Origin of the sequence: Paenibacillus sp. Root444D2 (assembly GCF_001426375.1) — a bacterium.
Classification (GTDB): domain Bacteria; phylum Bacillota; class Bacilli; order Paenibacillales; family NBRC-103111; genus Paenibacillus_E.
The window spans coordinates 1-57671 of the sequence record NZ_LMEO01000004.1; the positions used below are offsets into that span (position 1 = coordinate 1).

The following is a 57671-nucleotide window of genomic DNA, read 5'->3' on the forward strand; positions in this document are numbered from 1 at the left end:
CAGATTTCGCCATACGCAAGCATCCTAGCTACAAGGGTGGCTTGGTCCCTCCCGTGGTTGGACTTGCACCAACTAGATAATGCGTGCCTCTGGGCACGCTAAACAAAAAAAAGCAGATTCCATTAGGAACTGCCCTTTTTTAGCGTTTTTCTAAATAGGGATTCATTCGAGGAATTACTTGACCCTAGGTTTAGTGGGATCACAAGTCTGCGGGGGAACAACTCCGCTTTGAGATAACTTCAATAAATAGTAACACTCTTCGCGATACATATGATCCGGCACGAGAGGGTTAATCCGCGATAACAGCTCTGCACTTAGCCCAAGCTCCTCGACTTCTTTCAAGAAAGCCATGAATATAGACATTTCCATATTAACATCAGAATGGAACTTCATAATTGAAGGGTAACTAGCTCGCAACGTTCGTAAATAACCTGTAAGTTCTATCGCTTTTAAATAGAACTCATTGAAATTCTTTTCAAATTGCTCGCTTTTCTTGATTAATCTCTTCTCTACCATATCTAAGTCCGTCGCAATAATTGCCGCATGACCTGCAGCATCAGTCAGCCAAAGCAAATCATGATGCAAAGGAGCATACTTCGGGACCGGCTTACCATCCAGGAGCACGATAAGTATTTTGAAGTACTCCTCAAGCTCATTCAACATATGATTGATAAAAGTAGGGGTTAGCCCAATCTTTATTTGGCCGAGTAAAAGACGATCTAAAAGATTCAGTTTATATTCGCGTAAATTTGCCGTTAAATCGTAAGCTTGTTTGTTTATTTGAGCCAAATTGTTAACTTCATTCATTCGCGCTTGACCAAGAAGTTGATCGTATTGGTTTATGTAAGAATGGGCGATAGCAATATCTTTAAGCTCCACAGGAGCTAGGGCATTATAAATAAACCTCGCATGATCCCCTAAAATTTGCAGCCAAAATCGATGCTCAAACAACGTTTGTTCCATCATCTCGTGCCCCTTTCCCGTTCATACTTTACCTAATTGTATGTAACGAGCTAATGATAAAAAACCGATCCCTGCTACTTTTTTAGAGAAAACGAAAAAAGACGCCTTGTGGCGTCATAGTGGCAGCAACTACCTAGCATATATAGAAGCTTCTCTAGAGTCTCTTCATAGTTAGGAAAGGATTCCTAGAACTCGAATGATTCTACTTCAGCGCGGGCATTAATAACATAACTTCGTTCTCACATATTCCATTCACTCCTTACCCTCTTACACGATCAGCTTTAACCTTTGGCAAAGCCACTTTATATCGACCCAAATATTGCGTCCCGATCACCCCTGTTAGAATCATCACAGAGCCGATCAAGTGATACATCGTCACTTTTTCCCCAAGAAAGAGGGCCCCCGCAGCTATGGAGACAATGGTTGATAAATTAGTGAACACGCTCATTTTGGAGGCTTCTATCTTGGACAGGACATAGTTACCTGTCAAAGCCGTCACCAGTGAGGAGAACAAGCCTAGGAAAAGTATCGCCACAATAAATGAAGGGTTAGACAGCGGTGAAAGAAAGATCTCAAGTGTCCCCGCGCTAGCATGACTCGAAAGCGAAACAACAAGAAAGGTAGCAAATCCTATACCGAGCATAAAATAACTGATCTCCGCTGGGCTAAACTGCTTCGAAAGCGAACGAGCCAGAACACTGTATCCAGCAAAAGCCACACAAGTAAGAACCAACAGGATGATCCCTGTCATGTTTGACAAATCTAGCGAGCTCCCTTTCATGATGAAAATAAACAGAACGCCGAATACAGAGAGGAAAATCGATAGTTTCTGGAAGACGTTTGTTCTTTCCTTCAGAAACAAGGAAGCAAACACCATCGTTACGATCGGCGTGAATGCGTAGAGGATGCCTCCCTCTGCCGAAGAGGTATGAAGCAGCCCATACGCTTGAAGCGTAAAGAAGCCTAGTGGATATGTCGTGGCCAGCAGAAGCGCTTTGATAATCGGTTTGCCACGGTAATTCAACTTAACCAAGCCAAATGCAACCGGGATGGAGAAGACTGCGAACGAAACGGTAAAACGAAAGGTTAGCGTATCGAGCGGGTTAGCATGATCAAGAGCTATTTTGGCAAACAAGAAAGAAAATCCAATGATCACCGCGTTGAGTACGGCAAAAAGATAGGCAAGTTTGATTCCTTTTCGGTTTTTCATATTCCCCCACACTTCCTAACGAATTTATGGTACTTTATTGGTAATGGTGCCGGCCGGCTGTTGGTAATAAGCATAGGACGAATACGGTCGTACTACAATCTATTTACGGACCAACTGTACCGGTACAGTTAAGGGGCGGGAGAACTATATATGCATAAATATTCGCTTATTTTCAATGACATCGAACGGCGAATTGAGGATGGACAAATACGATCCGGACAAAAACTGCCGTCAATAAGGGAGCTGTCCATCACCTATTCTTGCAATAAAAGTACAGTCATACGTGCCTATACCGAGCTTGAGAGCCGCCATCTCATTTACTCTATCCCCCAAAGCGGGTATTATGCGGTACAGAAGAGAACAGATGGCATCCATTCTACGGAACAAGCGGTCTATGATTTCTCTTCGGGGGCTCCAGACCCTGAGCTTTTTCCTTATCTCGATTTTAAGCATTGTATAAATAAAGCGATTGATACTTATAAGAACGAACTGTTCGTGTACGGAACTCCGCAAGGATTGCCTTCGTTATTGAAGGTGTTGACCAAGCATTTGGCCAACTATCAGGTGTTCGCGAATCCTAACAACATACATATAACATCAGGTGTGCAGCAAGCCTTATCCGTCTTGGCTTTGATGCCTTTTCCGAATGGAAAACGAGGGGTGTTGCTTGAACAACCGAGTTATTATTTGTTTATAAGACTTTTGGAACTTTATCAAATCCCTACTTTTGGCATCACAAGAACGGTTAGCGGCATTGATCTAGATGAATTAGAGCGCTTATTCCGTACGGAAGATATTAAGTTCTTCTATACAATGCCCCGCTTCCATAATCCTCTCGGTAGTTCTTATTCAGAACAAACGAAGAAAGCAATTGCTAAACTAGCCAAACGCTATAACGTGTACATCGTCGAAGATGATTATCTGGCTGACTTGGAAAACGATACGAAATCCGACCCCATCTTCGCTTATGCTTCAACCCATGTTGTTTATTTAAAAAGCTACTCTAAAATTTTGTTTCCAGGATTGCGCGTGGGCGCAGCCGTCCTTCCTACAGACCTCACGCCCACGTTCAGCAACTACAAGAAATTGTCAGACATCGATAGTTCCACACTCTCGCAAGCAGCATTAGAAATTTATATTCAAAGTGGTATGTTCGAAAGGCGCAAGCGTAAAATCAGAGATTCTTATTCGCGTAGATTGAGGCATCTGAATAAATCCTTGCTTGCAAACAGTGACAATGCATACCTATCTCCATCTCAGGCAATCTCGGGTGTGTACACTCATATCATCGTCCCAGCTCATCTGCACATCCCAACCCTGTTGGATAGATTACGAAAGAAGCGTGTTATTCTGCAGGACCTCGAACCTTATTACTTACCTGCATTTAATCCTGAGCATTTGTTAAGCCTTAGCGTAACGCAAGTATCAGAGGAGCGGATCGAAGCCGGCGTACGGCTTATTGTGGATGAGATCAAGCGGATGCTTGGATGAAACGGAGCTCCTTCGCTCCCAGAAGGCAATCAAATACCTATTTATTGCAAAAGCCCTTCTGATTAATATCATCAGAAGGGCTTTAATACGCATATATGCTAGGAGATTCCGAAAAGAAGCAGATCCCAAACCGATGCAAATTCCTGGTGAATCGTGTCTGATGACCACTCTTTCGCATGTGCAGGATGATGAAAACGCGAAGTAGCAATAAAAATAGCTTTTGCAGTTACGTTAGAATCAACGGATTTAAACTCCTCGGACTTCATTCCTTCATCGATAATTCGGGCAATCTGATCGATTAATTGATTGACATGCGTAGTGATCATTTCAACTGCTTCTAATGTAACAGCCGCGTACATGGTAAACATTTCGGAATCATTGATTGCATAGGTCCTCTTCGTATGGATCAGGGTTTCAAACCACGAGCGCAAACGTTCGGCAGCACTACCACCCGACTGGGAGGCAATAGTTTCTAAGGGATCTAAAATAATTTTGTGCAGCCATCTCTCTGTTACCGCCTCTCTTAATGAGGCTTTACTTGCAAAATGCCGATAAAGTGTACCATGGCTTACCTGAAGTGCCTTAGCCACATCGACAACGGAAGTTTTGTCAGGTCCATAACGCCGAAGCACCTGTTCCGCCGCGTCTAGTATGGCTTCCTTCGTTAGTGGAAGATCATTGGACATGTTGGCTCCCCCTCTCTATTAAGCTCCATAATAGCACAATAAGTATCAAAAACAAAATGACAATATTGTTATTTTGTATTATGTTTTACTCTTTGTATGGTTTTTTCATACAGGGGGGTTTTTAGTTTCTAGGTCATCATTCGTTTGACTAAATCTCGATTGCGCTTTTTAAAAACTTCATTATGCGAAGACACCATGGCAGCCTTATTAGCATCCGGTTGGATGTATTGCTTTGCTTTATTTACTGCGTTTGCAGCGTCTTGGAAAGCACCGGCTATTAAATGCAGCTTCCCATCGTGGTGTAAAATATCTCCGGCCGCATAAATTCCATCTACCGAAGATTCGCTAGCCGCATTACCAGCAATGTAATAGTTATCTGCGATCGCAAGCTTTACTTCACTATTATTAAGTAGTGTTGTATCACGTTCATAACCATGATTAATAATCACTTCATCAATGGGCAAATACGATACCTCACCTGTTTCATGGTTGGTAAGTTCGACACGTTCAATGACTTCATGATTACTGCTAGCAACCAGTTTGGTTATGGACGTATGGAAGAAACAAACAACGGAGCTCTCCATGAGCTGCTTTACTTGTGCTTCGTGGCCTGTTAAAGCCTCTTTTCGATAGGTTAAATAAACGTTCTTGGCGATAGGCTCCAATTCATTTGCCCAATCAATGGCAGAATTGCCTCCACCAGAAATGATCACCGTTTTGTTTCTAAAATGCTGCAAAGACTTCACGGTATAGTTCAAATTCGACACTTCATATCTCTCTGCGCCTTCGATCTCCAGCCTTTGCGGATTCAATATTCCCCCTCCAACAGCAACGATAACTGTTTTCGAGTAATGCTTTTGACCAGAAGCAGCTTGTAAGATAAAAATCCCCTCTTCATTACGTGTGATCGACTCTACCTTTTCATTCAACACAACTTCTGGATGAAACGTTAGTCCTTGCTCTACAAGATTTTCAATAAGCTTCGCTCCTGGAATTGGCGTGTGTCCTCCAACATCCCAAATCATTTTCTCCGGATAAATATGTATTTTTCCACCTAGTTGGGTTTGATACTCAATAAGCTTGGTCTTCATTTCTCTAAGTCCACTATAAAAAGCGGAGTAAAGCCCTGCTGGCCCTCCTCCAATGACAGTCACATCATACAATTCCTGTTCTTGCATTTCACGATCACTCCTTGGTTATGAAGCGTAAATGATTATCATTCTCAATTAAATATACGTCTATTCTTCTCATTTGACAACAAAAAAAGGTATTGACAAATAAAATTGTTCGCTTTATTGTGTGTATTGTAGTGAAATTGATAATCATTATCAGTGATTGGATGGTACGTATTTTAAAATAAATGGAGGTTATCTCATGGTTCGCCTGTATACAGATCAGCTAAACATTGGTTATGGTGAACGTTTAATTGTTAAAAATCTCAGTGTAGAGATTCCAGACAAGCAAATCACCACCATTATCGGAGCGAATGGCTGTGGAAAGTCTACCCTATTGAAAGCAGCCACGCGGATTATTTCCCATCAATCGGGTTCAATCGTTCTAGATGGCGAACATATTGCCAAAGAACATACAAAGATACTCGCTAGAAAAATGGCGATTCTTCCACAAGCGCCCGAAAGTGCAAGTGGTTTAACCGTCGGTGAGTTAGTCTCCTATGGTCGCTTTCCTTATCAAACGGGCTTTGGGCGCTTATCGAAAAGGGACTATGAAGTGATCGACTGGGCGCTTGAAGTTACAGGTACCCTCGACTTTAAGTTCCGTCCTGTAGATGCACTATCCGGAGGACAACGCCAACGCGTTTGGATTGCCATGGCGCTTGCGCAAGAAACGGAGATTATCTTCCTTGACGAACCTACCACCTATTTAGATTTGGCACATCAATTAGAGGTTCTAGAGCTTTTGCAAAAACTAAATAAGGAACAGGAACGTACGATTGTCATGGTCCTACATGATTTAAATCAAGCGGCTCGTTTTGCCGATTATATCATCGCTCTTAAAGATGGTGAAATCGTGAAAGCTGGCACTTGCGAAGAAGTGATGAATCATGAAGTGCTCAAGAAAGTTTTTCACATTGATGCTGAAATCGGGCGAGACCCTCGAACAAATAAACCCATGTGCGTCACCTACAATTTATTAAAGGGAGATAACCAAAATGAACAAACGACTCATTCCGTTCCTGCTCTTCATCTCATTAGCTCTTAGTGCTTGCAGCAGCCAAACAACCCAAACAGAGAAAAACGCAGCGAAAGCTGAAAACAAACCAACAACCATCACCTACCAATCTGAAAATGGACCTGTCGAAGTTCCGGCCAATCCTCAACGCGTCGTTGTCCTTTCATCTTTTGCTGGAAATGTAATGGCTCTAAAAGTCAATCTTGTTGGTGTCGATTCTTGGTCTAAAATGAACCCGCGCTTCGAAACAACACTAAAAACTGCGCAAGAAGTATCCGATGAAAGTCTAGAAAAACTGATTGAATTAAAACCGGATTTAATCATTGGTCTATCCAGTGTTAAAAACGTAGATAAATTAAAGCAAATTGCTCCTACAGTAACGTATACATACGGAAAGGTAGATTATTTAGCTCAGCACTTAGAAATTGGCAAACTTTTAAATAAAGAAAAAGAAGCGCAAGCTTGGATTACTGACTTTAAAAAACGGGCGCAGAAAGCCGGAGAAGACATTAAAGCGAAGATTGGAGCGGACAAAACGATTTCTGTTGTTGAAAATTTCGACAAACAGCTTTACGTCTTCGGAAATAACTGGGGTCGCGGCACCGAAATTCTTTACCAAGAAATGAAGCTAGAAATGCCTAAAAAAGTCAAAGAAATGGCTTTAAAAGCCGGTTATTATGCCTTGTCTTTGGAAGTTCTTCCGGAGTATGCAGGTGACTATGTTATCTTCAGCAAAAACCCAGACACTGATAATTCGTTCCAACAAACCGATACCTACAAAAACATTCCAGCCGTTAAAAACAAACAAGTATTTGAAGTCAATGCAAAAGAGTTCTACTTCAATGATCCACAGACATTAGAATACCAACTCGATTTCTTTGTTAAAAACTTAGGTAGTAAATGATTACGGAACATCAACGGTTCATCCCATTCGTTTATAAACTGATTGCTGGACTTGTAGTCTTTGTGGGTATGTTTATTATTTCTATGGTATTTGGGGCCGCAGATGTTACCGTCAAAGATGTCTGGCTGGCCCTCACTTCACATGCCGCAGGTGATAAAATATCGATCAACCGCGAAATTCGATTACCGCGGGAAATTGCGGGGGTTTTTGTTGGAGGCGCGCTAGCCGTTTCCGGAGCCATCATGCAAGGGATGAGCAGAAACCCGCTTGCTGATCCTGGTTTACTTGGCTTGACCGCTGGAGCAAACGCGGCTCTTGCGTTTACGATTGCTTTTATCCCTTCAGCCAATTACTTCGGGATTACGATTGCTTGTTTTATTGGAGCTGCTGTTGGTGCAAGCATCGTATTCGGTATTGGCGCAGTGAAAAAGGACGGCTTCTCTCCTTTTCGCATTGTATTAGCCGGAGCAGCTGTATCTGCGTTCCTATACGCGATCTCGGAAGGTATCGGTATTTATTTTAAAATTTCAAAAGATGTATCCATGTGGACAGCAGGAGGGTTGATCGGCACTTCATGGGGCCAACTCCAAGTCATTGCGCCGTTTATTACGATCGGTATACTGATTTCCTTGTTCCTCTCCAGGCAGCTTACCATTTTAAGCTTAAGTGAAGAGGTCGCTGTCGGATTAGGTCAGAAGACAACACAAATTAAAACCGTGCTTTTTATCATCATCATCTTACTCGCAGGTGCCTCTGTTGCGCTTGTTGGGAATATGGCGTTCATTGGTTTGATGATTCCTCATATTGTTCGCGCCATTGTTGGAACCGATTATCGTTTCATTGTGCCAATGTCGGCAATTATAGGAGCTGCATTTATGCTTTTTGCGGATACCCTTGGACGAACGATTAATTCTCCTTATGAAACACCAGTGGCGGCCATTGTGGCTATGATGGGTTTACCCTTCTTCTTGTTCATCGTTCGTAAAGGAGGAAAAGCATTCTCATGATTCATCCTCCCGCTTTAATAAAAAAACAACGGATGCTGTTAAATGGTTCCCTTATCCTTATTACGATGACGATCGTGCTCGGGATGGGACTGGGATACTCCTCCGTATCTTATGATAGGCTGATTCCCACCATTCTCGGTCAAGGTACCTTCAAAGAAGAGTTTGTTTTATTTTCGATCCGACTGCCACGCATGGTGATTACACTGCTAGCAGGCATGGCACTTGCCCTGTCGGGTGCTATTTTACAAGGAATTACGCGAAATGATTTAGCTGATCCTGGAATTATAGGCATTAACTCTGGGGCTGGTGTTGCTATTGCCGTATTCTTTTTGTTTTTTCCTATCAAGGCGGGATCGTTTATTTATCTGCTTCCACTTGTTGCTTTTATAGGTGCTTTAATTACGGCATGCTTTATCTATTTACTTTCGTATAACCGAACCGTTGGCCTTCAACCCGTCAGATTGGTGCTAATTGGAGTCGGGTTTTCAATGGCGCTTTCTGGGGTCATGATAGTCATTATTTCATCTGCTGAACGAGCCAAAGTCGATTTTATTGCAAAATGGTTAGCCGGAAGTATCTGGGGTTCAGACTGGCCCTTCATTTGGGCAATTGTTCCTTGGTTAGCCATACTCATTCCATTTACCTTATACAAAGCAAATCGTTTGAATCTCCTAGGGCTAGGCGAACCTGTAGCCATCGGCGTAGGTGTATCCGTTGAAAAGGAACGTATAGTCTTACTTTTAACCGCGGTTGCCCTGGCTGCTTCGGCCGTTTCGGTTGCTGGTGGAATTGCCTTCATTGGACTCATGGCTCCGCACATGGCCAAAGCTTTGGTAGGACCCAGAAATCAAATGTTTATTCCAGTCGCCATTCTGATTGGCGGATGGTTATTAGTAATGGCAGACACCATTGGACGTAATGTGATTGAGCCTGATGGAATTCCCGCCGGCATTATGGTCGCATTGATTGGGGCGCCGTATTTTATGTATTTATTATTGAAAAAATAACCTTGTATAAAACAAAAAACTGAGCTCCATGGTATTATGGGTTCAGTTTCTTTCTGTATATTTATTATCGGATTACGTTGCTCGATATTTCGCTGATTGTTTGGATTTCATTAGCAGTAAGCTTAAATTGCATGGCTTTTACATTTTCTTGAGCATGATGAACTTTGGAAGCACCGGGAATGGCAAATACTGTTTCTCCGTGAGCGTTATTCATCCAATTCAATGCGATTTGTGTTGGAGAAGCATCGTACTGAACAGCTAGCTCTTCCAAGTGATCGATGAGAGGCTTTGATTTCTGAAGTCCTGATTGTTTAAAAGAAGACGTCCATTTCCTAGGACCCGTTATACCTTTCACGAGATCAGGATTCTTATGGAATTTGCCGCTCAGAATTCCTTGCTCTAATGGAGAGTAAGCAATAATTGCAATCCCTAACTCTTTAGCTGTCTCCATAATTCCATTCTGTTCAATACGCCGATCTAGCAAGCTGTACTTCACTTGATTGGATGCTAAAGGAAGGCCATGCTCCTTCAGTACTCGGTGAGCCTCCCGCATTTGCTTTGCCGAATAATTACTCACGCCCACGTTTTGAATTTTACCGGCTTTGACCAATTGAGCCATGGCTTTCATTTCACTTGCTACAGAGGAGAAAGAGTAAGGCTGATGTACTTGATGCAGATGGATCGTGCGATTATCTAAGTATCGAATGCGCTCATCGATTGTACTTACAATGCTTCCAGCTGTGCGAAAAATCGGCCACCATTTCGTAGCAATTCGAGCGTCATCCGCCAAAGACCCTGAATCTCGGAGAGCTTTCGAAAGCATTTGCTCCGACTGTCCTTTACCATACACTTCCGCTGTATCAAACCAATTGATGCCGCCTTCAAGGCTAATCTTAACAATCTTCAACACATCATCGGCACCCAGCACAGGCCAAAACTTGCCTACTACCCCTTGCCCATTGCTAAATTGCCAGCAGCCAAGTCCAAGTGGTGATAGCTCTAAATTCGTGCTTCCCAGTTTACGGAGTAACCTTGTTTTCTCCATGACACTCACCTTTGTTTCAAATTGAATGAGGGATATCGTTTTTCGCAGAATTTAGTACAACTTAACACTACTTTGCTTACTACAAAATAGCAACCTGGACGTGAAATTTAAGTGTTGAGTCGATCCACCAACTGCTGCCTGTACAAGCTGATCGGTAAAACATGCTTGCCCAGTGCATTCAGATACCCATCTTTCCTCGGACGAGGATCATAGTCATTCGGTGCGCGTCCTTTTTTCATCTCACCAACGTGACCAATCGCGTAGTTTTGCGCGGTAGGCGGCTGCTGCAGCGTCAATTCTCCCTCCGTGTTCCAGGTGACATAATTCGCACCTGCCCAACCATGCCCGCTGCCTAGCCAAATGCGGTCTTGGATAGCGATTGGCGCCTTCACATTATCGTACAGACCGCCTACCGACCAGCGATGATGCGGTTCACTTGTGTTATAGTCGGTGGAGGATTTGCAGTCGAGAAATACATTCGGTCCCGTCACCCACTTATCGACAACGAATGCATGCCTCGCTGTTTCCGTATAAGCCCGCTGGACTAAAATCATCTGTCCGCAAACATGAAAGCTGTAGCGGCGACCGCCGGTTATGATACTAACCATATCCAAAACCGTACAATCTTGAATGGTCACCCACTTGCTCCCGTAGTCGGCAAGGACAAGGCTATGATCAAGATGGTAACCTGTAACGTCACGTACCCAAGCATTCTTCACATGATTCAGGACGGCAAAGTTGGTTGTGTGATTTTCGTCAGCACAATACGGATCAAGAGCACCCTTCCGATCATCAATTTGTGTATCCGTCACAGAAGGATCGAATTCGACGTCAATACACATATTTTCTACGCCAACATGCTCGATTCGGTCTGGATCCTTATATTTGAAAACCCGTGCCCCGCCCCAACGAAGCTCTATTGAATTAGTAAGCGGTGCATCTACGGTTATCTTGTTGCCTTCCATATGAACGATGATACGGTCAAAATCAAGTTCGAATGGGCTCCACATCTTGGTTCCGCCGGTAATCGGCCGTTGGACTATGGCATCCATTCCGATTTCATGAATCCAAGCGTCATTCCCATAGCGGCGTACAATGACCGAATCCCCGACCTGGAGATGGCGTGCATCCGCCACATGGAAAGAATTCGATCCTGAAGGAACATATAGATCGGTAACCGTCGTACATGTGTCTTCCAACAGCTCGACTCCTCTTGCCCCGCCAATTTCTAAAATATTTTTCTTGGTTGCACCTGTCGCATACAAGAGTGTGCCGTCTTCCCCCTGTCCTTCTCCGCGAAGGACAACCCCGCTAGCTGCTATTTTCAGCGTTTCGGCCAAATGGTACGTTCCACGTTTCAGCAATACAGCACCGCGTAATCCTTCTGGCGTAAGCGGAAGCTGGGACACAGCATCAATGGCTTCCTGAATGCGTGCTGTCGCATCCCCTTCTCCAGGCTCGATGGTCATTTGCGTTTGTACATCTGGAAGCTGTATGCCGCCGCCCATGTAACCTGCATGAGAAAAATCTGCGATTCGATTTCCTTTGTAGTCCGGTATGTAAACAAGCTTACCGCTCGCCCTCATATAAGCAATGTCCGATTGGTCGTTCTGAATGACCGACGGATCCTTTACATAAAAGTAGAAAGCATCGTGCAGATCCGAATAACCTGGACGCGAGAAGGTTAGCCGCAAGATGTGCATCCCCAACCGTTCAACCGTACCCGGGATCGCGATTTCTGCCTCATCCCCGAGTTGGAGGGATAGTGACGTCAGGCGAATGATATCGCCTTTCTCTAGCTCTATAATTGCGCTAATCGTCATTGCTGCGTACACATGAACGCGTAAGGTCGGGAAAAGGTCAGCTGGCTGCAGCTGAGCCGGTTGGCCGATTTCCCTAATGAGAGTTGGGTGTTCTAACCATGTTCTAACGACTTCCATCACGTTAGGATCTCCGTTATTGCCCCCTGAATGTGGTTCTATCCTATCAAGATGCAATGTCATCATCCCCCTTGATTCATATTTTTGTTGTTTCTCAACTCAAAGTTGTACTTTGTACAAACTTAATCTAAGCTAATAGTAATGAAAATCGCCCTATGAATCGCTGGGGCGAATGCGATTTCCGATTACGATTCATTTTGATCATACATTGGTGGAATCGTAGACTCCATGGTGAAAACTTAAATCGTTATGTGTTTTTTTATGATTCTGGATTCCCTTCTGCTGGCAGTGTGCCGTATGATATGCAAAAAACCAGCAAACTCAAAAGCAAAAGTTTGCTGGTTTTTTATAAAATTAGGTTGTAATTGGCCAGATCAATCAATCACGTCCCCGAACGGATAATACTCAGGCAAGTCCAATTTTATCATTGGCAAACGGTACTTGATATTTTCCTTATGCCGGTACATAAATAGTGGAGAACATGCAGCAAGTGTTGCAAGCAAGCTCCCCACGTATGTTCATCTTATTTCTTTGCAGTCGCATACCAATCGTTGACTTCTTTGACGCTCGCGTCTCCACCGGAAGTTTTGAATTTCTGTTGGAACGCTTCCAAACCACTAATGGCTTCTGCTCCAAAAATTAGCTTCGTCGTATAATCTCCCACCAACACGTTCAACTGCTGGAAGTTTTTCGAGAAATCAGGCAAGTAAGGAGCGAAGCCCAATGGGTCAAGTACTCTTACATTCGCTTCCGTCACATTCATAAACTTCCAAGCTTCAAACAAACGTAAATCTTTACGTACACGTGCTTGCCAGTAAATCGGATAATTTATGTCATCAGTGCCCATTAAGAAATTATTCGCTCTATTGCGCTCGTCTGTAAAGATAGGTTGAATCGGTGTATACGTGCCATCCTTAAACGTAAAGTGCTTATTCTCTTCACCAATGGCCATCCCTTTAAACGTATCTTTTTCAAGTTTAGCGTTCATCCATTTGATGGCATCCTCAGGATGCTTGGATGCTTTAGGAATGAAGGAGATACGGTCAAACCCTTGATTTGCAGATAATCCAACTTTGCCATCCTTACCTTTTAATGCTGGAAGATAGTTCGCCTTAGCTGTAGGTACGTTTTTCACTAATGCATCTATAATAACAGGCACATCAGACCAGTTCATCATAATGATTCCTGCTCTTCCGCTTGTGAATTTTTCTTTAGCGGTAGCATCTTTATTGGCGGCAAACTCTTTATCAATCAAGCCTTGTTTAAAGAGATCTTGGGCAAAATTTACGTAATCTTTGTAAGCAGGATCTAGAATCCGTGGCGTCAGCTTACCGTTCACATTATTCCAGAAGTTCGGCATACCGAAGGCTCCGACAATGTTATCAATGAAAGGCGCATCTCCTCTAACCGTTAATGGAATATTTTTATCTCCGTTTCCACCTGGATCCTTCTCTTTGAAAGCTTTGAGAACGGCAACAAGCTCATCCAACGTCGTGGGTGCTTTCATTCCTACTTTGTCAAGCCAATCCTGCCGAATGTATAAACTGCTAGAGGTGGTCGGAATACTTTTGGTAGGAATTGCATACAATTTCCCATCTACTTTAGCGGCTTCCAGAGCTTCAGGGTCTACAGACGATTTAATGTTGGGTCCAAATTTATCGATCAGCGGGCCTAAATCTACTAAAGCGCCTTTTTTCGCATAGTCTGCATACAAGGCTTTGAAATCTGTCCCACCAATTGTAGTGATCACGTCATAAGATTCTCCAGAGGCAATGAGAATGTTCAGCTTATCTTGGGGCTTATCTTGGGGAAGCATATCATATTTCACTTTGTAACCCGTTTTCTCTTCTAGGAACTTAGCTACCGGATACGTATTGTAGTCCTCTTGCTGCCAAATTTGCAGTGATCTTAACTCTGCCTTCGGTCCAGCAGCTATCGTTGTTGCTGCTGCAGTGCTGGCTGGGGATGCACTGCCGCCTGTGGTCGTGTTTTTGGAAGCGCAGGCGACAAGAGACGAAATGGACAAGCATGCTGCAACAGTTAAAAGCATAGCTTTGTTGTGCTTTTTGAGCATGGGTAGACCTCCCTAAATGTATGTGTTTACTATATCATTAAACCCTGGATGCTTAAATCCAGAGCGTTAATGCACAATTACCCTTTCACAGAGCCAATGAGTACGCCTTTGACAAAATGCTTTTGCAAATAGGGGTAGACGAGCAGCATCGGAATAATGGAGGCAATCACGGTTGCGGAACGAACCCCCTCCGGTGATGTATTCATCAAGTCGTCCGTACTTTTGTTCAACGCATTGGAACTGTCGGCATTCAAAACAATGTCGCGCAAGTACAACTGCAAAGGCTTAAGGCCTGCGTCATTAATGTAGAGCATGGGGTGAAAATAATCGTTCCAAAAGTAGACGGCATAGAAAAGAGCAATCGTTGCAATCACCGGTATGCTTAAAGGAAGTATGATGCGAAAAAGAATCGTAAAGTTACGAGCGCCATCCATTTTGGCGGATTCTTCAAGAGCCTCAGGCAAGGATTCATAATAACTTTTGATAACCAGCATATTGAACACACTAATGAGGGCTGGAAGCATTAGCGACCATAAGCTATTAATTAAATGCAGCTGTTTCATTAGCAGGTAATTTGGAATAATACCGCCATTAAACATCATCGTGAAAATAAACAGCAGCATAATCATCGAAATGCCTGGAAGATGCCTTTTGGACAATGGATAAGCGGTTATTGCAGTTACCAAAATCGCTAGCACTGTACCTACAACTGTAATGAGCAGCGAAATCCCTATCGAGTGAAGAAATTGACTGGAGGACACCACATATTTCATCGTATCTAGCTGGAAGCCTACTGGAAAAATGCCTACTTTACCAGAAACTACTGCTGACTCATCACTAATCGCTTTCGAAAAAATATTGGCCAAAGGCAGCAATGTAGCTAAACCGCAAAGCAGCAATACAAGATAAACACAGAAGTCTAATGACCAATCACGAAACGTTTTCTTTTGCATGTTTTCCACCCCCTACCATATGCTTCGCTTGATCAGCTTCTTGCTGAGCTCATTACCAGCTACGATCAGGATGAACCCAACAAGAGAATTGAACAATCCGACCGCTGTACTAAAGCTGTAATCCTGCTGACCGAGACCTTGACGATACACGAACGTACCGATGACATCACCGGACTGATATACAACAGAATTGTACATGGTCAATATTTGCTCCGTACCCGCTTCAAGCAAGTACCCCATGCGTAAAATTAAGATGAGAATGATCGTTGGCATAATACCTGGCAAAGTAATGTGGAACATTTGTTTCATGCGTCCTGCTCCGTCAATGGAAGCAGCTTCATATTGCTCCTGCTCGATACCTGCAATGGCTGCGATAAAGATAATCGCATTCCAGCCTGATTCCTTCCAACCTGCCGTAAATACCACTACACTTCGGAAGAATTGGTTGTCCAGAAAGAAGGAAATCGGCGTACCACCGAACCACTGAATCACATTGTTCACTAGACCTCCTGATGGGGACAGGATATTAATAAACAACCCAGAAATGATCACCCACGATAAGAAATGCGGTAGAAATATAATAGTTTGAATCGTCTTCTTGAAAAAAGCCTTCCGAACCTCATTCAAGAAAAGCGCGATGATGATCGGTACCGGAAAAAGAAGCACAATCTTGTAAACGCTGATTAACAAAGTATTCATGAAAACCTGATAAAACTCTTCGGAATGTATGAGCTTCTCGAATTGATCCAGCCCCACCCATTTACTTCCGGCAAATCCATCAAAAATGTTGAAGTCTTGAAAAGCGATAATAATCCCATACATAGGCGCATATTTGAATAAAAACAGAACGAGTAATCCAGGCACTAATAATAGATATAAATCATAATTGGTTAGAATCAGCTTCCAACGGCCACTACCTTTTGTTTTGGGCTTGGCGTGAGCTTTTTGTTGTTCAAGCTCTGTTAGTGTAACACTCATGTAAGGCTCACCTCCGTGTTCTTATAGGTTCATTATATAGGTGCCCTGAAACGACTTGTAGATGGTAATATTTCTGTTTCTGGTGCAATCTTATGGTATTTAAGCAAACAAAAAGCCGACCTCTTTCTTATAGAGGCGGCTTATCTGATGAACGTTTATATGTCATTCGAACCGTAACTATGGTCCCCTCTCCGAGCGTGGAGTGAAGCTCCAGTCCATAGTCATCTCCTGCGAACAGCTTGATTCTTTCATTCACATTGTACAACCCATACGAGCTTCCTGAACCATCTGATCTCATGGTGGGACGCGGCTCTGTCAGCAGACTTTGCACAAGCTCTGGCTCCATGCCGATGCCGTCATCCGTGACGGATATGATTAGAACCCCCTCTTCTTGTCTAGCCTTGATCACAATAGATCCTGTCTTACCCTTTGATTTTCTTATCCCATGCAAAAGGGCATTTTCCACAATGGGCTGCAGTGTCAGCTTCGGCATTTCAATATCATCCAAGCCTTCTTCAATATCAAAATGAATCTCAAAGCTCTTCGGAAAACGTGTTTGTTGAATTTCCAAGTAAACCTTGGCTAAATTAAGCTCATCGGTCACACTGACCAAATCTCTGCCCTTGTTTAAGCTTAGCCTGAAATATTTGGCCAAACCATCGATCATCTGACTAATATCGTGAGCATTATGTCCAATTGCAATCCAGTTGATCGTATCTAGGGTATTGTACAAGAAGTGAGGATTAATCTGAGCTTGCAAAGCCCGAAGCTGCGCTTCACGCTCCTGCACCTTCGATGTATAAGTCTCTTCCATTAAATCTCGGACCCTATGGATCAGATGGTCGACACTCTTTTCTAGCAGGTTAAAATCGCCTTCCGACGTCCCGCTGCGTTCATCCAGCCCTTCCATGCCTTCTCGTTTTATGGCTCTTATCACCGTCTGCACTTTACGATTCATTCCGCGCACGATAAAAGCAATCAGAATAAAAACAAGAATGAGGAACAGTATCGTTATACCTGACAAAGTAGCCACACTGGAGAATTGATTCAACGAGGCCGCACGGGAGCTAATGCCATTCTTCGGCACTTCCGCAACCAACTTCCAGCCCGTCGAGCCAATCGTCGTATAGACGACATATTGCTGGGTGTTGTCCTCCGTGATGGCAGATACGCCTTCATTCTTTTGCTCAATAGCGCTTAGCACGCTATTTGATTTCAGCTTCGTCCCAAGCAAGGATTTGTCGTTGTGCAGGACGACGGTGCCATCGGGTGCGACCATAAATACATTTTGCTCTTTGTTCAACTCGATATTGGATAGAATATTATCTATGGTTTTAGCAGCGACTTCAATAGATAGAACACCTGACAAATGATCGTAATTATCCGGATCCCGCAGCACTCTGATACCCGAGAAAATATAGCGGGAGCTCTGTACATCATCAAGAAAGTTTTCCAAGTAAGCTCCCGTCCAGACGAGATTGCCATTGGCATTCACTACATCTGTGTACCAAGGACGGTTTTTGATGCTTTCCCACGGAAAGAAATTCACTCTCTCATGGGAAAAAAGCTTGGTTTCGTCAACATACAATCGAACGCGGAACACAATCGGATTCGTTTTGGCATTATCAACCAAAATGCGAAGTTCCTTCATGGCATCGAGTTGATCACTATCTGATGTTGAGGTGCTTAAATACTGATGCAGCTTAGGATTCATGAGAATCGTATTCGAAATATCTCGGGCGGAATCGAATTGGTGATTTAAATTGATCTCTGCCTGCTTCAGCGTCTGAAGCATCGTTCGCGTTACCTCTTCTTCCAAAATGCGGGAATACCTTTGCGAGTAAGCATAAAGTAATACAGAAGCAGGAATCAGGATCAACACAATGTAAGCGACCAGCCATACCCTTGCTGCAACAACGCCCTTGAAGATCATCGATACGTAGTTCCAACCTTTACTCATGAGATGTTTCATTCCCCTCTACCGACTTTACATGAAATGATCACGAAATGAGCTCGGCGTATGACCCGTGTGTTTCTTAAATATTTTGCTGAAATAGCTAGGATCCGAGTAACCAACGGCATAGCAGACCTCATAAAATTTGTTGGCTGGATCTTTCAAGAGCTCCTTGGCTTTGTCCACCCGAACTTTCGTCATATATTCGTTGATGGTTTCGCCCGTCTCCTGCTTGAATAGCAGGCAAAGATAGGTTGTAGATAAGAATACTTCCTTCGCAATGTCCCCCACCTGCAGATTTTCAGCGAATCGTTTATCGATAAGTGAACGAATACGTTCAATGACATTTTTGGCTTTGCCATTGCGTTTCTCACCGATTCGCTCACACACCTCAATGAGATGGGACTCCACAAGCCGTCTTAAATCACCTAACGTTTCTTGCTGAAAAACCTCAGCCAGAAGCTCGTTCTCTTTCTCCTCCAGCCCCTGCCTGTGAACATTTAGCTCCAGCAAAATGCGGCTTGCAAGAAGCAGCAGCTGCAAGCTTAAGTTGCGCCCATATGGCATGCCTTCTGCCCGATTGCGGGAAAGAGCGCTATAAATCATGTGAAGCTCCTCCTGCACCTTGCCAGCTTCCGCAGCTTTCAGAGAAGAGATCAATCTCTCATTCTGCGCTGGATCGAAGCGGTACATGCTATCCTTACCTTGTTCCAAATTATCCATGGAGATAACCTGGTTCTTACCGAGATACCATCTTTGATCTGCGGCTTCTCTTGCTTGCGAATAAGACTGCGGTAAGCCGGCAAGCCTTGATATTCGTTCGCCCACTCCGATGGTCACACTAATTTTCAAATAGTTGTAGAGACTTTCGCGCACTTCATCGGCTAATGTAAACAGCAGACTTTCCTGATCTTCCTGCTCCACCAGACGAAGAATGCCTACGAACTCGCCTGTTTGATTTTCAAATACATATCCACCAATCTCTTTCTCAATAAGCTCTTGCACGATATTAAGTACAGAGTATGACAACAACTGCTGATCCCTCTCGGAACGGTTCTGCGCAACCTCAGACGCATTATCGATGCGAATCGCAATCACCCAGTATGTCGCCTCAAGCGGGAGATCAAGCCCGAGGAACGCTATGCGATCCTGTATCCGTGCGGGAAATGTGATCCCTTCCCTAATTAATGACATGAGGAATTTCTCCCGCAGCAAGGGCATGCTTTGAATGAGCTTGACCTGCATGTCCTCAATCAGTTTTCGTTCCTGCTTTTCCGTTTGCAAGGTCCGAACCAAGCGTTCAACTACCACGCTCAGCTCTCCCATATTCACGGGCTTAAAAATATAATCAACCGCTTTGACTTGAAGCGCAGATTTCAAATATTCGGCATCATCATGGCCGCTCACAAAAACAATTTTGATATGAGGAAATCGTTCACTGAGTCTATTCGACAACTGAATACCATCCATATTGGGCATGCGCACATCCGTTAACACTAAATCCGGCTTCACTCGCTCGATAACCTCTAACGCAACGTCACCGTCATCCGCATCACCCACCACTTCAATCCCATAAGCATTCCAGTCAAAATAGGTACTTAGTCCAAAACGAACTGTCGGCTCGTCGTCCACAATGACTAATTTATACATCTCGTGCCGGCCTCCCTTTAGCTGCAGATCATCTTATTATATCTTGCAAAAAAGCCGAGGACATATGAGAATCTTATGATTTCTGGTTCTATATTTACTTGAATTCAGAAAAAACACGGCCATTTGCAGGCGCTGATGTTGTACTCCCAACAAAAAAATCACCTTGAATACGAATGTGTTCAAAAGGCAGCGTCGGATTGGCAATACGCCACAGCATCCGGTCGGCAGCACGATAACCGGTCTCTCGGATCGAAAGGAGCGGTCGGGTGAACGATGGCAGAGATTCCGATTGTTCATTCAGAAATCCAACCAAGGACACGTCCTCAGGCACTCGCCACTGAAGCTCGTTACATAACTCATGTACAACCGGAACTTCATGATCAATTCCACAAATGATGGCGCTTGGCGTAAAGTGTTCCAGTTGTTGCTGCATCTCTTCACGCCACTGCGCTTGGTTGGTCCGTTCACCGATGGAATGCATAGAAGGGTCGATCTCGACACCGAGCATATTCATCGCGTGACAAAAGGCTTGCCAGCGTAAAATAAAGCCACGCTGCAAATGGATATCTCCCACGTACATTATTCGCTCATGCCCGAGGCTTCGCAGATAGGTTACCGCCTGAAACGTAGCTTCGTAAACATCCCAGATCACGCTGTCTATTTTCACTCCTGGAGGAGGAAAGCTTAGTAATATTCGTGGCAGCTGCAGCCCAAACAGAGCGGGCTCCCATGCCTTAGGCACAATGCTTGGAGCTATGAAAATGCCATCCGCATAGGCCATTCCGCTTTCTTCGATCCAATCGTTCATATGTTCCTTCTTGATCTTTTGCGGCAGCATGAGCAGCTCGATTCGGTGGCCGAAGGAAAAGAAACGATCTTGAAGTCCTTGAAGCAATAGCCGATTGTAGGCTACTGATTCTGCGGTTTGCACCAAAAGGAAGCGCTTCCGTTCATTCGGATAAGGAGCGATGCGATCGAGCCTCAGGCTGCGAATCTGATCCATTGTATAATACCCCAGCTTCTCGGCCGTGTGGACAATAAGCTGTCTGGTTGCTTCTGACATGCCGGATTTTCCTTTTAGCGCTTTGGACACGGTCTGTACAGTTAACCCAAGCTCCTTGGCAATCGTTTTTAAAGTAACCTGCTTGCGGGTAGGCATATAGGGCTGCACCTCGATATATAGTAGTCCGGATATGTTATTCGTTTAGTTATCATATCACGTCCTCTTTTTTGATTAAACTAAAATTAAACTAGTTCCTCCATGGCAGAAACCTATAATGAAAGCAATGACACTCAACACTGAGCTTTAGCAAATGATTACAAATGCAGATGAGTACAAATGCAAATGAATACAACTGCTGATAAGTACAAATGCAAATGAATACAAATCCAGTTTTGCTGAAGCAAAACTCTTAGGAGGAACATCCACATGACGAAGTTGAATATGCAAACCGTTACGATCCCATCGCAAAACCTACCTGTTAGCTATACCCCGGACGTGGTTATCGTTGGAGGCGGCGCATCGGGCATTGCAGCAGCTATTGCCGCAGCCAGCAATGGCGCTAATACGTTATTAATTGAGCAAAGAGGCTACTTGGGCGGGATGGGGACAGCAGCTCTAGTTCCTGCCTTCTGCCCTTATACCGATGGGGAGAAGCCGGTCATCCGCGGCATCGGACTTGATCTACTCGAGAAGATGAAGCATGCTGCCGGTGATGACTTTATGCGACGTTACAAGGAACAGTTGGACTGGGTTCCAATCGATGTAGAAACGCTTAAGCGCGTATATGACGCAGAAGTACAGTCCAGCGGAGCGAAGGTGCTGTTTCATACGGTAGCGGATCAGGTACTGCTGGATGGCGATCGGATATCCGGGCTAGTCATCAGCAATAAATCCGGACGGTCTGTCGTCCAAGCCAAACTATACATCGATGCTTCCGGAGATGCGGATCTTGCTGCGCTTGCAGGTGTTCCTTTTCAAGTTGGAGGAGAGCACGGAGAGCTTCAACCTGGTACTATGTGCTATGTCGTTACCGGTGCGGATAAAGCACGTTTCGAGCAGTTTCTTCAAGATACGGGCGAGCATAAGCAGCTGGAAAACCTCGTTATTGAAGCGCAGCGAAACGGCGACCTCCCGGAGGGACGCAAGCGGATATCAGGCATGGCCTGGATTTCCGATTCAATCGTCGGCTTTAATTTTGGTCATATCTTCGACATTGACGGCACGAAAGCGGAGGATTTGACACGTGCCGCGATCGAGGGCCGGAAGCTAATCGACACGCAGATCCGGTTTTTACGCAAATATGTGCCAGGTTTTGAGCATATCTTCCTCGTTCATTCCGGCGACCAGATCGGCATACGCGAAACTCGCCGAATACAGGGCGACTACACCCTTGTTGTCGAGGACTTCTTGTCGATGCGGACATTCGAAGATGATATCGCGCGCAATTCTTACTTTATCGATATCCATTTAGCGAACGCCAACAGCACGATGACAATTAAACATCTGCCAAAAGGCAAATCTCATGGCGTACCTTATCGCTGCATGCTTCCGCAAGGCAAATCGAATTTAATCGTAGCCGGACGCTCCGTCTCGTCCGATCGCCCTGTGCAAGGCTCGCTTCGCGTTATGCCTAACTGCTTTGCCATGGGAGAGGCCGCAGGTATCGCGGCAGCTATAGCAAGCTTCGCTGGCATTGGTTTCCGAGAGGTTCCGATTCTAGAACTGCAGAACAAGCTGATCGCGCAGGGTGCATGGCTTGGAGAACGGCCGGGTAAAGCTGATGCGGATCAAACCGTTGCCGTAGGTGCCGTTACGTTTGATGAAGAATGTTAATGTAGGGAGTGTTACTGAAATGCAAAATAAGTGGGTAGGAAAAACATGGGGAACACTCGGTGACAGCATTACAGAAGCAGGAGGATATCAGCCTCTCATTCAGTCTGCTCTAGGCTTTTCGAGCGTCATCAATTATGGGAAAAGCGGCTGTTCGATGACTGCGGGAGGCGACCGCGACTATGGGGCCACGACGCATGTAGGTAAAACGATTGATGCTTCCTTGGATTGCGTCACCGTCTTCGCGGGAGTGAATGATTTTCGCTTGGATAAACCTATTGGCGACATCGGTTCGAACGATATTTATACATTTTACGGAGCTTATACGACCCTTATCGAAGATATTTTGACGAAGAATCCACGCTGCCGCCTAAGCTTGTGGACACCGCTGCAGCGGGATAAAGATGGATATGACATCTTCTATATCAACGCTACCGGGCACCGTTTATCCGATTATGTCAAAGCCATTAAGCATATTGGTCGTCTGTATGGACTCCCTGTCCTTAATCTATATGAACAAAGCGGACTTAATAAGTTGACACTGCCCAGCTTTACCTCAGATGGCTTGCATCCGAATGAGTTAGGGCATCGACGCATTGCGGATATGGCGATCCCTTTTTTATTAAGTTTGTGAAAAAGCCGTTCTCAGGTCTATATTGTTAAAAGATGACTTCTGTATTCGGCATTCGCCGGGAGTCATCTTTTTTATGTCCATTGATAGTGATCGCTATTTGACATAGCTCCAAAATTCAATTTTAGTTTAATGTCGCTCAGCAGCTTCGATGGGCTTCCGTGTATACCAATGTTGTAGTTTGTACAACATTTCACACGCTTAAAGGCTATTTTGCAAGTAAGAGTTGTTGTTTGTACAACAATTCGAACCCATTTTTCGCGAAATGGCATGTATGGGGCTAAATTGTTGTACATTATGCAACATCGAGGGAAGAGAGGCGGGATCTAGGCAGAAATTGTTGCATTTTCTACAACATCATTAGACAGAGAATGTGGATTCATTCCTTACTCACACATTCAAACCTTACCCTCCCACCCTACTCCAACTATTTCCCACGTGTATTCCTCAAGCGGCAATCCCACAAGCTATGGAAATAATCCTTCCTCTTTATATTTAGACATCTTGTCCCGCAGCGTACGTTCGCCGATATCCAGCATATCGGCTGTTTTGCGGCGGTTTCCGCCAAGCTCACGAAGCGTTGCCAATATGAGCTTTCTCTCCGCCTCTAGGGCGGTATCGCCCACATAAACGGGAACGAGCCGACCGTCTGCCGTTTGCCCGCGCTGAGGCTGAAGGTCCATCGGCATATCTCGGATCGTCAAATGTTCGCCGTCCGCGAGTGCGATAGAACGCTCGATTATGTTTTGAAGCTCCCGCACGTTGCCGGGAAAAGGATAGTCGTTCAGCAGATTGAGCGCTTCCTGCGAGATACCTTTTATTTGCTTGGACATTTTTCCGCCGATTTTATCCATGAAATGACGGATTAGCAGCGGAATATCTTCCTTGCGCTCGCGGAGCGGCGGAACCTGGATCGGAATGACGTTCAACCGATAATACAAATCTTCTCTGAACTTGCCCTGCTGCACTTCTTTCTTCAAATCCCGGTTCGTCGCGGCAATGATCCGAACATCGATCCGCTTCTCCTTATGCCCTCCGATTGGCGTCACCGTCTTCTCCTGCAGCACCCGCAGCAGCTTGCTTTGCAACCCGATATCGAGCTCACCGATTTCGTCGAGAAACAAGGTGCCCCCATCTGCTGTCTCGAATATGCCAGCTTTGCGTACATTCGCGCCTGTAAATGCGCCTTTTTCATAGCCGAACAGCTCAGACTCCATCAAATTGGCAGGAATGGCGGCGCAATTTATCGTGGAAAACACCTGCTCCCGCCGCTCCCCAGCAAAATGGACGGCACGGGCGACCAGTTCTTTTCCCGTCCCGCTTTCCCCCAGGATCAGTATGCCAGAATCGATGTTCTTCACTTTATCGATAAGAGCAAACACATGCTTCATCCGATCGCTTTCGCCGATCAAACCGTGCACGTCGTAGACTTTGCGGATTTCTCCATCAAGCCATTCCACCCTCGATTGAAGGTGATATTGCTCCTGCGCTCTGCCGCACAACACCTTGAGCTCCTCCATATCGATCGGCTTCTGCACGTAATAAAACGCGCCGAGCTTCATCGCCTCGACAGCGGAAGCAATACTGCCGTACGCGGTCATCATGATGACGACCGTCTTAGGCGACAGTTGCTTGACCGTCCGCAGCACCTCGATGCCGTCCCTCATACCGATACGTAGATCCAAAAGCACGATCGCAAAAGAAAGATGCGCGAACAAAGCGACCGACTCGTCAGGATCAACGGACGTATACACTTGATAATCGTCTTCCAAAATAAACGACAACGATTTGCAGATCGAGATTTCATCATCAATAATAAGTAAATTTGGTTTATGCATGTCCGCTCTCCCCCTGCTCGCCCGGTAGTTTCAGCGTCACCTTGGTTCCGGTTCCCTTCTTGCTCTCCACTTCGATCCCCCCGTTGTTCTCAGCCATCAGTCGGTAGCATATCGACAGCCCAAGTCCGACCCCTCCGGCTTTTCGCGTAAAAAAAGGTTCATAAATCTTGGCCATATCCCGAGGATCTATGCCTTCACCGGTATCTTCAATCGTCATCATGACATGGGAACCATCGCCGTAAGCCGTTATCTTCAGCTTTCCGCCATTCTCCATCGCATCGTTCGCATTTTTGAACAAATTAATCAGCACCTGCTTGATTTGCTGGGCATCGGCCCAAACAGCGCAAGACTCCGGCACTTCAAGCTGGACGACGATCCGTTGTTTCTCCAACAGCTGATGGAACAGCAGTACGACGGCTTGAACGGTTTCACCGATAGGAAAAGTCGTTTTCTCAGGCGGCTTGTCACGCGCGAAGTCCAACAGTTCGCCGACGATCCGGTTCAACCGCATCACTTCCCCAGTTACGTGCTGCGCAAAAAACTCGCGGTATTCCTTGTTTTCGTATTTGGTTGGCAGGAGCTGGGCATAGGATAAAATGGACGTAATCGGGTTGCGGATTTCGTGGGCAATCCCTGCGACTAATTGGCCTAACGATTGCATCCTATCTTTACGCGCAAGCTCGTCCAGTGTTTTTTTATAAGTGTCGACACGCTTCTTCAATTCTTTCTTCAAAGTAAAATTCCACCATAAAAATATGAGCAGTACACAAGTTATGGCGACCAAGCCGATGATAACATAAGTAAGCATGCCGCGGATATTACGAGGCGACGGATAAATGTATTCACCGAACCATTTGCGTTCGATTTTTGGATACGTACCATTTGTTTTGATTTTCCGCAGCCCTACGTTGATCGGCTCAAGCAGCTGTTCGTTTCGCTTCAGAACGACCATGCCATAGTTGGTAGGCGAAATCGGATCTCCGACGAGCTTCACCTTGTCCTGCTGACCATCCGATTGCAGCAAATATTGACCGGTAATTTGATTGCCGATAAAAGCGTCCACTTTGTGATCCAGCAGCATCTGGATTGCTTCTTTCTGATTTTCCCCAGCAAGTACGACGGCATTAGGAAGCCGTGGCAACGCTTCCCCGCTAATATCGCCTTCCTGTACGGCTATTTTCCGGTGCTGCAAGTCATTAAGCGAGAACACGGAATAATTGTCCTTCAACACGAAGATCGCCTGCGTACTTGTAAAATACGGTTCGGAGTAAGCGTATAGCGACGCACGCTCCTTGCTGTATTTCATCCCTTGGATGGCATCCACCCGACCCGCTTCCAGCGCTTTTAATGCTTCGCTCCATGGCATCGGATAGAACTCGAATGTAATCCCGGTTTCGATGGAAAGCGCGTTCATCATATCGACGTTAAAACCTTGAAATGTACCGTTGACCTCAAATTCGAACGGCGGAAACCAATTATCGCCGGCAACGCGAATCACTTGCCGCAGCTCGGATGGCGTATCATCGGCGGCGCCCACGAAAAACGGGAAGCAAAAGGTCGCCGCAAACATGGCAAACGCTATACAGAGAAGTGGAATGCCAGTACCAAGACCATCTTTGCGCATTATCCTTTCATCCCCCTTCTATCAAAGATAGTCAGTATTATATCTCAATTCGCGAAATTTCACGATTAACCCCACTTCAAAGCAACCCCAATAATCTATGTTAAATACCTCCTCATCGTTTTATTAAAATAAGTTGTTAAATTTGTAACAAACCCAACTTCGCTAACAATATGGAAATAGTGAAATCTACCATGAGAAATAACGTTACTAGTATCATTCACTAGACATATCTTATATTAACGCCGTTTAAGGGAGGTGAAAAAAATGGCTTTTAATCCAGATGGAAATTCATTTATATCATATCCTATTAGCCAAGGACCTGGCGTAAGTAAAGGTTATTACTCATCGCAAATACCAGGTTTAACCGCATTGGTGCTGGTGGAGAATGACAGCGCCGACATTACCTTGACCGTACAAGTGCTAACTTACTTCGGGGATAACTTTAGTTTCGAAGTCCTCCCAGGAAGCACCTACTCCTTCAATATCAATAGCATTCAGCTTATTGGCATTCTCAGTAGTTCGGGAACGGGAATAGCTACAGGAACATTAGCTCTTTTTCCTTCTTTTGGATTCCCCTTATTCTCTAATTCACGTACTGTACAAGGGTAAGACTTTTGTCTGGGCTCGTTCGAAAATAGAGTCAGCCAGTTTATTCTGGTTGACTTTTTTTACATAAGGTGATTTTCATTAAACAATTAAGCATTGTGGTGGTTCAAATGGCGGCGAAATCCACCGCAGCGGCAAAAACTGCCGCTTTTGTCTCTCCTAACACGTCCTCTCGTTTTCGCCACTTATATTTAAAAACTCTTGCAAACACTCGTTTTTTCTCTCTATCAAATGGTTGGCATGATATTTGCTTATTAAAGAGATATGCAGTATCTATCAAATTATAATGGGGGAAAAAACAATGACTCACCAAACGAAAAAAGTAATGATTCTCGCGATTCTTTGCGTACTAACGATTCTTGCAACCGCTTGCGGTGGAGGGAAAGCGAATCCGGTACCAAGCGAACAGGCCAAAACGGCAAATGCACCCGCGAACGCCAGCACGGACGAAGTACTGCAAAAGATCGCAAAGAACAAAACCCTTACAGTCGGAACGGATGCGACTTTCAAGCCGTTCGAATACAAATCAGGCGACAAATATGATGGTTTCGACATCGAGCTCATTCAAGCGGTTGCCAAAGAACTTGGTGCGGATAAAGTGGATTTCGTCGATACGGAATTCAAGGGGCTGATTCCAGGCTTGCAAGCCAAGAAATTCGACTTGATCGTTTCCGCCATGTACATTACCGACGAACGCAAACAGACAATTGACTTCTCCGAAACATACTACCCGGGCGGTCTGACGATCATGCTCAAAAAGGACAATGACAAGATTAAAGGCATCGAAGATTTGAAAGGTAAGAAAGTAGCTGTGCAAATCGGCACCAAATCCGTCAAATTCTTAGAAGAGAACCACAAGGACATACCGCTGGTGAAGGTCGAGAAGAACACCGAAATGTTTCTGGAGCTCGAGACCGGCAAAGTTGAAGCAGTGGTAACAGGTGGACCTGCTGCCAAGACGTACGCTAAAGAAAAAGGCACAGTGAAGGTCCTGCCTAAAGAACTGACGCAAGAATATTACGGGTACGGTATCCGCAAAGATAATCCGGAATTCCAGAAAGCCGTTAACGAAGCACTCGTGAAAGTAAAAGCGAATGGCAAATACAACGAAATCGTCAAAAAATGGTTCGAATAACAGGAAATGAGGGTTGACCATGCAGCATCTTGATTTTAGCATCCTGGCGGAATGGCAAAACATTCGTCTCCTTCTGAAATCGTTATGGTATACGGTCGCTTACACGCTAGCAGGGTTTACGCTTAGCATCGTGGTCGGAACGATCGTTTCGTTTGGGCAGATGGCCAAAAACAGACCGATAAGATACTTGTCCCTCGCCTATCTTTCGTGGTTCCGGGGAACGCCGCTGCTCGTCCAGCTTTTCCTCTTATACTACGGCTTGCCGATTCTGTTCGGTATCGATACGGTCCCGTGGGTGTCCGGCATCATCGCCTTGGCGATGTACGGCGGCGCTTACTCGTCGCAAATCATCCGCAGCACGATCCAATCAATCGACCGGGGACAGATGGAGGCCGGACGATCCATCGGCTTCTCCTACGCGCAAACAATGCGGAAGATCATCATTCCGCAAGCAATTATCCGGATGCTGGCACCGATGACCAACGAGCTGATTTCACTGACCAAAAACTCGTCGCTGCTGTCCACGATCACGGTGGTGGAGCTGTTCCGGCAGGCGAACATCCTAATCGCCGATACGTACAAGACGCTGGAATTTCTGATTGCTGTCGCCATTCTTTATTACGTGGTCAACAACATTATCGGACTCATCGGGATGAAGCTGGAGAAACGTCTGAGCACAGGAGATGACATGCGATGATACGAATTAACGGCTTACACAAAATGTTCGGCAGCAACCATGTGCTGCGGGGTGTGGAGCTTCAGGTGAATCGCGGGGAAGTCGTGGTCATCCTCGGACCGTCCGGTTCGGGAAAAAGCACTCTGCTGCGCTGCGTCAACTATTTGGAGACGTTCGAAGAAGGAAATGTGTTCATCGAAGGAAAGGCGATCGGCCGCATAACGGCCGGCGGACATTCCCGGGAGATGCCGCAAAGCGAATTGAATGCGATGAGGCAGAAAGTTGGAATGGTTTTTCAATCGTTCAACCTTTACCCGCACATGACGGTGCTGCAGAACATCACGCTGGCTCCAATTTCATTACGCGGCATGCACAAAGAGGTAGCGGAACTTCTGGCACTCGAACTGCTCCGCAAAGTTGGTTTGGAGGAGAAGGCGAATGCCCGTCCATCGAGTCTCTCTGGCGGCCAAAAGCAACGCGTTGCGATTGCCCGCGCACTTGCCATGAAGCCGAAGGTGATGCTGTTCGACGAACCTACATCTGCTCTCGATCCGGAAACGGTGGGAGAAGTGCTTCAGGTCATGCGCAATCTGGCGCAGGAAGGCATGACGATGATCATCGTGACGCACGAGATGGGATTCGCCCGCGACGTGGCCGATCGGGTTGTCGTGATGGATGGCGGCGTTATTCTCGAAGAAGGAGCGCCTTCGACCATTTTTACGAATCCGTCTCATCCGCGTACGCAAACATTTTTGAGCCAAGTGCTGCAAAACAAATAATCCGAGGCCAGCGACGGCTTCGATTCCAGATAGGAGGCATTCATGATGTACGAAATTCCTTATTTACAGCGGCCAAGTCTCGTTTATACGCCCGGTCAAGGAGATCCTAACGTGACTCGGCTCAGCGATTGGATCACCGAATGGGACGGCGCCGAATTGTTTCACGCGGCAATTATTGGTGCGCCGCTTTCGAAGAGCTCGATCAGCTTCTCCGGCGCTCATATGCATCCGACCGTATTCCGCCAGTTATTCAGCGCGTTCACGACTTATAACTTCGAAGACGATTTGGATCTGCTGCCGTTACTCGTCCGCGACCTTGGCGACATCATCATGCATACGACCGATATTCCGCTATGCCATCAACATATTGAACGGGCCTTCGAAGAAGTGGCGAAAAGGCTCCCCACCGCCGTTCCGTGTTTGGTCGGCGGCGACCATTCGATCACGTATCCAGCGCTGACCGGTCTACAACGCGCCCTCGGAGAACGGATCGGGTTGATCCAATTCGATGCCCATCTCGATGTGCGGGACACAGCTTCCGGCGGGAGATCGAACGGGACTCCCGTTCGCAGCCTTATGGAAACCGGAGTCTTGCGGGGCGAGGACGTCGTAACAATCGGGCTCCGCAGCTTCGCCAACTCCAAGCAGTACCGCACCTACGCCGAACAACAGGGTGTTACCCTATATACGGCAAAGCAGGTCAGAGAACGCAGCATTCAGACTATTCTAGAAGAAGCGATCGCCAAGCTTAAGCAGAACGTCGATGTGGTATACGCCACGTTCGACATCGATGTACTCGATCAGTCGGATGTGCCTGGGGTGCCAGCGATCGGACCAGGCGGCCTTTCCCCGCTCGACTTGTTTTATTGTGCGGAGGTGCTCGGGGCGTGGGACCGCGTCATCGCTATGGACATGGTTTGCGTGGACCCGAACCGAGATACACGAGACCGGACGACGCGGATTAGCATGCACGTACTTTTATACTTTTTAACCGGATTGGCCAAGCGGCTCAAGCTTACACCGGGCCATGTCTGACGCAACTAAATGCTTCACCATCGCCTTGCTCACCTTCTACCGGAAGGAGCTGGCATGCAAAAAGACACCTGTACGGTGTCTTTTTGTCTTTAGAACTTAGGGGTTCATAAATTCGCAAAAGCTAATAAGCCCAGCAATGGCACGATCCAGAGCAGCGGGATACAGTTCCAGATTAGCGAAGCCTTATACCTTCGGCGGAAAAAAAGAATCCATCCCGCAATTAGCGCGCCAAGAAGTCCTAACGGGTAAATGACAATATAAGAAAAAATCAGCCAAGTCGTCACATCATTTACCGCATCAGGATGGTCGAACATCATGACCGACATTCCGACTACAAACAGCCATACAATTACAAACAAGACGTACACGATTTGTGACACGATCAGTGTCCAAAGCGTTTTTTTGCGATTCATCCGTTTTACCCCTTTTATACTGGTATTAGTTACCTTATCTATATTTCGACATCATTTTCAAAAACCCCTACTAGAATTACAGCAATCAGAACCATACACGACCTGGGTGAATATCATGCTGTTGTAAAAACGATTGGAGGATGGCTATGTACCCGAAATATCCATATTACGGCTATGAAACAAAGTGCGAAAATAAACCCGTTACCTTTCCGCCGCAGCATCAGGACAGACAACCGGGCTTGGAATACTTAATGGTTCCAACGCCTATATCAGACAATCCACAGTATGTTGGGAGTGGGAAATTACATGGCAAGGTTGCTATTATTACAGGGGGCGACAGCGGAATCGGGAGAGCTGTGGCTATCGGTTTTGCCAAAGAGGGCGCGGATGTGGTTATTCCTTACCTTTACGAGCATGAAGACGCCAATGCAACGTTGGAAATGGTATCGAGCTATGGCCGACGCTGCCTTCCGATTGCTGGGGACTTAAGAGACGAGGCGTTCTCCAATGAAATCGTGCAAAAAACGTTGGAACTCTTTGGGAGGATCGATGTTCTGGTGTTGAATCAGGGCGTTCAGTTTCCCCAAGAGAGCATCCTGAATATCAGTACCCAGCAGCTCGAGGATACGTTCCGTACGAATATTTTCCCGATGTTCTTTATGACCAAAGCCGCGCTTCCCTATTTGCAGCCAGGTAGCTCGATCATCAGCACGGCATCTGTGACCGCATACGCTGGGGCGCCTCTGCTTGTAGATTACTCATCGACCAAAGGCGCAGTTGTATCATTTACCCGCTCGCTTTCGCTTCAGCTAGTGAAACAAGGTATCCGGGTGAATGCGGTAGCTCCGGGTCCGATCTGGACTCCGCTAATTGTTTCAAGCTACTCCGCAGAATACGTAAAAACATTCGGCTTAGAGACACCAATGCGTCGTGCGGGTCAGCCGTTCGAGCTTGCTCCGACGTATATTTACTTGGCATCAGATGATTCCTCTTTTGTTACCGGACAGGTGCTGCATGTAAACGGAGGCGTTATGACTGAGACTTGAAAGAAAACCCCGGATATTTGACGACCGGCCACTCTTCCTTGCGCAGCGCATCCAATAATTCAGGCCCAACATGCAAATTGCCTCTAACCAGGTGGCGAGGGGTAAGCGCCATCCATTGATTTAGAGACACATCAACAAATCGGTCGCTCTTGAACATCTCCAAAAACCATAACGTTTGATTACCGGTATTCTGAATATAGTGCCCAGTAGCAAATGGTACATAACCGACATCACCAGCTCTATAATCAAATGTTCGGGCTGTACCATTACCAGCAAATACTGTCATTCGTCCCTGTCCGGTAAGGTAATACTGCCACTCGTCGTTATTCGGATGCCAATGTAGTTCTCTCATTGCACCAGGTTCAATCTCAACAAGCGCCGCCGCGATATTTTTAGAAATAGGAAAATTAGAAGAGTCCACGATTCGTACGCTGCCGCCAGGTGTTTTGATTGGTGCTTGCGCTAGCAGCTGATGCTTGAAGCTATGAAGGGTGGTTCCATAAGGGGACTGCACCCTCTCACTTTCAAGCGGACCAGGAACCTTGTCTTGATAAATATAGACCTGCCCGGAAGGAATGTTGTTAAAGGCACTCATAGGGACTCCAAAATTGGCCGACAGTACATCTTTGGGTGTATGTGCAAACCAATCGGAGATCGATAAGGTGTTAAGGTCGGAAAAATTACCGTCATCGAAGACGAGCAGGAATTCACAGTGTTCCAACCCCTGAATGGAATGTGGCAGTCCCGGAGGAAAGTACCACAGGTCGCCCGGGCCAACGTCGGCAATAAAATTTCGCCCCTCAGAATCGATTGACGTAATTCGTGCTCGACCTACTATCATATAGGCCCATTCTGCTTGTTGATGCCAATGTAATTCCCGGACACCACCGGGCGTCAAGCTCATATTTACACCTGCAAGCGTGGTCGCAATGGGGAGTTCCCTGACGGTGATTTCCCGTGACCACCCTCCGTGACTTAATGTCATAGAAGTATCTGAGAATGAAAATTTCATGTTAGGGAGCAAGCCAGAATCCGTTACAGGCGGAACCAGCATGTCAGGGTTTTCAATATCCCTCATAACATCCCGGGGACCGGTATCCATCCCTCCCGCGCCGTCACTTCGGATGGGCTGAGGCACATTTCCGTACATACCTTGATTCCGTCTCGGAATTTCCATTTCATTAACTCCTCTCATTGGATGGCATTCTTTGCATACTCATTCTAAAAGATATATGAAACACAATCTGTGTAAATGACTTTCGTACCTATAACAAGAAATCTGCTCTAATAGATGAACAAAATAGGGACATGCTGCAGCAGGCCCCTGTTTTTGTTTAGATAATTTTTCAACCGCAGTGTTAGCAGCTGTTTATACACTTTACTTGATTAGCATCCTATCATCGATATATTGCCCAACATTACTCGCGCAATGTCGAATGTACTTGCTATCATCAAATAATTTACTCAGCATAACGCCGCCTTCTACCACAGCAATAATATAGCTGCAAACCTCGTCAGTAACTATATCTTTTCTAAATTCTTGATGCTCAATGCCATTGTTAATGATCAAGGTTAGCTTCTCGATAAAAATTTTCATCGCATGTTGAGCCCGTTCTTTGAGATGAGGGTGTCCATCGTCGCTTTCAATCGCAGTATTTAATATTGGACATCCCCCTTCTAAGGAATTAGTTTCAATGATATCGATGTAAACCTTGCATATGGCTAACAGTCTCTCTTTAGAGTTTGGTGCATTCTCTAGTGCCTTGGAGAGAAACCCTAGAATTTGTGAGAATGAATAATCAAAGACCGCAAGAGCAATTTCATCTTTGTTTTCAAAATGATTATAAATTCCGCCTTTGCGTATACCGCAACGATCTATAATTTCAGATAGGGAAGCCCCCGTATATCCCTTTGTATTAAACAAACTAGCGGACTCACGAATGATATGTTCTTTCGTTAATTGCCCCTTACGCATGGTACAACCTCCTATCAAAAAAGTACCGTTTGGTCTTAAAATAGCATACTACTTTTTGAAAAACAATCAAAATTACACAAGAATCTCTCAACAAGGTGGAAAAAATTTCTTGCAGAATACCTAGCGCTGTGTTAATTTAAAACAGACCGGTCGGTATTATTTATTGCGATACTTAAATAATTAGGAGATGATAGCCATGTCTTTTTCTATTCAACATATCCGTAATGCAACGTCGATTGTTACAATGAATGGCAAAAGAATTCTTGTCGACCCTATGTTAAGTGATGTGGGACAGCTCCCTCCAGTTCCTTTTACAAGGACTTTACGTAGAAACCCATCCGTACCTCTCCCCGTAACGTTGGATACTTTTGAAAATATCGATGCTATACTATTAACTCATTTACACTTTGATCACTTCGATAAAACAGCACAGACCGTTCTAAACAAGAAGGTCCCCGTCTTTTGCCAACCTGCTGATCAAAAATATATTAAATCCTGTGGTTTCTATAACGTTTATCCAATAGGTGATACCCATCAATGGTGCGGAATTGATTTCAGGAGAATTAGTGGCCAGCACGCAAAGGGAATCGTATCTAAACTGCTTGGTCCAGTATCCGGATATATTCTGAATACTTCAGAAGAGGGCTCCTTATACATAGTAGGAGATTGCATTTTTACCGATCAAATCAACCAAGTTTTTAAGCATTATCAACCTCGAGTTTGTATCTTAAATACGCCAAGGGCTCAGCTGCTGTTGGGTTCTATTATCACTATGACCCCTCAAGATATCATTAAAGTCTTACAGGTATCTCCCTCGACTAAAATTGTAGCCGTGCATATGGATGCAATTAGTCACTGCACGTTAACAAGAAAAGATCTTTATTCGTATCTTGAGAAACATAGTGCGTTAGATTCGGTGTTTATCCCCCAAGATGGCGAGTTCATTTATTTTTGAAAATGCCCCTTTTCATAGATTTAAGATCCATGATAAGATTTGCGCACAAGATAAACTCCCCACGCGGAGGACAATTTTTTGCTATATACTGGTTGTAAAATGGTCGTGAAGCACACGCCGCTCTTAATCTCATGAAGCGCCAAGTAGATTTGTTACTTTGCATTCGTGGATTGGGGCGGCGTTTTTATTTAGAGCCGGTATGATCGAGGATGATATTGTTTGAAATTTGAACAAGCATTTGAGCAGTTTATGCAGCAGCAGGTGGAAGAAGAAGCGAAAGGGAGGTGCGCGACTTCTCCAATGGATATCGATATTTAGATCTTGCCTACATGCCCGGTGATGCTAAAGGTGTCATTGAAGTGCAAAGCTTCGGCTCTCATGCTCGCGATATCGAAGCATGGCGATTCAAGGACCTATGCTTGAGGCACAGTCACCTTGCATTAGATGGATGGGTAGTTATACCGATCGCCTATTCATCGATAACCGATACACCGAAACAATGCCAGCAGCTAGTGCTTTCCTTAATCGGAAAATTCGTATCAACGGGCGTGCCGAAGGACTTGTCGTGGCTGGAAAGCGAATCTTTGCTGTTTGCTCGAAGGCTGCTTCGCCCCCTTACCCCAGCTGAGTTGGCCGATCACCTTAAAGTCACCACGAGACATGCGAGAACGCTCTCCTTCGTAATCTAGTAGACAAGCAGATGCTGGTTGTCATAAGTGGTCAGGAGCGAATTCGGACATATATGCTGCTAATCTAGGCTGGAGGGGAACGAGGATTCGCTATTTCGGCGATTATGCCGATATAGGGCTGGTATGCGGAACGTAGGAACGCTATTTAGGTATATTTACAACTTTTCCCCTTGAAAACGGGAAATAGCGGATCCTTGTTCCGCGAAAACGTGAAATAAGCAGTTTCGAGCAAAATAAGGTATCTACGTTCCGCGATGGTAGGCCGGTTAGAGCAGATAACTCCAAATGTTCCTTAACATACTGAGAAGGCTATCTCTCTGTAGAATGTTCTACAGAGAGATAGCCTTCTTTGGCGACTCAGGTTTTTTCAGCAATGATAACCTGCAAAACTCCGTATCAGGGCTTTGTCTACACTAGCCGTAACTCGTAGCCGCAGCTGCTTGGTACGGACCGTTTCAAACCGGTCGATTTTTTTGTGACCGATCGCACTTCCTTTGACCAGCTCCACCCACTGCCCTTGCTGTTCTGCTTCAATCAAGTATGAGCGAATGCGTTCGCCGTGTGCAATATCTTCCATTAAAATTACGTGATTGACTTCGGTTTCCTCCTCAAGCGGCAACAGTACAGAATCTCCCACTCCATCCGTCACGGCAATGGGAGTAGAGAATCTTTGCTTGATTTCGTCAGTGAACTCAAGCAGTCGATTAACGTCCGCCTCTGGCAAGAGTCCCCGATCATCGGGGGCCAAATTAAGCAAAAGCGTGCAGCCATGTCCGACAGAGCGATAGTAAATATCGAGTAAATTATCCAGCGAGCGAAGCGTGTGTTCGTCATTCGGATGCCAGAACCAGCGGTCCTTGCGGATCGGCACATCGCACTCGGCGGGCACCCAAGCCGGGGTCTCCGGCAGCCATGCCGCCATATCTTGCGTATACATGCTCAGCTTGGCCGATTCAGCCGTGTTCCAGCACGGATACGGCGCAACGCCATCCTCATTGCCTACCCATCGGATCGTGGGAGCCCCCATGTTGAAAACCATCGCATCCGACTGATACTGTTTCACTAATCCCATGATGCGTCTCCAGTCGTATTCCCTGCCATGAGAGCCGGCTCCATCGAACCAAAGCTCGACAAGCAGTCCATATTGCGTAAGCAATTCCGTCAGCTGGGCAGCGTAAAAATCGTCATAAGCCTCCTTGTCCGGATAACTCGGTTCATGCCGATCCCACGGCGACAAATACAGACCAAAACGGATGCCCTCCTGCTTACACGCATCCGCAACCTCACGAACGACATCGCCTTGTCCATTTTTCCAAGGGCTCGATTTTACGGAATAATCGGTCGTTTCCGTCGGCCATAAACAGAAGCCATCATGGTGCTTGGCCGTTAAAACAAAGTACGCGGCTCCCGCTAGTTTGGCTGTACGAACCCACTGCAGAGCATCAAACTGCGTTAGGTTAAACAGCTCCGGCGAATCCGTACCTTCCCCCCACTCCTGATCGCAAAACGTATTGATACCGAAATGACAAAACATCCCAAATTCCATATCCTGCCACTGAAGCTGCTGATCCGATGGCTTGGCTAGTATAGTGTGATTCATTATATTAATCCCCTTTCAAACAATGTGATTGATATTCATTGTAAGATGCGGAAACGGGGAAATGAATATATAATAATAGGAGGTTTTTGCACAATAGTAAGCTATCTTCATGAAAAAGGTGAGTAACTGAATGGATTTGGCTCGTACCTATTTATCGAATACACAGATCCACATGACGACAGGTGCTCTTACGAAAGTGAGGCCTGACTGGGGCGGTACCAACATCATTCAAGGGGAAAACGTACTCTATTTTTTTCTCGAAGGAGAAGGTTGGCTGAAAATCAATAATATCGAATACTACCCTGTTCCAGGGGAGCTGTTTCTTGTGCCAGCCGGCACGCGTATATCTTGTTCAACCAGTGAGACCCATCCTTTTTTAACCTATTGGTGTCACTTTACCGCAACCGTTGGGGAAAATAATTTGTTTGATTTGTTGATCACACCTCACTCCATCGCCATGAGAAATGATGAAACGATAAAAAAACAGTTTCAAGAGCTGATTACCCAGCATGAAAGCGATGGACTAGCTGCGCCTTTTATTGTCAAATCGTTATTATTTCATATGATGTCACGGTTCATTGAACGATCCACGGTAGATCCGCTGCAAACGGCATCGATTCCATCCGTCCATAAACTGTATATCGTACTGCAATATATCGAAAAGCACCTGACTGAGCAAATGACAGTAGAAATGCTATCCCAACTCGTCCACTTTCACCCGAAGTATTTCTTACACTATTTCAAATCGATGCTCGGCGTCTCACCTATCGTCTACATCAACAAAAAGAGAATGCAAAAGGCTAACAAGCTGCTCCTTCATTCGGATATGACCATCGCCGAAATAGCCGAACAATTGGGCATGCAAACGCCTTATTTATCCCGAATGTTCAAAAAGTTTACGGGCTTTTCGCCGATTGAATTCAGGCAGCAGCATAGGATGAGTCAGCGTTTATAAGGCAAAAAACCAGCAAACTTAAGGGTCTGGTGGGTCTTCTGGTTCTTCTCTAAGCGTGTCTAGTTAGCGTCAACGAAATGAGTCGTTAAAAGAGTACCTGATGGCGTTTATTTCTCCCGCTATCGGCAATGTTCCAACCCTTATTTCATCAATGCTCTTACGATACCCTTGATATGATAGATGGATTGTTGCGTGTATCGATCATGAAGTGCCCCCGATTCGTTTTGTTGAGCCGTCATGTATGGATTAGATACCGACGGCATAAATTCCATGGTAATGCATCCTTGATATCCGAGCTCCTGCAAAGTTCTAAATACATCCTCGAAATTGGTTTGGCCTAAGCCGGCCGCTTCTCTTGTGTTATCAGCGATATGGACATGGGCCAGATAGGGGGCTATGTTCTGAAGCGCAGATCTGTGGCTTTTTTCCTCTATATTCATATGAAACAAATCTGCCATGATTCGTACGCTGCTTTGATCCACTTCTTGGGCCAGCTGTTTAGCCGCGCTTAACGTATTGACCAAATAGGTTTCAAATCGATTTAACGCCTCGATCGCCAGAACGATATTTTTCGACTCCGCATAGGCTCCTGCAGCTTGAAGACTGGAGACTGCTAGCTTCCACTCTTCCTGAAAGGTCGAATCTGGGGCGCTTTTTCCAACTGGCGACGGAACGACGATGACAACAGAAGCCCCCAATTGCGCAGCCATGTCGACGCATGACTTCACATAACGAACGGCATGACTCCGTATTTCCGCATTAGGACTAGAGAGATCTCGATCCAATGTATAGATTCCACATATGGAGGTGCATGACAGATCGTACTTGCTTAACAGCGATTGAACGGCACCCAGGTCCATCCTATCGGGTTCACCGGCAAGTTCCACACCGTCATAACCGTACTTTTTCAATCGAATTAGACTCGTTTCCAAATCTTCATTTCCGTAGATCCATTGCGTTACGCTATATGAATACATGTACGCTTCCTCCTCCTTAGTCCCCCTACTTCCATTAACCCAGAAGGAAGCCTTCCCCGAGCGGGTCAGACGGGTCAACGATAAACTGGTGTGTCCCGGTAATGAAAGCTCTACCTTGGATAAGAGGGATGATTGCTTCATATTCAGCCACTTTCACAGTTTCCATGACGCGTCCCGTAAACTGACTGTCTACAATACTTTCATGCACAAAGTTTTGACCGATCTCTAACTCGCCACGGGCATGCAATACTGCCATACGCGCGCAAGTTCCCGTTCCGCAAGGCGAACGGTCAATTTGCCTATCTGCAAATATCGTCACATTGCGCAAATGCGAGCCTTCCTTACGCGGAGTATCGGAAACGACCACGCCATAAATGCCCTGCAGCTGCGGCTCTAAGGGATGGCTAACCGTCATATGGCTCTCGACGTAGGCCTTAATCGCAGACCCCCATTCTTGGAGTTTAGACAACTCTGCAATGTCAACAGAGATGCCAAGCTCCTCTGATTTGACAATTGCATAGAAGGCGCCGCCAAAAGCGATGTCTATCGTGAAAGATTTGCCTAGAACCACTACTCGCACGTCTTGAGCGAAAACGAACGACGGAACGTTCACAAACGAAACCGATTTCACCTCTATGCCTTCACATGCAGCTTTCGCAAACACTTTGCCAGCCGGAGTATCGATAATAATCTGCGAGCGTTCCTCTGCTGCCGGAAGAAAGCCCATTTCGATGGCAGCCGTTACCACTGCAATGATACCGTGCCCACACATTGTGCTATATCCTTCGTTATGTATAAAAAGTACGCCGAAATCGGCATCTGGACTTACTGGCGATGTGATTACGCATCCGTACATCCCGTGGTGCCCGCGCGGTTCAAACATGAGCACCTTCCGAATGTAATCATAGTGTTCGCGAAAGTAAGCCCTTCTCGCAAGAATGGTATCGCCTTTTAACGGTGGAATCCCTCCTGTAATAATACGCAGAGGCTCTCCTCCCGTATGCGTGTCAATTGTCGTGTAATACTGCTTCAGTTCCATCGATTTCCCCTTCTTTCTCAGTGATCTTCTGCAGGCGGAATTAATAAAAACCCCTCATTAAGCTCATCGTCCTCGTGCATAAAAAACGTATGCATCCCCGTCATCCATGCCGAACCTTCGATTCTGGTCACCACGGCCGGGAAGCCACCTACCTGTGTCGTGCCGACGACTTGAGCTCTAAACAGCGAACCGACAATACTCTCGTGTACGAACTCCTCGTTCATGCGTATTTCCCCTTTGGCAAACATCACCGCAAGCTTAGCCGATGTTCCTGTCCCGCAAGGAGAGCGGTCAATTCCGCCAGGAGGGACGATCACGGTATTTTTCACATGGGCATCCGGATGTGTCGGGTCTGTATAAAATTCAACGTGAGTTAATCCTCTTATATACGAAGCCTCCGGATGCACCACGTTGACCGATTGGTTAACCGCTTTGCGCAAGTTTACGGCCACTTTTACAATGGTATCTGCATTGGATGGCGTAAGCTCAAGCCCCAACGCCCGGGCATCCGTAATCGCATAAAAGTTGCCGCCATATGCAATGTCGCAGTAGACGCTGCCCAATCCTTCCACTTCTACCTTTACATGCTTATACAAAAAGGCGGGAACATTTTGAAAAGCTACTTTCAGGACCTTCCCGTTCTGCACCGCAAGCTCTGCTTCAACCAGTCCCGCAGGCGTATCGAGCTTCAAATACGTCGTTGGCTCCGTGATGGGGATCATTCCGGTCTCGGCCAACGCCGTACAAACACCTATGGTGTCATGACCGCACATCGGTAAATAACCGCCGGTTTCGATATAGATCACACCGATATCCGCCTCCGGATGGCAAGGTTCCACGAGCAGGGCGCCTGACATGACGCCGTGCCCCCTTGGCTCGTACATCAATATTTTTCGAATCCAATCATACTCTGTTTTCATATGCAGCATTTTTTCCGACATTGTTGACCCTACAAGTTTGGGAAGTCCGCTGATCACTGTTCTCGTAGGATTTCCGCCGGTATGCGTATCTACGGTCGTAAACACTTTTTTGCTCTTCACGTAGGAACCACCCTTTCCTGAAATCTCTCAAACTTTAACGGTTCGGTTGAAATGATCGTCTCTAGCTGCTCCGTAATGATTTGACACATCAGTTTCCCTGTCACCGCAGCTAAGCTGATACCGTCTCCTTCATGGCCTGCTGCGATATAATAGCCTGGCACCTCATTGACTGCTGACACGATCGGCAAATGATCTTTCGTCCAAGGCCTTAACCCCGTATAAGTACGAATGATTTGAAAATCTCCGATTTTAGGATAAAAACGAAGTGTCCTTCTCGCCATGCAACGTACAACTTCCATATTCACTTGGGTATCAAAACCGACAAACTCCCGGCTGCTGCCAATCAAAAAGTTTTGGCTTTCCGTAGGTTCGAACACGAGTGCAACGCCATATTTCTCCGTTACCGGGTCGACTTTCCGCTGGCCGCCGAATTTGGAGATCAAATAGCCGAACTCCATCACTTTTCGCAGACCAACTGGAACTTGACGCGAGGCAACGATCAAGTGCCCTTTCCGGGGCACGATCGGAATGTCCAAGCCGACCATTCGGCCGATATGCGGAGCCCATACACCTGCAGCATTCACAATTTTTTTAGCGGTAAACTCACCCTGATTCGTGCTGATCTTGAAATTTCCTGTTACCGGATCTCTGTTGATGGAAGTAACTTCCGTTCTCAAACAGACACGGGCACCATGTTTTTTTTGGGCATCATCAAATAAGGAGTACGTAAGCAGATAAGGATTGACGGTCGAATCCGTGCCGCACTCGAGTCCACCCGGAAGATCGTCAGCAAGGAAAGGCGACTCTTGGCGAATGTCCTGCCGGTCCAGCATCCGAAACGGAAGTCCTAACGCCTTCTGCCGATTCACCCACTGCTGCGCCGCCTCCATTTCTTCATCCGTTTCACAGACGAGAATGCTGCCGGGCGCCCTATATTCGAACGGACATGCCAATTCCCGGCTCAGTTCATCGATGATCTTTTGACTGACCAGCGACATTTGACTGTCAAAGCCTGGATCTTTATCGATAGCCAAAATGTTGCCGTCGCAACGAGATGATGTACCGCTCGCCAATTCCCCTTTCTCGAGCACAGCTACGTCCAACCCTTGTTTACTCAAAAAATAAGCAATGGCTGAACCGACGATTCCACCTCCAATAATGACAACTTCCGCATGACTTACACCCATAGACATATTTCCTTTCCAACATGTAGATTCATCACTCACACATTTTAATAAGCAATTTTCATGCCAAATCACCCAGCCACAAGTGTCTAAAAAATTTTACACTTATTCACATGAGGCGTATAATTTTAAACAAAACGCTACCCATATAAGGCGAGGTCATGACAATGAAGCACAAGGCCCCTCTCATAGAGGATTTGATTCAGAACAATTATTATTTCATCGAAAAAGACGCCGACGCGGAAGCTCGGTTTGAGCAATGTACATCCTCCCTGCAGCCGAATCAAAAAAAGGTCCTTTTTTATAAAGACGGCTTTCAGCTTTTTTATTATGTTGGAGAGCACCCGGCTAACAGGCTTAGCTTGATGAATGCGCCTTGGCGAACCGCCGTATCCGTCCCCCAAAAGACGCCGCTGGACGCTGTCATCCCGCTTTTTCACGAAACCGATTACATCCTTGTAAAAGATGCTGCCGACCAGCCGATCGGTTATGTGACCGCTGCCGATATGCTTACTGCCTTGCATCAAGCACACCAAACCTTGGAAGCTTATTTCGAGTCGATGATCGACACGATGGATGCCTCCATTTCCATGATTGATGATCAAGAACGGACCGTCGTGTGGACCAAAGGAGCTGAGCGAATCTTTTCTATAAAAGCCGACGACATTCTTAGCAAACCAATGGCCGATTTCTTCCCTGCTGATAGGCTGCAAATCTTACAAACCCATAAAACCGGTGATTCTGTGTTTCGTAAGCTGCATCAACCACGGCCCGATTTATATGTCCTGATTAACTCAAACCCTATTCGCCTTAATGGGCAAATCATTGGTTCCGTCGTTGCAGAAACGGACATCACCAGTGAGGTCCGGTTGAATCAGGAGCTATTCAACGCCACTTCCAAGGTCCATCAACTGCAGCAGCAAATGGCCCAGCTTCAACCATCGACTGATCCATTTAGCCCAATCAAAGGAACGAGCAGCGCTATTAAGCGAACGATAGACATGTGCAAAAAAATTGGTACGACCAAAGCAACGGTGCTCATTCTCGGTGAAACCGGTGTCGGCAAGGAGCTTTTCGCCAAAGCCATCCATGACGTTCGAGAAAAACCGGACGCTCCTTTTATCGCGATTAACTGCGGTGCCATTTCTCCTTCTCTATTCGAAAGCGAATTGTTCGGTTATGAAAAAGGCGCCTTTTCTGGAGCTGACAACAACGGCAAAAAGGGGAAAATACAACTGGCAGCGGGCGGCACCTTATTTTTGGATGAAATTGGTGAAATGCCGCTCGATATGCAGGTCAAGCTTTTGCGTGTACTGCAGGAAAGAACCTACTTCCCCGTAGGCGGAACCAAGCAATTGAAAGCCGATATTCGGATCATTGCCGCCACGAATCGCGATTTGAACGCCCAAGTCAAACAGGGGTTATTCCGAGAAGACCTTTACTACCGCTTGAATGTGGTTACAATTGAAATCCCCCCACTTCGCGAGAGAAAAGAAGATATCATCGAACTAACGCACTGTTTCTTGAACGAATTTTCAATTAGCTATAGCCGATTCATTCAACATGTCCCGCAAGATGTGTTATTGGATCTGCTTCACTACAGTTGGCCCGGCAATATACGAGAGCTACGGAATGCGATTGAACGATTGGTCGTTTTTGCTGCAGACGGATCGGTGAAAAGAGATGATCTGCCGATGTCGATCCATGTCAGTAAACATAGGGATGATTCTCCCCTACAAGAGGAAACTCCGAATGTGATCCAAACCTTGCAGAAGGAGTTGGAAGTTCACGAGAAACAGATCATTATCAAAGCTTTGGAACTGGAGAAAGGCAACAAACTTGCGGCTGCCAAACGGCTCGGCCTGTCACGAGCAACACTGTACAACAAGATGAACAAGCTGGGTTTTGACGAATAAATCATTCTAATCGATAGAGATGGCTCCTGAATTCGGTATTCGCAGGGAGTCATCTTTTTTTATCGTCCATTGATGACGATCGCTAATTCGATAAATGAGGTCAATGCGCTCAGAGTAAGCTTAACCACTGTTAGCTTGGCTGGTTGATGGAAACTGTCTATCCATTAATTGTGCTTCTTCAAAACTGGTTGGCATAGCTCAAAAATTTGATTTTATTTCGGTTCAGCAGCTTCGATGGGCTATCGTGATTGCCAATGTTGTAGTTTCTACAACAATTCGCATGCCAAAAGGCTATTTCGCAAGTAAAAGTTGTAGTCTGTACAACAATTCGAACCTATTTATCGTGAAATGGCCTGTATGGGGCTAAATTGTTGTACACGATACAACATTGAAGGGATAAAGGTGGGATCTAGGCAGAATTGTTGCACTTTCTGCAACATCATTCGACCGAGAGTGTGGATTCATTCATTTACTCATTTGCTCATTTGCTCACTCACTCACTCACTCACTCATCACTCATCACTCGCTCATCACCCACCACTCATCACTCACTCACTCATCACTCATTCAAACCTTATTTTCCCCTAGTCCAACTATTTCACACAAGTAACCCCCAACCTTTCTTATTCATTAATTGTTAACGTAAAAAGACCCGAGAGAGGTCACTTTACTCAAAGTCTCCATCTTTCGGATTACCGTTCAACCATGGGCTCAGGCCGTTTTTTTGTTTACGCTTCGGCGGGATAGAAACGTTTCGATACAAGTTGTAGATTTGATGAATTCGCGATAAAACACAGTTTTCATGTGAATAAACGTGGTTGTATAGGTAATTTCACAGTTATTAAATTGATTATTGACTCCAAAACCATTGCTATTTATAATGATTTAATATCAATAGAAACGTTTCGATTAGCAAGTTGCCACATACATTATTCGAATAAGAAAGTGAGTGAAGAATATGACAAGACCTAATACAACCGACATCTGCATCCGAAATGGCGCAATGGCGTTCACTTTTATGAACAGTGGAGATATTAGAAAGATCACATACAATCAGACGATGATCAATCAATTGATAGCTAACCCAATTGACGGTTCGATGAACAATATTTATCTGCGTATCCACCAGGAATCATCGCTATCCTTCGTACCATTGCTTGGCATCCGTTCTTCAAGCCGGATCAGTCGCAGTGACTGTCAGATTTCTTGGAAGGGGCATGCCGAGGAACTCGAATATGAGGTCATATTTACGCTCACTCCTCAATTGATCTGGTTCTGGGACGTACGGGTCCATGGTCATGGAGCGGACATCGATCTTGTCTATGGGCAGGATGTGGGCATTGCCGATCAAGGTGCTGTCAGATCAAATGAAGCTTATCTGTCTCAATATATGGATCATTCTGTCTTTAAGGCCCCTGTCAAAGGCTGGGTCGTCTGTTCTCGTCAAAATATGCCGCAGCAGGGACAATTCCCGTACTTACAGCAGGGCTCTTTAACAAATGCCGCAGAATATTCAACGGACGGCTTCCAATTCTTCGGTTTATCCTATAAGGCAACGAATAAGCCAGAGGCACTGACTCAGGTCAAGCTGGCCAGCGAGATCTATCAATACGAATTTGCCTATACAGCTCTGCAATCGCAGCGCGTGATCGTCGATGGCATGGCGCGATTTGTTTTTTACGGTCTGTTCAAGCCGCACCATCCGGAGGCAGTTGTAACCTTGGCATACGAACAGGAAGTTCAGGAAGCATGGGCATATGCGGAGGAACTAGATGCAAAGTGGGAGGAAGGTCTGGATTCTGTCAGCCTTCAGCCCAGAATCGGCGACCCTCTTCAGGTTGAATCTATGACAATCGAGGAGATCGGGCGCGACTTTCCTAGCCGCCATCAGGAGGAATGGGATAACGGGGTTCTGTTGTCTTTCTTCACAGAGGGGCACGAACATGTTGTATTAAAGGAGAAAGAGCTGCTCGTGGAACGTCCGCATGGACATATCCTCATGACGGGGGATAATGCTCGTATGAACGAACAAGTGCTTACTACCACATCCTATATGTACGGTATATTCAACTCGCAGCTTGTGGTGGGAAATACGTCCTCCAACAAGATGCTAACAAATGCCCGCAATGCGTTGAATGTGCTGAAGACTTCAGGCCAAAGGATATTTATTGAGATGCACGGTGAATTCCGGATGCTCACAATGCCATCGATGTACGAGATTGGCTTTAACTACGTGCGGTGGACCTATAAGACGGCTGAAGACACAATTGTCGTCACGAACCTCACGGCAATGGACACACCGGAGGTTCATCTGGCCTTACAATCCGTAAGCGGAAAGCCCTACCGTTATCTGATTACGAATCAGGTGTCCATGAATAACAATGAATACGGAGCACCTTTCCTCATAGAACGTGAAGGCGATGTTCTGGTGTTCCGTTCGTGTGAAGGTTCGGATAACTCAGGAACCCTGCCAGACCTGTGTTACCGTATGAAGCTTACGGGAGCGGATGTGACCGTGACCGACGAGACAGCCCTAGCCAATCATGCTGATCCGGGATCCTCTTCGCTCGTTGTGCTCGAATTAAGCGCTAGCTCGGAATGGAGTTTGACGGTTCAAGGACTTATTCATGGCGGTGAGCTGCCGTTCGAGAAGCCGAATACGGCTGCAGAAATAGAACGATACCGCGACTATTTTAGAAAAGTAATGAATGGCTTCAAATTATCGCACAGTGGCGAAGCAACGGAATCGCTAAATAAGGTTAATGCTCTTGCATGGTGGTACACCCATAATATGCTGGTCCATTATTCCGTGCCGCACGGGCTGGAACAATACGGCGGAGCGGCTTGGGGCACACGAGACGTATGCCAAGGGCCTACGGAATACTTCATGGCTACACAGAAATACGATCAAGTGCGCGAAATTATAAAGACCGTATATGCCCACCAATATGAGGATGACGGGAATTGGCCGCAATGGTTTATGTTCGATCAGTATTACCGCATCCAACAAGAAGAAAGCCATGGCGACATCATTGTATGGCCACTTAAGGTCATTGCCGATTACATCTCGTCTACGCACGATTTCAGCATTCTTCAGGAGCGAATTCCTTATACGAATCGGGAAGACTTCGAGTTCACCGAGGAATGCCCGACCCTGTTTGAGCATGTGCAGAAGCAGTTGACATACATGAAGAATCACTTTCTTCACGATACTCACTTGTCTGCTTATGGCGACGGTGACTGGGACGATACGCTCCAGCCAGCCAATGCGCAGCTCAAGCAATATATGATCAGCAGTTGGACGGTTGCCTTGACCTATCAGGTGCTGAATCAATTATCCGCCGCTTTAACGGACGAACACCAAGAGCTGTCAGCAGAGCTGCATAAGCTCGCATCTGGCATTCACACCGACTTCAATCGCTATATGCTGCAGAAGGATGTCATTCCCGGCTTCGTCTACATGGAGAAACCGGGGGAAGCGGAGCTTATGCTTCATCCGACCGATACGAAGACGGGCATTCAATATCGCCTGCTGCCGATGACGCGCAGTATGATCGCCGAGCTGCTGACCGAAGAGCAGGCTGAATCACATTACCGGCTTATTAAGCAGGAGCTGTACTGCCCTGATGGCGTCCGCTTGATGAACCGCCCGGCACGATATGCTGGCGGTGTAAGCAAGCACTTTAAACGTGCGGAGCAAGCGGCGAACTTTGGCCGTGAAATCGGGCTGCAGTATGTGCACGCTCATATCCGCTTCGTGGAGGCGATGGCGAAGCTCGGCAAGGTGGACGAGGCATGGCAGGGTCTTGCCATGATTAATCCGATCGGCATCAGGGAAGTGGTGCCGAACGCCGAATTGCGCCAAAGCAATGCCTACTTCAGCAGCTCAGACGGAAAATTTAATACACGTTATGATGCTGGGGAACGATTCCAAGAGCTGTTTGAAGGAACAGTTCCCGTCAAAGGCGGCTGGAGAATCTACTCCAGCGGACCAGGAATCTACATGAACCAACTCATCTCCAACTGTCTCGGCATTCGCCAAGACGGAGGAGACCTGATCATTGATCCCGTACTTCCGCATGACATGGATGGGCTTCGATTCGAATTTACCTGGAATAACCGCGGCGTCAGATTCGAATATCATATCAACGGGTCATTGGAATGCCGTATCGAGATTAATGGCCATGAAGCAGAGACCGAAAACATGCCAAACCGTTATCGCCATGGCGGAACAAGAGTGCGGCGCGAGCAATTGGAGATTTTGTTAAGCGGTGAAGATAATGTTATTGCGATTTACATCTAATGGAACCAGTGATCTTTCGGCGGCACCGATATATTGGTATAGTAAAGGGAAATGATGCATTGATCGTGAGGGGCGAGTTATTGTGGTTAGTATTAAAGATATCGCTAAAAAAGCGGGGGTCTCGATCTCCACGGTATCCTATGCGTTAAACGGGAACCCCAAAGTGACGAAAGAAACGAGCAGCCGAATATTGGCCGTGGCTAAGGAATTAAATTACATGCCCAATGCGGCGGCCAGATCACTGAAGAAGCGGGAAACTAAGATTATTGGGGCTTTTCTTACAGATTTTAACGGAGCGTTCTACGGGGAACTGCTGCAGGGGATCAAAGAAGTGCTGAATAAAAAGGGTTACGACTTAATCGTATGCAGCGGCTCGCAATCCCACCGTCTGCTGCCAGAACGGAATATTGACGGCGCCATCGTGCTCGACTCTTCATTCTCAAGCGAAGAGATACTTCAATATGCGGAGCTCGGACATAAGCTAGTTGTGCTCGACCGTGAGCTGAAACATTCGAATGTGAATCAAGTACTGCTCGATAATAAGGCGGGGGCCGCATTAGCTATGGAGTATTTGATTGAAAAAGGGCATCGTAAGATCTATGTCATAACGGGGCCTGAAGCCTCGTTTGACTCGATGCAGCGTCTTCAGGCTGTCCGTCAGGTCGTTGAACGTCATCAGCCGCTTGCCTGTACGCAGATTCAAGGCGACTTTAACAAGTCGGCCGGGGAAAAAGCTGCCGAGCAAATCATTCGGGAATATACGGAGCCTGTCGCCGTCTTCTGTTTGAACGATGAGATGGCTATCGGCTTATATAATGCCGTCAAGGAATCCGAGTATAGGATTGGCACGCACATTCATATCATCGGTTTCGATAATATTGAATTGACACAGTATACGGAGCCTCGTCTTGCGACGATTGATTACTCGAAGCGAAAATGGGGTGCTCTAGCCTCCGAACAGTTGTTAAAGCTGATTGCGGATGAAGAGATCGATCACGAGCGCATCTACGTGACTTTGGTCAAAGGCGATTCTGTACATGCGGTATGAGGGAATTTGAGGAGCAACAAAAAAACAACAGCTATTCCTAAACGTTAATTTGTTAAGGAAATGGCTGTTGTTTTATTTAATTAATTACAATCTGCGCAATTGCTTTGGATAGTGTGTCAACACTTCGACCTTGCCGCTTGGCTGCACATACACATCGTCCTCGATTCGAACGCCGCCAAGCGAAGGCATATAGATGCCCGGTTCAATCGTGAATACATGTCCCGGCTCAATGAGCATCTCGTTTTCACCGTTAATCGATGGATCTTCATGCACATCCAGACCTATGCCGTGACCGATCCGATTATTAAAATAAGCGCCATATCCCTTTGCTGCTATGATACCTCTCCCCGTTTGATCGATGACTCCGTATGGTGTACCCACTGCGACCGCCTGAATAGCTGCCAGATTCGCGGTTAACACGGTTTCATAAATCGTTTCCTGCTCTTTGGTTCCTTCCCCAATTAAAAACGTACGGGTAATATCTGAGCAAAAGCCGCCCGCATAAACGCCAAAATCGATGAGCAAAAAATCATTCTCCTGGATCGAATAAGCACCTGGTTTGCCATGAGGCAAGGATGACCTTTTTCCAGTCAAAATGATCGATTCGAATGCCGGCTTATCGCCTCCGAACATCCTCATCTTATATTCTAATTCCGCCGCAAGCTCTTGCTCCATCATGCCGACTCTAACTTTTTGCACGGTACTTTCAAGCACCTTTTCGGCAATATCAACCGCTCGGCGGATGCTGACAAGATCTTCTTCTGACTTAATCAGCCGCTCTTGTATGATAAATGGTTCGATATCCGTACAATGCAAATCGGGAAACAACGCCTGCAGCTGCTCCACCCTGTGAAGGCTGATTGCTTTTTTTTCCAATCCCAACGTACCGATGCGTGTTCTACCTACTTTGTCTTTCAACAGAGCGTAAGGATTCTCGCTGTCTGAACAGGGGATCAAATCGCGAACGAATGATTGCTGCTGCGCTGCTTCCAAATCTAAGCCGGGAACAATCATGCTTTCACGAGCGCTGCCCATGTCGACGATAAGTGCCATGAATCGCTCATGCGGATTCGAATGGAACCCGGTAAAGAAATAAATATTCGTTGGATTCGTAATCAAGGCGATATCAATTTGCTTTTTCTCCAAGTAATCACGTAGTTTGTGCAATCTCAATTCATAAATGGAACTCATACATACACCCTCCCGTTTTCGTATCAGTCGTCCTTAGATTAGCAAAAACCATGCCAATATTTCCAGTTTCACATTTTTTCGAACAGATTGGCGCGATTATTGCTAGAAACGTGTAAGAAGGAATCGCACCAACTCGAAAAGGAAGGAACCATATGAACATGACATCCGTTATTATTTGCCGATGCGAGGAAGTAAGTCTTGCTCATTTGCTTGAAACCGCCAAACAGTATCCATGTTCTTCACGTGAATTGAAACTGCGCACCCGAGCAGGCATGGGTTATTGCGGTGGACGCACCTGCCGTTTATTGGTCGATAAGATCGTACAGGAACTATCGGATGCACTAAATTCAAATGAAATACCGCTAAAACATCAGCCTCCTGTCCGACCTGTTTCTTTTTGCAGCTTAGGAGGAGAACAACCATGAATTACGGACGAATTATGAACCACCCCATTTTAGGTGAATGGAGTAGCGAACGAATAGGCATTTCTTTTCGTTTGGATGATCAGGAATACGAAGCTTTTGACGGTGAGACGATCGCCGCAGCGCTGCTCGCACATGGTATCCGTACGCTTCGTTACCACGAAGATACCGGTACACCGCGCGGCTTTTATTGCAACATCGGACACTGCTTCGAATGCCGTGTTACGGTCGACGGGATAGACGGACAAAGGGCATGCCTCACACCACTAAAGAACGGAATGGACATCCGCACAGGCAGGACACTTCCCTCCCCGTTGAAGAAAGGAGCTCATCTTCCATGACAGACGTTCTCATAGTCGGAGCCGGTCCAGCCGGTTTGTCAGCCGCAATCTCCTGTTCAGAGCGCGGGTTAAAAGTAACGGTTGTCGACGAATTCATGAAACCAGGTGGCAGACTGCTGGGACAGTTGCATCAAGAACCTAACGGGACATGGTGGAATGGAATTGAAGAGTCAGCCAAACTTCAGAATAAAGCTGTGTCTCTTGGCGTGGTTATCCAACTCGGCGTTTCTGTTTACGATATTAAACAATCGGCAGACGGTTGGATCGTTTATACGTCAAGTGGCGTGCAGGAAGTGCCTGCTCTTCTGCTCGCTACAGGTGCGGCGGAGACCGCTGCCCCTATTCCAGGGTGGACACTTCCGGGTGTTATGTCCATTGGAGCGGCTCAGGTAATGACGAATGTGCATAGGGTCCGTGTGGGCATGCGCGGGATCATTGTGGGAATCAACGTGCTGTCCATTGCCATTGCACGCGAACTGCAACTAGCTGGCATCGATATTACCGCTATGATGCTTCCCGCCAAAAACATCATAAATACAGATGCGGGAGATCCCCAAAAAGTGATGCAGTCGATGCTGCGCCTAGGGCACCTTGCACCGTCTCCTATTCTTCGACTTGGCAGCGGCTTGATGCGTTATTCCCCGCTGCAAGCATGGGGACTTCGACTTTACCCAAAGAACGGTTTCAAAATTTGGGGGATCCCCATCCAACTGCGCAAAGCAGCCCTCGCTATTGAAGGGGAAGAAAAAGTCGAGAGCGTGCAGTTGGCTGATCTAACACCAGACGGAGAAATCGCGGCCCATTCCACGCGAAGCGTCCCCATCGATTTCGTCTGCATGGCAGGCAGCCTTTATCCGCTAGCTGAACTGGCAGCTGTAGCCGGATGTCCCTTCCGCTTCGTACCCGAATTAGGCGGGCATGTCCCGCTCCACAACGCCCAGATGCAAACACCGCTTACTGGCTTGTTTGTAGCGGGGAATATTACTGGCATTGAGAGCGCCAAGGTAGCAGCCGCCCAAGGTACGGTTGCAGGTATTTCGATCGCGGCTTTTCATGGGGTTAGCGGAACCGATGAAGAGCTGCAGCGTGCAATACGGAATGTTTGGGAAGTACGTGAACAAGCGCTGATTCAATTTCACCCCCAGGTCGCGGAAGGACGACGACATATTGAAACGATGTATGACGAGGTTTAAAACGGAATTTGCACGCATCCTTACTCATCAGCATCAATCCAATGTTGTAATTCCTACAACAATTCGCACGCCCAAAGGCTATTTTGCAACTTGAAGTTGCAGTTCGTACAACACTTCTAGCCCATTTGTTGCAAAATCGCCCTTATCGAGCCCAATTGTTGTACATTATGCAACAACAAAGGAAGAAAGACGGGATCTAGGCAGCGATTGTTGCACATTCTACAACATCAATCAACAGAGAATAGGGATTCATTCATCCTGTAACTTCAAGTGAGCATAGGTAACGATTATTCCGATTTAAGACACTTCCAAGTAGATGTAGATTGGATGAATGAATGATGTATTCCAATATTTTAGACACTTGGCTGGCATCTATGTCTAATGTTTTCGACACTTTATCATGCCTCACTTTGCCCAGCAGGCGGATTTATTTCACCCTCTGACAATTAGAAAATGTGAATGGACTGACTTAGCTCGGGTGTCATGAATAGTTTCATGGACTGTTCTTGGTTCAAACGATATGCCAGCTGTATCTTGTTCATCCTCCCTATTCACGTACACCAAAAAGCTGCTGATAAACTAAATATCAGCAGCTTTCTATGCTCAAAATTTGCCGTTTACACACTCACCGCGAGTTTACTGATCATTTTGATCGTCATTTTCATGGTGTCCGCCCTTTTTATTTGAAGGTACTGCAGTTACACTATGCCCTACTGGTACTTTGACTTCTGTGTAGCTAATAGTAACACCGTTAACTGTTTTGGTTTCTGCCTTTATAGCTGACCCATTCACTTGAATATAACGGTATGAACCCGCAAACTGTGCTTCCCAGTTGATCCCTTTTGTACCGGAATTATTTCTTAAAGTACTCTTCGTCGCACCGTCGTGTCTCAAGTAGACATCGTGATCTCCCAAAGCAATATGGTTGAGTTCCAACCACTGAATGTCTTGCGGCAGACGGGATAAGGTAGACAACTTATTTTGCGGCGCATTCGGAGCCATTCCCATCAATCCTTCAACGGTTTGGCTAATTAACGTAAATGAGACTTCCGGATAATCACCATTTGTTCCTTGGCTGCTTACCTCATGCGGTTCGTTCAACCTGTCAATGATATACTTCATCCACTTCCAACCGAGTTCATTTTTTCCATAAGGGAAAAAGGTATCCGGCAAGTACGTGAATGCTTCGATATTTACCGGCGCCTGTCCAGGCGTCTCACTCATGCTGTCGATCAGACCAAGGAATTGATCTGTCCGCTCGCCGGCTTCGGTAATTTGCTTCATCGGCATGAACCAGCTCGCTTCTTTTCCAAAGCTGCTGTAAGCTTTGCCCCCTGCTTCATAGCCTCGCACATAACCGGACTTAATTCCTTTGACTCCCCAGTCCGAGTTAAAGTATTTTTTAAACGCTCTTGCCTTTTCTTTAAACTCCTGGTACTTTTTCATGTCGCCTTTTTCTTTGGACAAGTTGGCATAAGCAAGCAGCGCTTGATACTGGGATGCGATGCCATCCCCCGCTTCCACAACAGCCTCGCCGCCACGTTCATCATAAGAAGCTGCGCCATCGAAAATGCCTTTTCCAGTTCCTTCAGCGACTCCGTTCTTTATTTGCCCGTCGTGCAGCGCAATAAAATCCGTCATTGCTTTATCGTAGTAGGTCCAAAGTGTTTCATCGGTCAAATAGCTCTTGTCGCTGGTCCATAAATACATGCTGTAGGCTTTCTCAACAAGCTCGAACACAGCGGGAACTTCTCTGACAAAACTATTCGCGTTGCGATAGTCCAATTTGAAAATCGAGCCATCGAAATTGAGCGCCCATGCAGGGTACCATTTATGCGTTTCGTTCGCCGTTCCGGCAAATGCCTTCAACATGGAGAAATTTTCTCGATCCAGTCCTAGTAGATGGGCGCCCGCCATTTGATGAGCCATATCTCTGGAATAGAAGGCGTATCGGTGTGCATACCCCGCCCAGTAGGATGGCATGTAATTCTTGATTTCAGGTGAGTTTCTAAAGGTTTCATCCCTATTAATTAGGCCTTGTTTACCCGTTCTTACATAAGACTTTGCTTTGGGCTTCGCCCAATTGAAAGCATCTTTTATTTTCGCATTGGAGGAATCGATCGTGATTTCTTTGTCAGCTACTGCACACTCCACTGTCCACAGCTGTGTCTTGCCGTTCTTCCCTATGACCGAATAGGTAACTGGATTGGTAAAATCCTGCATTCTGCCTATTGCTGGCGTAACGGAAGCACCTTCTGAAACGGCGATTTGCTGGGCAATCGTTTTCACATTTGTTCCATAAGGTACTGTAAACGAAACCTTCTTAGCTCCTGCATCTACCCTCGAAACGCCGATCTGATTCGGTACCGTGAAGGAGACGATATTGGCAAGTTCAGGCAGAGGATTCGTATTCCCGGAGTCATACAACAAATAAGAGTCGTCAATTTCAACCCATTTATCGTTAGCGTTAATGCCTGTGAAATACACTTCAACAAGAGCCCCTTTTTCCAGTAATATGCCATTAAGCGTCTGTGTCACAGGTACGCTGCTCTTAGGTACGTCGCCGCTTTTGATATCACTGCCCTCAGGGAACCTGATGCCGAACTTAGCACCGTTTTCATCAGCCATGTTGAATAAGGCCTGTAATTTATAATACCCTGTGGCAGGCACTGTTACTGTTTGGGACAAGTACGTAGCCGCCCCAGGATCCAAGTAGGCAATAACATTATCGCCAGTCTTGTATGTAAATGCACCGTCATAAAGCCAATGTTGTTTCGCAGCATCAAAATTCGAGTTTCTGATCAAATTCTCAGCTAGTGGTCCTATCGGATTGCCCATGGCTGCTTGCCCCTCCTTACCAAACAAATCTACGGGAGTTACTTCAAATCTCACATATTTCCCCTTAAGCCCAACAACTGAAACAAACGTTTTGCTTCCTTGTCCACAGTAAAGACCAGTGGTGCGTGATTGCGAAAAAATAGGGGGCACGCGTACCTCCCCCTGTTCATAGCGATTATTTATGCAGTTGTTCTACTATTTGTACAGCTTCTGCTGATTTTTACCAGCAATGCTCACATTAACTAAAAAAGAGGGGGAATCCCCCCTTTCTTTTTACTTGAACGAGGGAAGCCAACTTCCATGTGCTTCGATGAGTTCGTCGCATAGCGCAACGGTATCGTCGATAGACAGTTCAGCAGCTGTGTGCGGATCCAGTAATGCAGCATGGTAGATATGTTCTTTCTTCCCAGTCATAGCAGCCTCAATTGTAAGCAATTGCGTATTGATATTCGTTCTATTAAGTGCAGCGCATTGAGGAGGCAAATCCCCCACATAGGTCGGAGTCACGCCACTTGAGTCAACTAGGCACGGCACCTCTACGCAAGCTTCCTTCGGCAGGTTCGTAATCAAACCTGTGTTCATGACGTTTCCGCCAATTTTAAACGGAATGTTCGTTTCCATTGCTTCAAAGATATAAGACGCATATTCAAGCGTTCTCTTATGAGTCAAGTTTTTATTGCTGACAAGCTCTTCCCGCATTGTTTTCCAACGCTCGATTTGGTTTACACAGCGGCGAGGATACTCGTCAAGAGGAATATTAAATCTGTCTACAAGTTCAGGATATTGCCGCTTAATGAAATATGGATGGTATTCAGCATTGTGCTCGGATGATTCCGTAATGTAATATCCGAAACGAAGCATCATTTCAAAACGAACCATATCATCATGCTTCTCTTTTTGTTTCTCACGCGCACGTTGTTTGATTTCAGGATATAAATCGACGCCATCCTTCTTCACTTCAAGAAGCCATGCCATATGATTGATGCCCGCAATTTTCCACTGCACCCCAGTGTGATCCATGCCTAAATGCTCAAATATATGCGGCACACATACTTGAACGCTGTGACACAAGCCAACCGTCTTGACTCCGCCATAGGTGTTCATAACATTGGTCAACACAGCCATTGGATTCGTGTAATTCAGGAACAAGGCATCCGGACACACTTCCTGTATGTCTTTAGCAAAATCCAGCATGACCGGAATCGTACGCAAGTTGCGGAAAATCCCTCCAATTCCGATCGTATCCGCGATCGTTTGCCGTAAACCGTATTTCTTTGGGATTTCAAAATCGGTAATGGTACACGGATCGTATCCACCCACCTGAATGGCATTGACAA

48 protein-coding genes (1 of these 48 running past the window's edge) are annotated in these 57671 nt (G+C 46.0%); 22 read left to right on the forward strand and 26 right to left on the reverse strand.

What is annotated here, in order from left to right; translation table 11 throughout:
- Window positions 1–174 precede the first annotated feature (174 nt).
- Together ASD40_RS03650 and ASD40_RS03655 are read right to left on the reverse strand one after the other, a co-directional pair.
- Window positions 175–966, reverse strand: a complete 792-nt coding sequence (locus ASD40_RS03650; protein WP_327205272.1) for a DUF2935 domain-containing protein — start codon at window positions 964–966, stop codon at window positions 175–177.
- 256 nt (window positions 967–1222) lie between these two features.
- Window positions 1223–2173: a DMT family transporter gene (locus ASD40_RS03655; protein WP_057301978.1), complete on the reverse strand. Its 951-nt coding sequence runs from the start codon at window positions 2171–2173 to the stop codon at window positions 1223–1225.
- Window positions 2174–2323: 150 nt separating this feature from the next.
- Between ASD40_RS03655 and ASD40_RS03660 the strand changes: the two genes are divergently transcribed.
- Window positions 2324–3664 carry an aminotransferase-like domain-containing protein gene (locus ASD40_RS03660; RefSeq protein WP_057301979.1) on the forward strand — a complete coding sequence of 447 codons (1341 nt, stop codon included), beginning with the start codon at window positions 2324–2326 and terminating at the stop codon, window positions 3662–3664.
- 98 nt (window positions 3665–3762) lie between these two features.
- On the opposite strand, the gene ASD40_RS03665 is transcribed toward ASD40_RS03660, so the two are convergent.
- Together ASD40_RS03665 and ASD40_RS03670 are read right to left on the reverse strand one after the other, a co-directional pair.
- The gene (locus ASD40_RS03665; protein ID WP_057301980.1) at window positions 3763–4350 is read right to left on the reverse strand and encodes a TetR family transcriptional regulator; all 588 of its coding nucleotides are present in this window, start codon (window positions 4348–4350) and stop codon (window positions 3763–3765) included.
- A 128-nt stretch (window positions 4351–4478) separates the two neighbouring features.
- Window positions 4479–5528 carry an NAD(P)/FAD-dependent oxidoreductase gene (locus ASD40_RS03670; protein ID WP_057301981.1) on the reverse strand — a complete coding sequence of 350 codons (1050 nt, stop codon included), beginning with the start codon at window positions 5526–5528 and terminating at the stop codon, window positions 4479–4481.
- Between the two features lie 196 nt (window positions 5529–5724).
- Between ASD40_RS03670 and ASD40_RS03675 the strand changes: the two genes are divergently transcribed.
- From ASD40_RS03675 to ASD40_RS03690, 4 genes are read left to right on the forward strand one after another with little or no spacing between them, the layout of a single operon-like run.
- Window positions 5725–6570 (forward strand): ABC transporter ATP-binding protein, encoded by an 846-nt coding sequence (locus ASD40_RS03675; protein ID WP_057301982.1) that lies wholly within the window; start codon window positions 5725–5727, stop codon window positions 6568–6570.
- Complete coding sequence (locus ASD40_RS03680) at window positions 6521–7444, forward strand: iron-hydroxamate ABC transporter substrate-binding protein (RefSeq protein ID WP_057301983.1); 924 nt, start codon at window positions 6521–6523, stop codon at window positions 7442–7444. Before ASD40_RS03675 ends, ASD40_RS03680 begins: the two co-directional genes overlap by 50 nt.
- Window positions 7441–8451: a FecCD family ABC transporter permease gene (locus ASD40_RS03685; protein ID WP_057301984.1), complete on the forward strand. Its 1011-nt coding sequence runs from the start codon at window positions 7441–7443 to the stop codon at window positions 8449–8451. Before ASD40_RS03680 ends, ASD40_RS03685 begins: the two co-directional genes overlap by 4 nt.
- The gene (locus tag ASD40_RS03690) at window positions 8448–9458 is read left to right on the forward strand and encodes a FecCD family ABC transporter permease (protein ID WP_057301985.1); all 1011 of its coding nucleotides are present in this window, start codon (window positions 8448–8450) and stop codon (window positions 9456–9458) included. The genes ASD40_RS03685 and ASD40_RS03690 overlap by 4 nt, the downstream gene beginning before the upstream one ends.
- Before the next feature lie 64 nt (window positions 9459–9522).
- Here the strand turns inward: ASD40_RS03690 and ASD40_RS03695 are convergent, their stop codons facing one another.
- The 8 genes from ASD40_RS03695 to ASD40_RS03730 all read right to left on the reverse strand — a co-directional run bounded on the left by ASD40_RS03695 (window position 9523) and on the right by ASD40_RS03730 (window position 21211).
- The gene (locus ASD40_RS03695; protein WP_057301986.1) at window positions 9523–10503 is read right to left on the reverse strand and encodes an aldo/keto reductase; all 981 of its coding nucleotides are present in this window, start codon (window positions 10501–10503) and stop codon (window positions 9523–9525) included.
- Between the two features lie 107 nt (window positions 10504–10610).
- Window positions 10611–12500: a hypothetical protein gene (locus ASD40_RS03700; protein ID WP_057301987.1), complete on the reverse strand. Its 1890-nt coding sequence runs from the start codon at window positions 12498–12500 to the stop codon at window positions 10611–10613.
- Window positions 12501–12966: 466 nt separating this feature from the next.
- Entirely contained in the window at window positions 12967–14517 is a 1551-nt protein-coding gene (locus ASD40_RS03705; RefSeq protein ID WP_063870712.1) for an extracellular solute-binding protein, read from the reverse strand.
- Between the two features lie 77 nt (window positions 14518–14594).
- Window positions 14595–15470 (reverse strand): carbohydrate ABC transporter permease, encoded by an 876-nt coding sequence (locus ASD40_RS03710; RefSeq protein WP_057301988.1) that lies wholly within the window; start codon window positions 15468–15470, stop codon window positions 14595–14597.
- A 12-nt stretch (window positions 15471–15482) separates the two neighbouring features.
- Complete coding sequence (locus ASD40_RS03715) at window positions 15483–16448, reverse strand: ABC transporter permease (RefSeq protein ID WP_082562049.1); 966 nt, start codon at window positions 16446–16448, stop codon at window positions 15483–15485.
- Window positions 16449–16575: 127 nt separating this feature from the next.
- Complete coding sequence (locus ASD40_RS03720) at window positions 16576–18408, reverse strand: sensor histidine kinase (protein WP_057301989.1); 1833 nt, start codon at window positions 18406–18408, stop codon at window positions 16576–16578.
- A 27-nt stretch (window positions 18409–18435) separates the two neighbouring features.
- Window positions 18436–20052, reverse strand: coding sequence for a response regulator (locus ASD40_RS03725; protein ID WP_057301990.1), 1617 nt, complete (start codon window positions 20050–20052; stop codon window positions 18436–18438).
- A 94-nt stretch (window positions 20053–20146) separates the two neighbouring features.
- Window positions 20147–21211: a LacI family DNA-binding transcriptional regulator gene (locus tag ASD40_RS03730; protein ID WP_057301991.1), complete on the reverse strand. Its 1065-nt coding sequence runs from the start codon at window positions 21209–21211 to the stop codon at window positions 20147–20149.
- Between the two features lie 270 nt (window positions 21212–21481).
- On the opposite strand from ASD40_RS03730, the gene ASD40_RS03735 reads away from it, so the two are divergent.
- Window positions 21482–22888: an FAD-dependent oxidoreductase gene (locus ASD40_RS03735; RefSeq protein WP_063870713.1), complete on the forward strand. Its 1407-nt coding sequence runs from the start codon at window positions 21482–21484 to the stop codon at window positions 22886–22888.
- Between the two features lie 19 nt (window positions 22889–22907).
- Window positions 22908–23519 (forward strand): SGNH/GDSL hydrolase family protein, encoded by a 612-nt coding sequence (locus tag ASD40_RS03740; protein ID WP_162251197.1) that lies wholly within the window; start codon window positions 22908–22910, stop codon window positions 23517–23519.
- A gap of 464 nt (window positions 23520–23983) precedes the next feature.
- Here ASD40_RS03740 and ASD40_RS03745 read toward each other — a convergent pair whose 3' ends face one another.
- Together ASD40_RS03745 and ASD40_RS03750 are read right to left on the reverse strand one after the other, a co-directional pair.
- Complete coding sequence (locus tag ASD40_RS03745; RefSeq protein WP_057301993.1) at window positions 23984–25354, reverse strand: sigma-54-dependent transcriptional regulator; 1371 nt, start codon at window positions 25352–25354, stop codon at window positions 23984–23986.
- The gene (locus ASD40_RS03750) at window positions 25347–26978 is read right to left on the reverse strand and encodes a transporter substrate-binding domain-containing protein (protein ID WP_057301994.1); all 1632 of its coding nucleotides are present in this window, start codon (window positions 26976–26978) and stop codon (window positions 25347–25349) included. The genes ASD40_RS03745 and ASD40_RS03750 overlap by 8 nt, the downstream gene beginning before the upstream one ends.
- A gap of 264 nt (window positions 26979–27242) precedes the next feature.
- Between ASD40_RS03750 and ASD40_RS03755 the strand changes: the two genes are divergently transcribed.
- The 5 genes from ASD40_RS03755 to ASD40_RS03775 all read left to right on the forward strand — a co-directional run bounded on the left by ASD40_RS03755 (window position 27243) and on the right by ASD40_RS03775 (window position 31209).
- The gene (locus ASD40_RS03755) at window positions 27243–27587 is read left to right on the forward strand and encodes a hypothetical protein (protein ID WP_057301995.1); all 345 of its coding nucleotides are present in this window, start codon (window positions 27243–27245) and stop codon (window positions 27585–27587) included.
- 298 nt (window positions 27588–27885) lie between these two features.
- A complete protein-coding gene (locus ASD40_RS03760; RefSeq protein WP_057301996.1) occupies window positions 27886–28719 on the forward strand; it encodes a transporter substrate-binding domain-containing protein in 834 nt (277 codons plus the stop codon).
- 19 nt (window positions 28720–28738) lie between these two features.
- Window positions 28739–29416 (forward strand): amino acid ABC transporter permease, encoded by a 678-nt coding sequence (locus ASD40_RS03765; protein WP_057301997.1) that lies wholly within the window; start codon window positions 28739–28741, stop codon window positions 29414–29416.
- Window positions 29413–30174, forward strand: a complete 762-nt coding sequence (locus ASD40_RS03770) for an amino acid ABC transporter ATP-binding protein (RefSeq protein WP_057301998.1) — start codon at window positions 29413–29415, stop codon at window positions 30172–30174. The genes ASD40_RS03765 and ASD40_RS03770 overlap by 4 nt, the downstream gene beginning before the upstream one ends.
- A 42-nt stretch (window positions 30175–30216) precedes the next feature.
- Window positions 30217–31209, forward strand: a complete 993-nt coding sequence (locus ASD40_RS03775) for an agmatinase family protein (RefSeq protein WP_235549155.1) — start codon at window positions 30217–30219, stop codon at window positions 31207–31209.
- Between the two features lie 104 nt (window positions 31210–31313).
- On the opposite strand, the gene ASD40_RS03780 is transcribed toward ASD40_RS03775, so the two are convergent.
- Window positions 31314–31622: a hypothetical protein gene (locus tag ASD40_RS03780; protein WP_057302000.1), complete on the reverse strand. Its 309-nt coding sequence runs from the start codon at window positions 31620–31622 to the stop codon at window positions 31314–31316.
- Between the two features lie 146 nt (window positions 31623–31768).
- Here ASD40_RS03780 and ASD40_RS03785 point away from each other — a divergent pair, with 146 nt between their 5' ends.
- A complete protein-coding gene (locus ASD40_RS03785; RefSeq protein WP_057302001.1) occupies window positions 31769–32668 on the forward strand; it encodes an SDR family oxidoreductase in 900 nt (299 codons plus the stop codon).
- Here ASD40_RS03785 and ASD40_RS03790 read toward each other — a convergent pair.
- Both ASD40_RS03790 and ASD40_RS03795 read right to left on the reverse strand, forming a co-directional pair.
- On the reverse strand, window positions 32652–33845 hold the full coding sequence (locus tag ASD40_RS03790) for an oxalate decarboxylase family bicupin (protein WP_057302002.1): 1194 nt from the start codon (window positions 33843–33845) through the stop codon (window positions 32652–32654). The two genes, ASD40_RS03785 and ASD40_RS03790, sit on opposite strands and share 17 nt — an antisense overlap.
- A 201-nt stretch (window positions 33846–34046) precedes the next feature.
- Window positions 34047–34643 (reverse strand): TetR/AcrR family transcriptional regulator, encoded by a 597-nt coding sequence (locus ASD40_RS03795; RefSeq protein ID WP_057302003.1) that lies wholly within the window; start codon window positions 34641–34643, stop codon window positions 34047–34049.
- A gap of 196 nt (window positions 34644–34839) precedes the next feature.
- Here ASD40_RS03795 and ASD40_RS03800 point away from each other — a divergent pair, with 196 nt between their 5' ends.
- Both ASD40_RS03800 and ASD40_RS03805 read left to right on the forward strand, forming a co-directional pair.
- Window positions 34840–35598 (forward strand): MBL fold metallo-hydrolase, encoded by a 759-nt coding sequence (locus ASD40_RS03800; protein ID WP_057302004.1) that lies wholly within the window; start codon window positions 34840–34842, stop codon window positions 35596–35598.
- Window positions 35599–35882: 284 nt separating this feature from the next.
- On the forward strand, window positions 35883–36287 hold the full coding sequence (locus tag ASD40_RS03805) for a hypothetical protein (RefSeq protein WP_057302005.1): 405 nt from the start codon (window positions 35883–35885) through the stop codon (window positions 36285–36287).
- Between the two features lie 367 nt (window positions 36288–36654).
- Here the strand turns inward: ASD40_RS03805 and ASD40_RS03810 are convergent, their stop codons facing one another.
- Window positions 36655–37887: an alpha-L-fucosidase gene (locus ASD40_RS03810; protein ID WP_057302006.1), complete on the reverse strand. Its 1233-nt coding sequence runs from the start codon at window positions 37885–37887 to the stop codon at window positions 36655–36657.
- Window positions 37888–38017: 130 nt separating this feature from the next.
- Here ASD40_RS03810 and ASD40_RS03815 point away from each other — a divergent pair, with 130 nt between their 5' ends.
- Window positions 38018–38842 carry a helix-turn-helix domain-containing protein gene (locus tag ASD40_RS03815; RefSeq protein WP_057302007.1) on the forward strand — a complete coding sequence of 275 codons (825 nt, stop codon included), beginning with the start codon at window positions 38018–38020 and terminating at the stop codon, window positions 38840–38842.
- Between the two features lie 140 nt (window positions 38843–38982).
- On the opposite strand, the gene ASD40_RS03820 is transcribed toward ASD40_RS03815, so the two are convergent.
- From ASD40_RS03820 to ASD40_RS03835, 4 genes are read right to left on the reverse strand one after another with little or no spacing between them, the layout of a single operon-like run.
- Complete coding sequence (locus ASD40_RS03820) at window positions 38983–39819, reverse strand: sugar phosphate isomerase/epimerase family protein (protein WP_057302008.1); 837 nt, start codon at window positions 39817–39819, stop codon at window positions 38983–38985.
- A gap of 34 nt (window positions 39820–39853) precedes the next feature.
- Window positions 39854–40858: a proline racemase family protein gene (locus ASD40_RS03825; RefSeq protein WP_057302009.1), complete on the reverse strand. Its 1005-nt coding sequence runs from the start codon at window positions 40856–40858 to the stop codon at window positions 39854–39856.
- Window positions 40859–40875: 17 nt separating this feature from the next.
- On the reverse strand, window positions 40876–41898 hold the full coding sequence (locus tag ASD40_RS03830) for a proline racemase family protein (protein WP_057302010.1): 1023 nt from the start codon (window positions 41896–41898) through the stop codon (window positions 40876–40878).
- The gene (locus ASD40_RS03835) at window positions 41895–43085 is read right to left on the reverse strand and encodes an NAD(P)/FAD-dependent oxidoreductase (protein WP_057302011.1); all 1191 of its coding nucleotides are present in this window, start codon (window positions 43083–43085) and stop codon (window positions 41895–41897) included. Before ASD40_RS03835 ends, ASD40_RS03830 begins: the two co-directional genes overlap by 4 nt.
- A 164-nt stretch (window positions 43086–43249) precedes the next feature.
- Between ASD40_RS03835 and ASD40_RS03840 the strand changes: the two genes are divergently transcribed.
- The 3 genes from ASD40_RS03840 to ASD40_RS03850 all read left to right on the forward strand — a co-directional run bounded on the left by ASD40_RS03840 (window position 43250) and on the right by ASD40_RS03850 (window position 50349).
- Window positions 43250–44998 (forward strand): sigma-54 interaction domain-containing protein, encoded by a 1749-nt coding sequence (locus ASD40_RS03840; protein ID WP_057302012.1) that lies wholly within the window; start codon window positions 43250–43252, stop codon window positions 44996–44998.
- Between the two features lie 958 nt (window positions 44999–45956).
- Window positions 45957–49301, forward strand: coding sequence for a GH36-type glycosyl hydrolase domain-containing protein (locus tag ASD40_RS03845; protein ID WP_057302013.1), 3345 nt, complete (start codon window positions 45957–45959; stop codon window positions 49299–49301).
- 82 nt (window positions 49302–49383) lie between these two features.
- Window positions 49384–50349, forward strand: coding sequence for a LacI family DNA-binding transcriptional regulator (locus tag ASD40_RS03850; RefSeq protein WP_057302014.1), 966 nt, complete (start codon window positions 49384–49386; stop codon window positions 50347–50349).
- 84 nt (window positions 50350–50433) lie between these two features.
- Here the strand turns inward: ASD40_RS03850 and ASD40_RS03855 are convergent, their stop codons facing one another.
- On the reverse strand, window positions 50434–51540 hold the full coding sequence (locus ASD40_RS03855) for a M24 family metallopeptidase (RefSeq protein ID WP_057302015.1): 1107 nt from the start codon (window positions 51538–51540) through the stop codon (window positions 50434–50436).
- Between the two features lie 152 nt (window positions 51541–51692).
- On the opposite strand from ASD40_RS03855, the gene ASD40_RS03860 reads away from it, so the two are divergent.
- Genes ASD40_RS03860 through ASD40_RS03870 form a run of 3 tightly spaced genes read left to right on the forward strand, consistent with a single transcriptional unit; the run spans window position 51693 to window position 53496 of the window.
- On the forward strand, window positions 51693–51965 hold the full coding sequence (locus tag ASD40_RS03860; RefSeq protein ID WP_057302016.1) for a (2Fe-2S)-binding protein: 273 nt from the start codon (window positions 51693–51695) through the stop codon (window positions 51963–51965).
- Window positions 51962–52303 carry a (2Fe-2S)-binding protein gene (locus ASD40_RS03865; RefSeq protein WP_057302017.1) on the forward strand — a complete coding sequence of 114 codons (342 nt, stop codon included), beginning with the start codon at window positions 51962–51964 and terminating at the stop codon, window positions 52301–52303. Before ASD40_RS03860 ends, ASD40_RS03865 begins: the two co-directional genes overlap by 4 nt.
- Window positions 52300–53496, forward strand: a complete 1197-nt coding sequence (locus ASD40_RS03870) for an NAD(P)/FAD-dependent oxidoreductase (protein WP_057302018.1) — start codon at window positions 52300–52302, stop codon at window positions 53494–53496. The genes ASD40_RS03865 and ASD40_RS03870 overlap by 4 nt, the downstream gene beginning before the upstream one ends.
- A gap of 446 nt (window positions 53497–53942) precedes the next feature.
- On the opposite strand, the gene ASD40_RS39335 is transcribed toward ASD40_RS03870, so the two are convergent.
- The 3 genes from ASD40_RS39335 to ASD40_RS03880 all read right to left on the reverse strand — a co-directional run.
- A complete protein-coding gene (locus ASD40_RS39335; RefSeq protein WP_156389887.1) occupies window positions 53943–54038 on the reverse strand; it encodes a hypothetical protein in 96 nt (31 codons plus the stop codon).
- 94 nt (window positions 54039–54132) lie between these two features.
- Window positions 54133–56484 carry a hypothetical protein gene (locus ASD40_RS03875; protein ID WP_057302019.1) on the reverse strand — a complete coding sequence of 784 codons (2352 nt, stop codon included), beginning with the start codon at window positions 56482–56484 and terminating at the stop codon, window positions 54133–54135.
- A 123-nt stretch (window positions 56485–56607) separates the two neighbouring features.
- On the reverse strand, window positions 56608–57671 hold the 3' portion of the coding sequence (locus ASD40_RS03880) for an alpha-glucosidase/alpha-galactosidase (RefSeq protein WP_057302020.1). The gene runs 235 nt beyond the window's last position; 1064 of the gene's 1299 nt are visible here — the last part of the coding sequence; the start codon falls outside the window, past its right edge; it ends in the stop codon at window positions 56608–56610.

What these genes read in the sequence shown, in the direction of transcription:
- ASD40_RS03650 (WP_327205272.1), bottom strand. Translation starts at nt 966, where the DNA reads ATGATGGAACAAACGTTGTTTGAGCATCGATTTTGGCTGCAAATTTTA.
- ASD40_RS03655 (WP_057301978.1), bottom strand. Translation starts at nt 2,173, where the DNA reads ATGAAAAACCGAAAAGGAATCAAACTTGCCTATCTTTTTGCCGTACTC.
- ASD40_RS03660 (WP_057301979.1), top strand. Translation starts at nt 2,324, where the DNA reads ATGCATAAATATTCGCTTATTTTCAATGACATCGAACGGCGAATTGAG.
- ASD40_RS03665 (WP_057301980.1), bottom strand. Translation starts at nt 4,350, where the DNA reads ATGTCCAATGATCTTCCACTAACGAAGGAAGCCATACTAGACGCGGCG.
- ASD40_RS03670 (WP_057301981.1), bottom strand. Translation starts at nt 5,528, where the DNA reads ATGCAAGAACAGGAATTGTATGATGTGACTGTCATTGGAGGAGGGCCA.
- ASD40_RS03675 (WP_057301982.1), top strand. Translation starts at nt 5,725, where the DNA reads ATGGTTCGCCTGTATACAGATCAGCTAAACATTGGTTATGGTGAACGT.
- ASD40_RS03680 (WP_057301983.1), top strand. Translation starts at nt 6,521, where the DNA reads ATGAACAAACGACTCATTCCGTTCCTGCTCTTCATCTCATTAGCTCTT.
- ASD40_RS03685 (WP_057301984.1), top strand. Translation starts at nt 7,441, where the DNA reads ATGATTACGGAACATCAACGGTTCATCCCATTCGTTTATAAACTGATT.
- ASD40_RS03690 (WP_057301985.1), top strand. Translation starts at nt 8,448, where the DNA reads ATGATTCATCCTCCCGCTTTAATAAAAAAACAACGGATGCTGTTAAAT.
- ASD40_RS03695 (WP_057301986.1), bottom strand. Translation starts at nt 10,503, where the DNA reads ATGGAGAAAACAAGGTTACTCCGTAAACTGGGAAGCACGAATTTAGAG.
- ASD40_RS03705 (WP_063870712.1), bottom strand. Translation starts at nt 14,517, where the DNA reads ATGCTCAAAAAGCACAACAAAGCTATGCTTTTAACTGTTGCAGCATGC.
- ASD40_RS03710 (WP_057301988.1), bottom strand. Translation starts at nt 15,470, where the DNA reads ATGCAAAAGAAAACGTTTCGTGATTGGTCATTAGACTTCTGTGTTTAT.
- ASD40_RS03715 (WP_082562049.1), bottom strand. Translation starts at nt 16,448, where the DNA reads ATGAGTGTTACACTAACAGAGCTTGAACAACAAAAAGCTCACGCCAAG.
- ASD40_RS03720 (WP_057301989.1), bottom strand. Translation starts at nt 18,408, where the DNA reads ATGAGTAAAGGTTGGAACTACGTATCGATGATCTTCAAGGGCGTTGTT.
- ASD40_RS03725 (WP_057301990.1), bottom strand. Translation starts at nt 20,052, where the DNA reads ATGTATAAATTAGTCATTGTGGACGACGAGCCGACAGTTCGTTTTGGA.
- ASD40_RS03730 (WP_057301991.1), bottom strand. Translation starts at nt 21,211, where the DNA reads ATGCCTACCCGCAAGCAGGTTACTTTAAAAACGATTGCCAAGGAGCTT.
- ASD40_RS03735 (WP_063870713.1), top strand. Translation starts at nt 21,482, where the DNA reads ATGACGAAGTTGAATATGCAAACCGTTACGATCCCATCGCAAAACCTA.
- ASD40_RS03740 (WP_162251197.1), top strand. Translation starts at nt 22,908, where the DNA reads ATGCAAAATAAGTGGGTAGGAAAAACATGGGGAACACTCGGTGACAGC.
- ASD40_RS03745 (WP_057301993.1), bottom strand. Translation starts at nt 25,354, where the DNA reads ATGCATAAACCAAATTTACTTATTATTGATGATGAAATCTCGATCTGC.
- ASD40_RS03750 (WP_057301994.1), bottom strand. Translation starts at nt 26,978, where the DNA reads ATGCGCAAAGATGGTCTTGGTACTGGCATTCCACTTCTCTGTATAGCG.
- ASD40_RS03755 (WP_057301995.1), top strand. Translation starts at nt 27,243, where the DNA reads ATGGCTTTTAATCCAGATGGAAATTCATTTATATCATATCCTATTAGC.
- ASD40_RS03760 (WP_057301996.1), top strand. Translation starts at nt 27,886, where the DNA reads ATGACTCACCAAACGAAAAAAGTAATGATTCTCGCGATTCTTTGCGTA.
- ASD40_RS03765 (WP_057301997.1), top strand. Translation starts at nt 28,739, where the DNA reads ATGCAGCATCTTGATTTTAGCATCCTGGCGGAATGGCAAAACATTCGT.
- ASD40_RS03770 (WP_057301998.1), top strand. Translation starts at nt 29,413, where the DNA reads ATGATACGAATTAACGGCTTACACAAAATGTTCGGCAGCAACCATGTG.
- ASD40_RS03775 (WP_235549155.1), top strand. Translation starts at nt 30,217, where the DNA reads ATGATGTACGAAATTCCTTATTTACAGCGGCCAAGTCTCGTTTATACG.
- ASD40_RS03780 (WP_057302000.1), bottom strand. Translation starts at nt 31,622, where the DNA reads ATGAATCGCAAAAAAACGCTTTGGACACTGATCGTGTCACAAATCGTG.
- ASD40_RS03785 (WP_057302001.1), top strand. Translation starts at nt 31,769, where the DNA reads ATGTACCCGAAATATCCATATTACGGCTATGAAACAAAGTGCGAAAAT.
- ASD40_RS03790 (WP_057302002.1), bottom strand. Translation starts at nt 33,845, where the DNA reads ATGGAAATTCCGAGACGGAATCAAGGTATGTACGGAAATGTGCCTCAG.
- ASD40_RS03795 (WP_057302003.1), bottom strand. Translation starts at nt 34,643, where the DNA reads ATGCGTAAGGGGCAATTAACGAAAGAACATATCATTCGTGAGTCCGCT.
- ASD40_RS03800 (WP_057302004.1), top strand. Translation starts at nt 34,840, where the DNA reads ATGTCTTTTTCTATTCAACATATCCGTAATGCAACGTCGATTGTTACA.
- ASD40_RS03810 (WP_057302006.1), bottom strand. Translation starts at nt 37,887, where the DNA reads ATGAATCACACTATACTAGCCAAGCCATCGGATCAGCAGCTTCAGTGG.
- ASD40_RS03815 (WP_057302007.1), top strand. Translation starts at nt 38,018, where the DNA reads ATGGATTTGGCTCGTACCTATTTATCGAATACACAGATCCACATGACG.
- ASD40_RS03820 (WP_057302008.1), bottom strand. Translation starts at nt 39,819, where the DNA reads ATGTATTCATATAGCGTAACGCAATGGATCTACGGAAATGAAGATTTG.
- ASD40_RS03825 (WP_057302009.1), bottom strand. Translation starts at nt 40,858, where the DNA reads ATGGAACTGAAGCAGTATTACACGACAATTGACACGCATACGGGAGGA.
- ASD40_RS03835 (WP_057302011.1), bottom strand. Translation starts at nt 43,085, where the DNA reads ATGGGTGTAAGTCATGCGGAAGTTGTCATTATTGGAGGTGGAATCGTC.
- ASD40_RS03840 (WP_057302012.1), top strand. Translation starts at nt 43,250, where the DNA reads ATGAAGCACAAGGCCCCTCTCATAGAGGATTTGATTCAGAACAATTAT.
- ASD40_RS03845 (WP_057302013.1), top strand. Translation starts at nt 45,957, where the DNA reads ATGACAAGACCTAATACAACCGACATCTGCATCCGAAATGGCGCAATG.
- ASD40_RS03855 (WP_057302015.1), bottom strand. Translation starts at nt 51,540, where the DNA reads ATGAGTTCCATTTATGAATTGAGATTGCACAAACTACGTGATTACTTG.
- ASD40_RS03860 (WP_057302016.1), top strand. Translation starts at nt 51,693, where the DNA reads ATGAACATGACATCCGTTATTATTTGCCGATGCGAGGAAGTAAGTCTT.
- ASD40_RS03865 (WP_057302017.1), top strand. Translation starts at nt 51,962, where the DNA reads ATGAATTACGGACGAATTATGAACCACCCCATTTTAGGTGAATGGAGT.
- ASD40_RS03870 (WP_057302018.1), top strand. Translation starts at nt 52,300, where the DNA reads ATGACAGACGTTCTCATAGTCGGAGCCGGTCCAGCCGGTTTGTCAGCC.
- ASD40_RS39335 (WP_156389887.1), bottom strand. Translation starts at nt 54,038, where the DNA reads ATGAACAAGATACAGCTGGCATATCGTTTGAACCAAGAACAGTCCATG.